At 60.1% G+C, this 57,671-nt stretch carries 50 protein-coding genes and 5 pseudogenes (2 of these 55 only partly in view); 27 read left to right on the top strand and 28 right to left on the bottom strand.

Going from position 1 to position 57,671, the window contains the following annotated elements; genetic code table 11:
• From J2Y48_RS16945 to J2Y48_RS16930, 4 genes are all read left to right on the top strand, one after another.
• A protein-coding gene (locus tag J2Y48_RS16945; RefSeq protein WP_310420304.1) for an FAD/NAD(P)-binding protein crosses the window boundary here: on the top strand, positions 1–264 show its 3' portion. It extends 1,092 nt beyond the left edge of the window; 264 of the gene's 1,356 nt are visible here — the last part of the coding sequence; its start codon lies beyond the left edge, outside the window; the stop codon is at positions 262–264.
• A 360-nt stretch (positions 265–624) separates the two neighbouring features.
• A complete protein-coding gene (msuE, locus tag J2Y48_RS16940) occupies positions 625–1,185 on the top strand; it encodes an FMN reductase (RefSeq protein ID WP_310420361.1) in 561 nt (186 codons plus the stop codon).
• Between the two features lie 31 nt (positions 1,186–1,216).
• The gene (locus tag J2Y48_RS16935; RefSeq protein WP_310420302.1) at positions 1,217–1,357 is read left to right on the top strand and encodes a hypothetical protein; all 141 of its coding nucleotides are present in this window, start codon (positions 1,217–1,219) and stop codon (positions 1,355–1,357) included.
• 14 nt (positions 1,358–1,371) lie between these two features.
• Positions 1,372–1,938: an alpha/beta fold hydrolase gene (locus tag J2Y48_RS16930; protein WP_310420300.1), complete on the top strand. Its 567-nt coding sequence runs from the start codon at positions 1,372–1,374 to the stop codon at positions 1,936–1,938.
• 375 nt (positions 1,939–2,313) lie between these two features.
• Here the strand turns inward: J2Y48_RS16930 and J2Y48_RS16925 are convergent, their stop codons facing one another.
• Genes J2Y48_RS16925 through J2Y48_RS16895 form a run of 7 tightly spaced genes read right to left on the bottom strand, consistent with a single transcriptional unit; the run spans position 2,314 to position 11,251 of the window.
• Entirely contained in the window at positions 2,314–3,603 is a 1,290-nt protein-coding gene (locus J2Y48_RS16925; protein ID WP_310420298.1) for an NtaA/DmoA family FMN-dependent monooxygenase, read from the bottom strand.
• A gap of 21 nt (positions 3,604–3,624) precedes the next feature.
• The gene (locus J2Y48_RS16920; protein ID WP_310420296.1) at positions 3,625–4,548 is read right to left on the bottom strand and encodes an LLM class flavin-dependent oxidoreductase; all 924 of its coding nucleotides are present in this window, start codon (positions 4,546–4,548) and stop codon (positions 3,625–3,627) included.
• A gap of 12 nt (positions 4,549–4,560) precedes the next feature.
• Complete coding sequence (locus J2Y48_RS16915) at positions 4,561–5,958, bottom strand: acyl-CoA dehydrogenase (protein ID WP_310420294.1); 1,398 nt, start codon at positions 5,956–5,958, stop codon at positions 4,561–4,563.
• On the bottom strand, positions 5,931–6,923 hold the full coding sequence (locus J2Y48_RS16910) for an ABC transporter permease (RefSeq protein ID WP_310420292.1): 993 nt from the start codon (positions 6,921–6,923) through the stop codon (positions 5,931–5,933). The genes J2Y48_RS16915 and J2Y48_RS16910 overlap by 28 nt, the downstream gene beginning before the upstream one ends.
• A 3-nt stretch (positions 6,924–6,926) precedes the next feature.
• Positions 6,927–7,877 (bottom strand): ABC transporter permease, encoded by a 951-nt coding sequence (locus tag J2Y48_RS16905; protein ID WP_310420290.1) that lies wholly within the window; start codon positions 7,875–7,877, stop codon positions 6,927–6,929.
• Entirely contained in the window at positions 7,870–9,477 is a 1,608-nt protein-coding gene (locus J2Y48_RS16900) for an ABC transporter ATP-binding protein (protein ID WP_310420287.1), read from the bottom strand. Before J2Y48_RS16900 ends, J2Y48_RS16905 begins: the two co-directional genes overlap by 8 nt.
• A 13-nt stretch (positions 9,478–9,490) precedes the next feature.
• The gene (locus J2Y48_RS16895) at positions 9,491–11,251 is read right to left on the bottom strand and encodes an ABC transporter substrate-binding protein (RefSeq protein ID WP_310420285.1); all 1,761 of its coding nucleotides are present in this window, start codon (positions 11,249–11,251) and stop codon (positions 9,491–9,493) included.
• A 518-nt stretch (positions 11,252–11,769) separates the two neighbouring features.
• Between J2Y48_RS16895 and J2Y48_RS16890 the strand changes: the two genes are divergently transcribed.
• Together J2Y48_RS16890 and J2Y48_RS16885 are read left to right on the top strand one after the other, a co-directional pair.
• The gene (locus J2Y48_RS16890) at positions 11,770–12,909 is read left to right on the top strand and encodes an LLM class flavin-dependent oxidoreductase (RefSeq protein ID WP_310420283.1); all 1,140 of its coding nucleotides are present in this window, start codon (positions 11,770–11,772) and stop codon (positions 12,907–12,909) included.
• A gap of 28 nt (positions 12,910–12,937) precedes the next feature.
• The gene (locus J2Y48_RS16885; RefSeq protein ID WP_310420281.1) at positions 12,938–14,176 is read left to right on the top strand and encodes a GNAT family N-acetyltransferase; all 1,239 of its coding nucleotides are present in this window, start codon (positions 12,938–12,940) and stop codon (positions 14,174–14,176) included.
• A 129-nt stretch (positions 14,177–14,305) separates the two neighbouring features.
• Here the strand turns inward: J2Y48_RS16885 and J2Y48_RS25395 are convergent.
• Positions 14,306–14,515, bottom strand: a pseudogene (locus J2Y48_RS25395) (hypothetical protein); the annotation flags it as partial.
• Between J2Y48_RS25395 and J2Y48_RS16880 the strand changes: the two are divergent.
• Together J2Y48_RS16880 and J2Y48_RS16875 are read left to right on the top strand one after the other, a co-directional pair.
• The gene (locus tag J2Y48_RS16880) at positions 14,487–15,176 is read left to right on the top strand and encodes a hypothetical protein (RefSeq protein WP_310420279.1); all 690 of its coding nucleotides are present in this window, start codon (positions 14,487–14,489) and stop codon (positions 15,174–15,176) included. The pseudogene J2Y48_RS25395 and the gene J2Y48_RS16880 sit on opposite strands and share 29 nt — an antisense overlap.
• A complete protein-coding gene (locus J2Y48_RS16875; protein ID WP_310420277.1) occupies positions 15,173–15,493 on the top strand; it encodes a 4Fe-4S binding protein in 321 nt (106 codons plus the stop codon). The genes J2Y48_RS16880 and J2Y48_RS16875 overlap by 4 nt, the downstream gene beginning before the upstream one ends.
• Positions 15,494–15,901: 408 nt before the next feature.
• On the opposite strand, the gene J2Y48_RS16870 is transcribed toward J2Y48_RS16875, so the two are convergent.
• The 3 genes from J2Y48_RS16870 to J2Y48_RS16860 all read right to left on the bottom strand — a co-directional run bounded on the left by J2Y48_RS16870 (position 15,902) and on the right by J2Y48_RS16860 (position 19,479).
• The gene (locus J2Y48_RS16870) at positions 15,902–17,317 is read right to left on the bottom strand and encodes a DUF2252 domain-containing protein (RefSeq protein WP_310420276.1); all 1,416 of its coding nucleotides are present in this window, start codon (positions 17,315–17,317) and stop codon (positions 15,902–15,904) included.
• Positions 17,318–17,370: 53 nt separating this feature from the next.
• Positions 17,371–19,092 carry a SulP family inorganic anion transporter gene (locus J2Y48_RS16865; RefSeq protein WP_310420274.1) on the bottom strand — a complete coding sequence of 574 codons (1,722 nt, stop codon included), beginning with the start codon at positions 19,090–19,092 and terminating at the stop codon, positions 17,371–17,373.
• Positions 19,093–19,182: 90 nt separating this feature from the next.
• Positions 19,183–19,479, bottom strand: coding sequence for a hypothetical protein (locus J2Y48_RS16860; RefSeq protein WP_310420272.1), 297 nt, complete (start codon positions 19,477–19,479; stop codon positions 19,183–19,185).
• 73 nt (positions 19,480–19,552) lie between these two features.
• On the opposite strand from J2Y48_RS16860, the gene J2Y48_RS16855 reads away from it, so the two are divergent.
• The gene (locus J2Y48_RS16855; protein ID WP_310420269.1) at positions 19,553–19,906 is read left to right on the top strand and encodes a potassium channel family protein; all 354 of its coding nucleotides are present in this window, start codon (positions 19,553–19,555) and stop codon (positions 19,904–19,906) included.
• A gap of 233 nt (positions 19,907–20,139) precedes the next feature.
• On the opposite strand, the gene J2Y48_RS16850 is transcribed toward J2Y48_RS16855, so the two are convergent.
• Positions 20,140–20,991 (bottom strand): VIT family protein, encoded by an 852-nt coding sequence (locus tag J2Y48_RS16850; protein ID WP_310420267.1) that lies wholly within the window; start codon positions 20,989–20,991, stop codon positions 20,140–20,142.
• A gap of 430 nt (positions 20,992–21,421) precedes the next feature.
• On the opposite strand from J2Y48_RS16850, the gene J2Y48_RS16845 reads away from it, so the two are divergent.
• Positions 21,422–22,225, top strand: a complete 804-nt coding sequence (locus J2Y48_RS16845) for a hypothetical protein (RefSeq protein ID WP_310420264.1) — start codon at positions 21,422–21,424, stop codon at positions 22,223–22,225.
• Positions 22,226–22,506: 281 nt separating this feature from the next.
• Here the strand turns inward: J2Y48_RS16845 and J2Y48_RS16840 are convergent, their stop codons facing one another.
• Positions 22,507–23,031 (bottom strand): DUF4142 domain-containing protein, encoded by a 525-nt coding sequence (locus J2Y48_RS16840; protein ID WP_310420262.1) that lies wholly within the window; start codon positions 23,029–23,031, stop codon positions 22,507–22,509.
• A gap of 391 nt (positions 23,032–23,422) precedes the next feature.
• Between J2Y48_RS16840 and J2Y48_RS16835 the strand changes: the two genes are divergently transcribed.
• The 5 genes and pseudogenes from J2Y48_RS16835 to J2Y48_RS16815 all read left to right on the top strand — a co-directional run.
• Complete coding sequence (locus J2Y48_RS16835) at positions 23,423–24,664, top strand: efflux RND transporter periplasmic adaptor subunit (protein WP_405030244.1); 1,242 nt, start codon at positions 23,423–23,425, stop codon at positions 24,662–24,664.
• Complete coding sequence (locus J2Y48_RS16830) at positions 24,661–27,861, top strand: efflux RND transporter permease subunit (RefSeq protein WP_310420261.1); 3,201 nt, start codon at positions 24,661–24,663, stop codon at positions 27,859–27,861. The genes J2Y48_RS16835 and J2Y48_RS16830 overlap by 4 nt, the downstream gene beginning before the upstream one ends.
• Positions 27,862–27,937: 76 nt before the next feature.
• A complete protein-coding gene (locus J2Y48_RS16825; RefSeq protein WP_310420259.1) occupies positions 27,938–30,493 on the top strand; it encodes a plasma-membrane proton-efflux P-type ATPase in 2,556 nt (851 codons plus the stop codon).
• Between the two features lie 490 nt (positions 30,494–30,983).
• Entirely contained in the window at positions 30,984–32,426 is a 1,443-nt protein-coding gene (locus J2Y48_RS16820; protein WP_310420257.1) for a CHAD domain-containing protein, read from the top strand.
• A gap of 26 nt (positions 32,427–32,452) precedes the next feature.
• A pseudogene (locus tag J2Y48_RS16815) lies at positions 32,453–32,542 on the top strand (hypothetical protein); the annotation flags it as partial.
• A 78-nt stretch (positions 32,543–32,620) separates the two neighbouring features.
• Here the strand turns inward: J2Y48_RS16815 and J2Y48_RS16810 are convergent.
• The 5 genes and pseudogenes from J2Y48_RS16810 to J2Y48_RS16790 form a co-directional block, all read right to left on the bottom strand.
• Positions 32,621–32,728: pseudogene (locus tag J2Y48_RS16810) on the bottom strand (hypothetical protein); the annotation flags it as partial.
• 143 nt (positions 32,729–32,871) lie between these two features.
• Complete coding sequence (locus J2Y48_RS16805; RefSeq protein WP_310420255.1) at positions 32,872–33,339, bottom strand: hypothetical protein; 468 nt, start codon at positions 33,337–33,339, stop codon at positions 32,872–32,874.
• Positions 33,340–33,504: 165 nt separating this feature from the next.
• Positions 33,505–36,696: a multidrug efflux RND transporter permease subunit gene (locus J2Y48_RS16800; protein WP_310420253.1), complete on the bottom strand. Its 3,192-nt coding sequence runs from the start codon at positions 36,694–36,696 to the stop codon at positions 33,505–33,507.
• Positions 36,693–37,868, bottom strand: a complete 1,176-nt coding sequence (locus tag J2Y48_RS16795) for an efflux RND transporter periplasmic adaptor subunit (protein WP_405030241.1) — start codon at positions 37,866–37,868, stop codon at positions 36,693–36,695. The genes J2Y48_RS16800 and J2Y48_RS16795 overlap by 4 nt, the downstream gene beginning before the upstream one ends.
• Positions 37,869–38,102: 234 nt before the next feature.
• Entirely contained in the window at positions 38,103–38,465 is a 363-nt protein-coding gene (locus J2Y48_RS16790) for a hypothetical protein (protein ID WP_310420251.1), read from the bottom strand.
• A 468-nt stretch (positions 38,466–38,933) separates the two neighbouring features.
• Here J2Y48_RS16790 and J2Y48_RS16785 point away from each other — a divergent pair, with 468 nt between their 5' ends.
• The 5 genes and pseudogenes from J2Y48_RS16785 to J2Y48_RS16765 all read left to right on the top strand — a co-directional run bounded on the left by J2Y48_RS16785 (position 38,934) and on the right by J2Y48_RS16765 (position 43,137).
• The gene (locus J2Y48_RS16785) at positions 38,934–39,881 is read left to right on the top strand and encodes an alpha/beta hydrolase (protein WP_310420249.1); all 948 of its coding nucleotides are present in this window, start codon (positions 38,934–38,936) and stop codon (positions 39,879–39,881) included.
• Between the two features lie 111 nt (positions 39,882–39,992).
• On the top strand, positions 39,993–40,742 hold the full coding sequence (locus J2Y48_RS16780) for an SDR family oxidoreductase (RefSeq protein ID WP_310420247.1): 750 nt from the start codon (positions 39,993–39,995) through the stop codon (positions 40,740–40,742).
• A 66-nt stretch (positions 40,743–40,808) separates the two neighbouring features.
• Positions 40,809–41,198, top strand: a complete 390-nt coding sequence (locus J2Y48_RS16775) for a cupin domain-containing protein (protein ID WP_310420245.1) — start codon at positions 40,809–40,811, stop codon at positions 41,196–41,198.
• Between the two features lie 21 nt (positions 41,199–41,219).
• The gene (locus tag J2Y48_RS16770; protein WP_310420365.1) at positions 41,220–41,396 is read left to right on the top strand and encodes a hypothetical protein; all 177 of its coding nucleotides are present in this window, start codon (positions 41,220–41,222) and stop codon (positions 41,394–41,396) included.
• A gap of 269 nt (positions 41,397–41,665) precedes the next feature.
• A pseudogene (locus tag J2Y48_RS16765) lies at positions 41,666–43,137 on the top strand (diguanylate cyclase domain-containing protein).
• A gap of 138 nt (positions 43,138–43,275) precedes the next feature.
• Here J2Y48_RS16765 and J2Y48_RS16760 read toward each other — a convergent pair.
• Positions 43,276–43,668, bottom strand: a complete 393-nt coding sequence (locus J2Y48_RS16760; protein ID WP_310420243.1) for a nuclear transport factor 2 family protein — start codon at positions 43,666–43,668, stop codon at positions 43,276–43,278.
• 20 nt (positions 43,669–43,688) lie between these two features.
• Positions 43,689–44,312: a TetR/AcrR family transcriptional regulator gene (locus J2Y48_RS16755; protein WP_310420241.1), complete on the bottom strand. Its 624-nt coding sequence runs from the start codon at positions 44,310–44,312 to the stop codon at positions 43,689–43,691.
• 38 nt (positions 44,313–44,350) lie between these two features.
• Between J2Y48_RS16755 and J2Y48_RS16750 the strand changes: the two are divergent.
• The 5 genes and pseudogenes from J2Y48_RS16750 (at position 44,351) to J2Y48_RS16730 (ending at position 49,020) form a co-directional block, all read left to right on the top strand.
• Positions 44,351–45,376, top strand: a pseudogene (locus J2Y48_RS16750) (PotD/PotF family extracellular solute-binding protein).
• Between the two features lie 123 nt (positions 45,377–45,499).
• The gene (locus J2Y48_RS16745) at positions 45,500–46,363 is read left to right on the top strand and encodes an ABC transporter permease (protein ID WP_310420239.1); all 864 of its coding nucleotides are present in this window, start codon (positions 45,500–45,502) and stop codon (positions 46,361–46,363) included.
• Positions 46,364–46,365: 2 nt separating this feature from the next.
• Positions 46,366–47,199 (top strand): ABC transporter permease, encoded by an 834-nt coding sequence (locus J2Y48_RS16740; RefSeq protein WP_310420237.1) that lies wholly within the window; start codon positions 46,366–46,368, stop codon positions 47,197–47,199.
• Positions 47,196–48,278: an ABC transporter ATP-binding protein gene (locus J2Y48_RS16735; protein ID WP_310420235.1), complete on the top strand. Its 1,083-nt coding sequence runs from the start codon at positions 47,196–47,198 to the stop codon at positions 48,276–48,278. The genes J2Y48_RS16740 and J2Y48_RS16735 overlap by 4 nt, the downstream gene beginning before the upstream one ends.
• 10 nt (positions 48,279–48,288) lie before the next feature.
• Positions 48,289–49,020, top strand: coding sequence for an MBL fold metallo-hydrolase (locus J2Y48_RS16730; protein WP_310420233.1), 732 nt, complete (start codon positions 48,289–48,291; stop codon positions 49,018–49,020).
• 125 nt (positions 49,021–49,145) lie between these two features.
• On the opposite strand, the gene J2Y48_RS16725 is transcribed toward J2Y48_RS16730, so the two are convergent.
• On the bottom strand, positions 49,146–49,382 hold the full coding sequence (locus J2Y48_RS16725; protein ID WP_310420355.1) for a hypothetical protein: 237 nt from the start codon (positions 49,380–49,382) through the stop codon (positions 49,146–49,148).
• A 318-nt stretch (positions 49,383–49,700) separates the two neighbouring features.
• Here J2Y48_RS16725 and J2Y48_RS16720 point away from each other — a divergent pair, with 318 nt between their 5' ends.
• Positions 49,701–49,928 (top strand): hypothetical protein, encoded by a 228-nt coding sequence (locus J2Y48_RS16720; RefSeq protein ID WP_310420230.1) that lies wholly within the window; start codon positions 49,701–49,703, stop codon positions 49,926–49,928.
• A gap of 201 nt (positions 49,929–50,129) precedes the next feature.
• Here J2Y48_RS16720 and J2Y48_RS16715 read toward each other — a convergent pair whose 3' ends face one another.
• Genes J2Y48_RS16715 through J2Y48_RS16705 form a run of 3 tightly spaced genes read right to left on the bottom strand, consistent with a single transcriptional unit; the run spans position 50,130 to position 53,745 of the window.
• Entirely contained in the window at positions 50,130–50,609 is a 480-nt protein-coding gene (locus J2Y48_RS16715; protein ID WP_310420228.1) for a 2Fe-2S iron-sulfur cluster-binding protein, read from the bottom strand.
• Positions 50,597–51,433, bottom strand: coding sequence for an FAD binding domain-containing protein (locus J2Y48_RS16710; RefSeq protein ID WP_310420226.1), 837 nt, complete (start codon positions 51,431–51,433; stop codon positions 50,597–50,599). Before J2Y48_RS16710 ends, J2Y48_RS16715 begins: the two co-directional genes overlap by 13 nt.
• Positions 51,430–53,745 carry a xanthine dehydrogenase family protein molybdopterin-binding subunit gene (locus J2Y48_RS16705; protein WP_310420224.1) on the bottom strand — a complete coding sequence of 772 codons (2,316 nt, stop codon included), beginning with the start codon at positions 53,743–53,745 and terminating at the stop codon, positions 51,430–51,432. Before J2Y48_RS16705 ends, J2Y48_RS16710 begins: the two co-directional genes overlap by 4 nt.
• 233 nt (positions 53,746–53,978) lie before the next feature.
• On the opposite strand from J2Y48_RS16705, the gene J2Y48_RS16700 reads away from it, so the two are divergent.
• The gene (locus J2Y48_RS16700; RefSeq protein ID WP_310420222.1) at positions 53,979–54,926 is read left to right on the top strand and encodes a LysR family transcriptional regulator; all 948 of its coding nucleotides are present in this window, start codon (positions 53,979–53,981) and stop codon (positions 54,924–54,926) included.
• Positions 54,927–54,981: 55 nt separating this feature from the next.
• On the opposite strand, the gene J2Y48_RS16695 is transcribed toward J2Y48_RS16700, so the two are convergent.
• From J2Y48_RS16695 to J2Y48_RS16680, 4 genes are all read right to left on the bottom strand, one after another.
• On the bottom strand, positions 54,982–55,434 hold the full coding sequence (locus J2Y48_RS16695; protein ID WP_310420220.1) for a carbon monoxide dehydrogenase subunit G: 453 nt from the start codon (positions 55,432–55,434) through the stop codon (positions 54,982–54,984).
• A 65-nt stretch (positions 55,435–55,499) separates the two neighbouring features.
• Positions 55,500–55,952, bottom strand: coding sequence for a PaaI family thioesterase (locus J2Y48_RS16690; protein WP_310420218.1), 453 nt, complete (start codon positions 55,950–55,952; stop codon positions 55,500–55,502).
• Positions 55,949–57,478 (bottom strand): class I adenylate-forming enzyme family protein, encoded by a 1,530-nt coding sequence (locus J2Y48_RS16685; protein WP_310420216.1) that lies wholly within the window; start codon positions 57,476–57,478, stop codon positions 55,949–55,951. The genes J2Y48_RS16690 and J2Y48_RS16685 overlap by 4 nt, the downstream gene beginning before the upstream one ends.
• Positions 57,475–57,671, bottom strand: the end of a protein-coding gene (locus J2Y48_RS16680) for a zinc-binding dehydrogenase (RefSeq protein ID WP_310420214.1). The gene runs 805 nt beyond the window's last position; only the last 197 of its 1,002 coding nucleotides appear in the window; its start codon lies beyond the right edge, outside the window — the gene reads right to left on this strand; it ends in the stop codon at positions 57,475–57,477. Before J2Y48_RS16680 ends, J2Y48_RS16685 begins: the two co-directional genes overlap by 4 nt.

Genomic DNA, 57,671 nt, shown 5'->3' with positions numbered 1-57,671 from the left:
GCCGGCCTGGAGCGATGCGTGGTCGGAACCTCGCCGCTCTTGGCTGATCTTGCCCGCAACGGGCTCGTCCAGCCCGATCCCCTTGGCCTCGGCATCGCCGTCGATGACGATTCGACCGTCATCACCGACCGTGAGGTCGCGCACGGCCGCCTCTATGCGATCGGCCCGTTGACCGTCGGCAGGCATTGGGAGATCTCCGCCGTGCCTGACATTCGAGTTCAGGCGCGGTCTGTTGCCGAATGCATCAGCGCACAGGTCCGCTGATCGACCGTGCCAGCGGTTAAAGACAATACGGTCGACACCGGCGACGGCTGAGCCCCGCGTCGGCCCGGAATTGCCGTGATGCGTGAGACTGCAGATTGGGATCTCAGCAACGGCGGTTCGACTCCCATCAATGCGCAGGTTTTGGCAACTGGCTGCAAAACGTGCGGGAGTCGCGCGCCCGTTGTGGAGCGGGGATGAGAACCGCCGCGCATGGCGGATGCGCCTGCTGCGTCACATCACCGGTCCGCCCGAACAAAGGCACATGCGAAACAGGATTTCTGCATTCACATCCAAATTTGGAATTGAAATTGTTTTATTCGATAGATTTTGTGGGCAATGATCCGACATCAACAGGAGCAGATCATGACCGTTCGTGTGGTTGGCATCGCCGGCAGTTTCAATCAACCTTCAAAAACCCGCTCGCTCGTCCATCATCTCGCCGATCTGGCCGCATCGCGTTACGGCTTCTCTCAGACGGTCTATGATCTCAACGACGTCGGGCCATCGCTCGGCAGCGCGCTGTGGCGCAGCGATCTGGATGCGCGGGCAAAAGCTATCCTCGACGATATTGTCTCGAGCGATGTGCTCGTCATCGGCTCGCCGACCTATAAGGGCTCGTATCCGGGTCTGTTCAAGCATCTGATCGACCTGATCGATCCCCATGAACTGAAGAGCAAGCCGGTCATCATCACGGCCACTGGTGGCGGCGATCGCCACACGCTGATGGTCGAACATCAACTGCGCCCCCTGTTCGGCTTCTTCATGGCACATACCCTGCCCACGGCAATCTATGCATCCGACCGCGATTTCAGCGACTACAACGTCACTTCCGAAGCGCTGGGCAAGCGGATCGATGAAGCTGTCAGCGAACTGGGTGCGTTTTTCCCTCTGACGTCGCCAGCTCTTGTTGCTGCCGAGTAGGCGATGACATCCTGATAGGAGGAACGCTTGCATGGCGCTTTTCGAACTTCAGGAACACAAGGTTGTTCCGAGATTTGCAGATCTGTTGCCGATCGTTTTCGGCGCGACACACAGGGTCTGCGTCGCCGGTGTGTTCGCATTCCTGTTTTCGATCACCTTCGGCGTTCTGTAGGATACGCAACTGCCATGGCCCCCGTCTTGATCCTCCCGGGACTGTTCGGATCCGGTGAAGGCCACTGGCAACGGCATTGGCTGGCGGATCGGCCGGAAAGCCTTCTCGTGGAGCAAGATAACTGGGATCGGCCTGTTCTCAGCGAGTGGCTTGAAAAGCTGGAAAACGTCCTCGAACAGGTGGAAGACGCTTACATTGTTGCTCATAGCCTCGGCTGTGTGCTTGCGGCGCGCCACGCGCAAAGAGCGTCCGCCCGCAAGATCAAAGGAGCGCTTCTAGTCGCGACCTGCGATCTTCAACCGACAGAACGGTTCCATCCTGGACATGTTTCGTTCGGTCCGATGCCGACACATCGGCTGCCTTTTCCGACCGTCATGGTCGGAAGCCTGAATGACCCTTATATGACGATCGATCGGCAGACGCTTTTTACAAGACTGTGGGGCGCCGAACACCAGAGCATTGGCTCGGCCGGGCACATCAACATCGCGAGTGGTTATGGACGTTGGACCAATGGCTACGCGCTTTTCGATTGCCTGAAACGGAAAGTCGCCAGCTTGAGAAATAGCGCCGACGTGAACTGACGCCGACTGCGTCGTGACTCCGCTCTTGGTTCGCCGGTTTTCTTGACATAGTTCCGAAATGAGGCGGCCGCGAATGCTCGCGGAAAATGATACAAGCATCCTCCGCACTCTTCTCAACGAGCGGGCGCAGATTCATCGCCTCTTCGGCCTTCGGTGGTCTTCCGTCAGGTTGAGCTTTAACAGCCCGACCATCGGAAAAACACAGATGGCCGCCTTCCTGCCACACCACTGCCGGGGAGGACATCGCTACCAGGCGAGGTTACATCGGAACATGTGCGCAGCATCAACGTAGCGCGATGAATTACGCGCTACCCGAAAGGCTGCGAAATACGCTGAAAGGGTTCGAATTGGCGTCACCTTATCGTTGCGAAAAATTTAGAAGGAAGGCGTGGGTGAGGCTGCTTGGAAGTGCTCGCGCAATGTCTCCGTTTCGTACTGATGACGGTAGAGGCCGCGCTTACGAAGGATCGGAACGAGCTCATCGACGATCACATCGAGCCCGTCTATGAGGCGATCCGGCTGCAAATTGAAACCGTCGACGGCCCCGGCTTGGAACCAGTCCTCGATGTGATCGGCGAGTTGCTCAGGCGTGCCAACGAATCCGGCATGGCCCGACCCGGTATAGCGCGTCTGCTTGAGGTATTCGCGCACAGTGGGGTTGGTCTTGCGGATCTGCGCAATGATCGATTCGCGAAAGCCAATGCTTCCCAGGAAAGTCTGGGAGTCGCTGATAGGGCCCAGAACCTCCTCGGGGAACGGCTCATCGAGTTCAAGTTTAGAGGCATCGAAGCCGATCGCCTGCGACAGCCAGCCGGTTGAATATGATGGCGGACCTGCGTCATGGAGTTCATCGCTGCGGCGTCGTGCCTCTTCCTCGGTGCTGCCCAAACTCAACAGCAGGCCGGGAAGAATTTTGATCTCGTCAGGTGAGCGGCCATTGCTCCGCGCGAAGGCTTTGACCAGACGGTAGTGCTCGATGGCCTGATTTTTTGTAAGTTCAGCAGCGAAGACACCCTCAGCCGCGCGCCCCGCCAATTCGCGACCCTGCGGCGAACCACCCGCCTGAAAGATGACCGGGCGGCCTTGTTTCGACGGCGGCACCCGCAAGCGCCCATCGATATCGAAGAACTCTCCATGGAAATGGACGTCTCTGCCCGTGGCGGCCGACTCCCACAATGCCCGCACGACATCGACAAACTCGTTTGCCCGTTCGTAGCGATCATCTCGGAACGGGATATCGGGTATCCCGAAATTGCGCGCCGCGGGGACGCCGCGAGTGGTGACGACATTCCACGCCGCGCGACCACCCGTTTGGTGATCGAACGAGAGGAAGCGCTCGGCAAGTTCGAAAGGATCATTGAAGGTGGATGACGCCGTCGCCACCAAGCCCACCCGTGATGTTGCTGCGGCCACATGCCCCCAGTTCACCGTCGGTTCAAGGCGGATCGGATTGGCGTCATAAGCTGGATCGCCGAGAAGCGGGCCGTCAGCCAGGAAGATGGCATCCAAGGTGCCGCGCTCCGCGGTCTTGCCAAGGTTCGCCCAATAATCCGGGTCAATGAAGGCATCTTTTTTCAGAAGCGGCGTCTTCCATGCCGATGGCAGATAGCCCAGCACCAATGCGTTGATGCCGAGGAGGACGTGGCCAGTTCGCTTGTTTGTCACGGGTAATGTCTCCGTTGTTGTCTACAAAGAGACATGTGGTTGCGGTACAGGGAACGCGGGCCGCGCGGTTGATGGCAGCGGCGCCGGTGCAGATAGGTTGAGTGCTACTCGCAGGGATCCGCCCGGCGGTGTGGAAGCGAAGCCATCGGCAAGCCACCGTTCAGCGGCGTTCAGCAGGTCATCCACTGGCTGGTCATGGCCGGCGCGCAGCACGACGCCGACAAACGCACCTGGCGGCGGTTCGTCGCCCAGCGCGACGACAGGCACGGAGCCCGCGGCGCCCAGAATAAGGTCGATCGGGTTATTGTCACCGACGGGCGGGGCATCAGCCGGCGCTTCGGCATACCAGGCAATCACCGACGCCCCCGTTCTCGGCTCGGGCGCATTCAACGGCCCTGCGATGGAGAAGCTGTTATCGATATCAACATGAACAATGCGGTTCGACTCCACCAGGATGCCTGTCTCACGGTTGCCGATGATCGAATCGTGAGGCCAACTCTGCTCAAGAACGCGCACCGCACGGGCCGCATCGCAGGCCGTGTGGGCATTGAGTGGCGCTCCGCCGCCGAGGCCGGCTCCACCCCAGGCCGGGGCTTCCCTCGGGCCTTCGGGTGCGTAGGCATCACGCACGCCGATCAGAAGCCCGCTGCGACCACCCGACAGATGGGCAAGTGAGGCGACACGGCGTGCAATGTTGTACGGGTGGTCTCGCTGCGGTGCCGCGGCGATGAGGAAGCGTCCGTGCTTCGTGGAGCCCGCCAAGGTTGCGCCGACGGCACTGCTTGCAAGCGTGACCGGCGCTGGCGCGCTACCATCGATGCGGTCGATCCCCAGCACGCTGAACGCAAGCGGCAATGCATCCCACCGAGAAAGCAGCGCTGGGCTTGTGGTGAGTTCGGCCAGATGCGGCCCGGCAAGGCCAAGCGCAAGATAGGGTTTCGTCATCCTATCGCCTCCTCAATTGCCTTGGCCGCCACGGCCGAGCCGGTCGATGCTGGACGCCGGCGAATTGTCGTTGACCAGATAGTCACCAAGGATGCGGGCCTTGTAGGCGACCGGGTTATGCGACGCGAGCGTGCGCGCATTGCGCCAATGGCGGTCAAGCGCCGTTTCCTCGGAGGTCGCGGAGGCGCCGAGAGCACCGAAAACATGGGTGGCCGCATAAAGGACACCGTCGATGATCGCGAGCTGCGCCTGTGCTACGGCCACCTCTCCGGCGATAACTCGCTTGTCGCGCAACGCAACGTCGCCATCCGCATGAGCGGCGGCGATGAGATCCAGCGCGCTGGCGGCGCGACGCAATGCAGCCTCGGTAGAGAAGACTCGCACCGACACTTCACCGATCACCTGCAGCAGTTGTGGGTCGAGCGCCGGGACCGGGTTGAGACCTTGCGGATAATTTCGCCCGCGCGCCTTGAGCGCCTTGGTACCATCGCGCAAGATCGCCCGCGTGATGCCGGTGAGCACGGCGAGCAATGCCGTTTGGTAGAAGTGACCCTGATAAACGACACGCTCGCTCGCCGGAAAGACATCCCCCTCGTGTGCGATCGCATCCTGGTAGGTAGCGCTGCCGCTTGCGGTGGTGCTCTGGCCAAACCCCGGCCAGTCGTCGGTAAGCACGACGCCCGGCTGGTGACGGCTAACCAAGGTGGTGATGAGCGAGCCGTCTTCTCCCTTGCCGATTACGTCAAGCCAATCGGCATAGAGGCTGCCGGTGGCATAGAATTTCGCGCCGGTGACCTTGTAAGCGTCGCCTTCGCGGGTCACCGTCGTCTTGATGTTGGCGTATGTGCCGTTGTTTGCTTCCGTCCAGCCTCCGCCGATGAACTCGCGGTCCCGGAAGCGCTGGAACCAACGGTCATTGGCCGGTGAAGGGCGCGCGTTGAGGCGATCTTCGATGAAGGCCAAATGATTGCGCCATACGTGAGCGACGTTCGCGTCAGCCTCCGCCAGCAGAGCCAGCAGATAGTATGTCTGTTCAAGCGAGGCGCCCCACCCGCCGAACTCCTCCGGTACGCGCACGAGGGAAAAATCCGCGTCCTTCAGCCATTGCACCTGCTCGAAAGGAAATGTGCGATTGCGCTCACGCTCGACATTGCCCTCGGCAATACGGTCGAAAATCGGCTGAAACCGCTCCACGAGGGCTTCTTCCTTCGCTGTAGCGGGGCGCAAATAGGTTAGCGAAGTTGGGGCGTCCACGGTTGTCATTTTTGTTCTCCTGAATGCTGGTACGTCAACAATTGTGGGGCAGATGTCATGCCGGGCTTGTCGATCGCGGTTGCGCGAGATGCCTGGGGTTTGAGGGATGATAGGTTTGTGTGAATTGCTCAGTTTCGATTGGCTGGGTCGCGCCACTGCGCGACAAGATCGACGGCAAGGGTTGTGATGATGAAGGCGGAGGCGGCAAAGATGGTCGTGCCGATGACGACGGGAAAATCGCCCTCGAGCGCGGCGGCGATCGCCATACGACCGACCCCGTCCAGCCCGAAGATCGTCTCCGTCACGATTGCCCCGCCCATGATGGCGGCAAGCTCCAGCCCGCCGAGCGTCAGGATGGGATTCAGTGCCGATTTCAGGGCGTGGGAAAAATAGATCCGGCGTTCGGGAACACCCTTGGCGCGTGCCGTGCGGATGAAATCATGCCCCAGCACATCGAGCATGCTGGCCCTGACAATGCGCTGAAAAATCCCGATCTCCGCAATCACGAGTGTCGCCCACGGAAGCGCCAGATGCCGCGCCCATTGCAGCGGGTCTTCGCTCAACGGGACATAGCCGCTGCTCGGGAACCAGAAGATGCCCTGGTTCGACAGTTGGAAGAACAAGAAATAGGAGATCAGGATACCACTGAGGAAAGTCGGAACCGAAAGACCGACATAGGCGAGAAAGGCGAGCACATGATCGATGAGCCGGCCTTGCCAGCGCGCCGCGACAACCCCGGAAAGGATGGCGATCGTCATCCAGATCACCAAGGCGCCAAGCGCCAGCGAAAGGGTGACGGGCGCCTTCGCCAGAATGAGGTCCGTGACCGGCGCCTGCTTGCGGAAGGAATATCCAAGAGCCGGCGGCCAATGCATCAACCCCATCGGCGCGCCCTGGATGTCAGGACCGCGGAACAGATAATACCAGAGCTGCAAGTACCAGGGTTCGTCGAGGCGTAGCGCACGCGTGACAGCGTCGATCCCCTCCTGGGTTGCATTTCGCGGCGCCAGCATCGCAGCGGGGTTGCGATAGGCAATCCGGGTGATGAAGAACGCAACGATGAGAACGATGACCAACGTGGAGATCGAACGCAGGAGAACCGTGGAAAACTGTTTCGCCATGATCTAGGTCCGCCTGCGGTGTGGGTCGAGCACGTTTCTCAGGCCGGCGCTCAACGAATTGAAGCCCACAACCGTTAGGAACAGGGCGAGCCCAGGGCCAACCAGAAACCACGGCTGATCCTGATAGAGGGAAGTCCGCTGCGCTTCGGCGATCATGTTGCCCCAGCTCGGCATCGGTGCCTGGATGCCGACACCAAGGAAGGAAAGGGTCGCCTCCGCGACGATATTGGCGGGTAGCTGCACGGCCCAATAGACAAGAACCGTCGGCAGGATGTTCGGCAGAATATCGAACCAAATGATCCGCGCCCATGACGCGCCGATGGTCCGCGAAGCTTCCACCATCGCATTGTTGCGCAGTTCCAGTACCAGCCCGCGCACCAGACGCGCGAAATAGGCCCAGGAAAACAGCGCGATCACGGCGATGACGACGACGACGGGCGGAACGATCGGTTGACCGGTTCCACCGCGGTTGAGCGCCAGAAGGCTGAGGGCCGTCACGACGAAGGGAAAGGACAGGGCAACGTCGATGCCCTGGGAAATGATGCGATCCGTTCGGCCCGCGAAAAAACCGCTGACAAGGCCGATGCCCGTGCCGATGATCATCGCGATCGTTGTAGCCGGAATGCCGACGATCAGTGATATCTGCGCCCCATAGAGTGTCCTGACGAACACATCGCGACCGTTTCCGTCAGCGCCAAGCGGAAATTCAGGCGTCGGGCCGATCGGCAGTCCCATTTCATCAAGCGCGGTGTCCTCGAATTGCTGCATCGGACCATGTCCGAGAAGAGCGCTCGCCAGTGGTGCCGAAAACGCCGCCAGCAGTACGAGCCCGACAATGACGGCACCGGTCCGCACTGCGCTCTCGCGCCATAGACGCTTCAGAAGCAAGGCGATCGGCGATTGCGGCCGGTCGGAACCCGGCAGTCCAACGGCTGAGTGCAGGACGTTAGCCATACTTCACATCCTCAAACCGGGCCGCTGCGGGCAGACGTTCACGTCCGGGAATGGATGCGAGCAGCCGGCGGGTATAGGCATGGCGTGGTTGTTCAAAAACCTGCCGTGTCCGGCCGCTCTCGACGATTTCGCCCTTCTCGAGCACGATCAGCCGGTCGCAGAGTTCGCCGACGACGCCGAGATCGTGGGAAATGAACAGGAACGACACGCCGAGCTTGTCGCGCAGTCGGGCGAGCAGCGTGATGATTTTCGCCTGGGTGGTGATGTCCAGGGCCGATACCGGCTCATCGGCAACGATCAAGGCGGGACGCAGCGCGATCGCCCGCGCAATGGCAACGCGCTGCCGTTGCCCCCCGGACAGTTGCGAGGGCAACCGATCCAGAATGTCGGTCGGCAGCTCCACCTCGGTGACAAGCTGCTCCACGGTCTCGCGCAGTTTTACCTTGTCGACCGTGCCGTGAATGACGAATGGGTCCGAAAGGATGGCCTCGATACGCCGACGCGGATTGAGGCTCGCATAGGGGTCCTGAAAGACGACCTGGATGGACCTGCGAAGATCGCCCTGCAATATGCTGCCGGGACCTGGCTGGGAATATTCCCTTCCCTGCAGGCTGATGCGTCCAGCGTCGGGCCGGTCCAGCCCGGCAATCAGCCGGCCTATCGTTGATTTTCCGGAGCCGGATTCACCGACGAGACCGAGGATTTCTCCTTGCCCGATGGTGAAGGAGACGTCGTCAAGCACGGAGCGCGCGCCGAAAGAACGGGCAACGGCATGCACGTCCAGCAAGGGGCGAGATGCTTCCCGGACTTTTCCATGCGCATAGGCCTTCGGGCCGCCGAGGCGTGCGGCGCCCAACAGTTCCCGCGTGTAGTCCTGCCGCGGCCGGTCATAAATGTCGGTTGCCGGCGCCTTTTCGACGACGAGTCCGTCGCGCATGACGACCACATCGTCGGCAATGTCCGACACGACCGCGAGATCGTGGCTCACGAAAATCAATGCCGTCCCATGCTCGTCCTGCAACCGCTTGAGAAGGTCGAGAATGGACGCCTGCACGGTTACGTCGAGCGCCGTCGTCGGCTCGTCCGCAATGATCAGCGCAGGATCGAGTGCGATGGCGATGGCAATCATCACGCGCTGACGCATGCCACCGGAAAGGTGGCGTGGATAATCCGCAAGCCGCGCCTGCGGGTCGATGATGCCGACATCGTCGAGAAGCGCCAGTACGCGCTCGCGCTTCTCCCTGCGTGATACCCTCTGATGAACCGAAATTGCCTCGCCGATCTGTTCACCGATCGTCTTCAGGGGGTGAAGGTTGCTCAGAGGATCCTGGAAGACAAAACCGATCTCCGCCCCCCGGATCCTGCGCAGCTCCCTATCGGGAAGACCGAGGATTTCCTGGCCTTGGTGCAGCACGCTGCCCTGAACCACGGCGGAACCGGGCAAAAGCCCGGCTGCACCGAGGAGGCTGGCACTTTTTCCCGATCCCGACTCGCCCACGATGGCGAGCGTCTTGCGGGCTTCGACGCCAAAGGAGACGCCTCTTACCGCCTCGATACCACCAAAGCGAACGCGCAGATCATGTACGGAAAAGACGGACATCCGGCTGCGGACTCTAGTTCTTCAAGGCGATGTTGGTGATGTCGGCCTGCACCGCGAGCGAAGACCATACCCAGTGGCTGATGCGATCCGAGGTAATGGCGATCTTGCGCTTCTCGAAGAGCGGGATCCAGGGCAGATCGGTAGAGACGATCTTGTCCGCATTGGCCCAGAGCTGTGTCGGATCGTCGGACGAATAGGCCTCGGCGGCGATGCTGTTCAACTCAGTATTGCTGTAGCAAATCGCATATACGTTGCCGGTACCGCAGGGGGATGCATCCGAGTTCAGCCAGCCGCCGAGCAGCATTCGCGTGCTCGGACCCTGCCAGTCCGGCGAGAAGGCGGCGCTCAGGAACACGTCCCAGCGCGACTTCGGATCCTGAATATAAGCGCGCCACTGGGTTGCAGGCGCAGGGATCAGGTTCAGCGTGATACCCGCCGCAGCCAGGTCCTCCTTGAGCGTTACGGCGATCGTTTCGTTCTGGGCGTTGGTGCGATAGAGCGCGTCGAGCGTGATGCCGTTAGGATAGCCGGCCTTCGCCAAAAGCTCTTTCGCTTTTTCCGGATCTCCCTTGTTCTCCGCCGTCGGATACGGATCGAACTGCTCGTGGCCGGAAATCGTGGAGGTGATAATCTGCGACAGCGGTACGGCGGCGATCGATCCACCTTGCGTTTGAACAAGATGGGCGCGATTGACGGCATACGACAAGGCCTGGCGCACTTCTGGCTTGCGCAATGCCTCGATACCTTCGCTGGTAACGTCTTTCTGCGCGTTTATGGTGATGAAGTTGGCCGAGCCGCTGTTTGTCGCGTGCAGATAGGGGCTGTTCTTCGACACATATTGCCGGATGGTGCCACGCGGCGGAGTGTCGAGATAGAGGGAAAGATCTGCTTCTCCGGCCTGGATCTTCTGGACGATCGCATCTTCGCTGTTGGCTGTGAAGTCGACATGAATCTCATCGACATAGGCCTTGCGGGCTTCGTCCGATTCCGGTTTGAAGCTCTTGGCTTTCTTCAATACCAGCTTCTGGCCCTGATCGTAGGAAGCGACGTAATACGGCCCGCTCGACGGAAGATTCTTGCGCGATTCGAGCGAGTCCGGGAAGTATTTCGACGCGATTTCAGAAGCGACAGGCGATACGAAATTCATCGAAAGAATATTAAGGAAGTCGTAATTCTTCGTGTCGGAACGGATTATCAAGGTCTTGTCATCCGGCGCGGATATACCGGAAATCTCGTGACTGTCGATAAAGGCCTTGCTCGCCGCCAAATCGCCGGTCGGAACCTTCGAAAATTCCTTGCAGTATTCAACAAATCCCGAAAATGCGAGATTGAAATAGTTGACGGCCGCGACCTGCTTATTGGGATCGCAGAAGCGCTTTATGCCGTAAACAAAGTCACCGGCAACGATCTTGCGTTCGACAGAACCCGAGAAGAAGATGTCGTCCTTTAGGTGAAACGTATAAGTCTTACCGTCCGGGCTGACGTCCCAGGATTTGGCCAGATCCGGCACCAAGGTCGTATCTTCCTTGAGGCCGATCGGAGAACCAGGATAGGTCACAAGCTGGCGTGTCGTCGCACGCAAGATTTCCCATGAGTCAATGCTATAGCCGGTTAGCGGATCGAAAGCGTCGAGGTCAGACTCAAGCGAGGCGATGCGCAGTGTGCCGCCGAATTTCGGTTCATCGGCCAGGGCCGGGGCGCAAAGAGCGGTGTATGCGGCAAGGAGAGGAATAGCGGCGCGTTTGGCGGATCGCGAAGGGACGTTAAGATTCATAGCTGATTGCCTCGGGTTTCGTTTCATCTGTTAATCTATGGTTTTTATAGATTACTGGAACGGCCGTACGTTCCAATTTCGGCCGCAGCCGGAGAAAATAAGCCGCCGAAAATCCAGTTTCGACAGAAAATCGATGCCATTTCGAGTTGCTTGCCGCCCGAAACCCTCGGCCGTTGCACAAGCGTCGATCTGGACGGTCCGGACCGAGGCAAGCTGCTTCACAGTGACAAGGAGAAGGATTTTCTCCGGAATATCCGGTTTTTAGTACGGATTGACCGCGCCAACCGTCAGATCGCGTAGCATAGTCTATAAAATCTATAGACTAGGACTGACCTCATGGCATTGAACAAACTTTCGATGAAACCTGCCTTGCGGTTGGCGGACGACCGGCCACGGCCGGCCCGTCCGCTCGCAAATGGCTATTTTGGAAAAGCTCAGCACCGCACGACGATCGCGGACAAACGTCCCTCTGTGGGTGACCACTGCCGTTCGACCGCGCCTAGTGGAAAGTTTTCGGCATGAGCGGCAATATCCATCTTCACTGGTATCTGCCGACGAATGGCGACAGCCGGGGCCTGACAGGCTCGGGAAACGACAGTCACGTCGTCAAATTTTCCGGCGGCTTCCGTGCACCGACCCTCTCGTATCTCGGAGAAGTGGCACGCGCCGCCGAGGAACAGCATTTCCACGCCGTTCTGACACCAACCGGCACATGGTGCGAAGATGCGTGGATTACGACAGCCGCCCTTTCCCAGGAAACGAAACGGCTGAAATTCCTCGTTGCCTTCCGGCCGGGCCTCATATCGCCGACGCTGGTGGCCCATCAGGCGGCAACCTTTCAAAGAATGACAGGTGGACGATTGCTCCTCAATGTCGTCACGGGCGGCGATCGTTTCGAGCAGGCGCGTTTCGGCGACCATCTCGATCATGATGCCCGCTATGAGAGGACGGAAGAATTCCTTTCAGTGATGCGTGGTGTGACATCAGCAGCAGCCGATCAGCCCTTCTCTTTCAAGGGCAAACACTATGACATCCGCGAGGCCAGTATCGATCCGACGCCATACGACCTGCCGCAGATCTTCTTTGGCGGCGCGAGCCCGGCGGCTCAGGAAGTGGCAACCGCTCAGGCCGACGTCTACCTGGTCTGGGGCCGCCCCCCGGCACTCGAGGCCGAAAATATCGCACAGCTAAAAGCGCGTGCCGCTGCCAAGGGCCGCTCGCTACGCTTCGGCGTGCGCTTGCATGTCATTACACGCGATACGGAAGATGAAGCCTGGGCCGTGGCCGACAAACTACTGACATCGCTCTCGCCAGATCATGTGCAGAAAGCGCGCGAACTGCTCGCCAAATCCGAATCCGTAGCACAGAGCCAGATGTCGGCACTGCACACGCATCGGGAAGGCCTGCCGGCTTCAGCGCGTGAACTGGAAATCCATCCCGGCCTCTGGTCCGGTTATGGCCTCGTGCGCGGCGGGGCAGGCACGGCTCTTGTCGGCAGCCATGCCCAGGTCGCCGATCTGATCGAAGCCTATCACAGCGCCGGTTTCGACCACTTTATTCTCTCCGGCCAGCCTCATCTTGAAGAGGCCTGGCATTTCGGCGAGGGCGCCGCGGCTCTTCTCAAGGCGCGAGGCCGTCTCGCACCGGTATTCCCGTAGTCATAAGGAAGGGCATATGCCATCGCTCTTGAAAGTCTCGCGCGAAGATAGCTCCCGCATGGATATACGATCGCTAAATGGTGATGAAGACCGCCGGAAGGCTTTTGCCGTGTTTCGACAGGCAATGCTGGGAATCGGCGATTTCGGGCGCAACAGCCCAGAAACTGAAGCGCGGTTTCTGGCAGAGGGCAAACCGCTTGGTGGCTTCGAGGATGATATCCTGCGAGGTGTCGTCAACGGCTATGATTCGACAATCACACTGCCCGGCGGTCGGCGCGTGCGGCATCTCGCCGTGACACATGTCGGCGTCTCCCCTGACGCGACACGTCGCGGCATCGCCCGCCGGCTCATCGCCGAGCAGCTTCGCCGCGCCCGCGCCGAGGGCTTTGTCGTCGCAGGCCTGAGAGCATCCGACACCGGCATCTATGGCCGATACGGCTATGGCGTTGCTTCATGGTCGGTCCGACATGAGATCGATCTGACGCGCGCCAAACTGGCCGTCGCCACGCCACGCGAAAGTCTCCGCATTGTCGATGCTCGTGATAGCTTCCCGTTGTTTCGACAGATTGCCGATACCGATCCAACGCCGCGCGCGGCAACGCTGTCCCGCTGGGATGGCTGGTGGGCCATGCAGGAATACCGCATGATCCATGGCACGACGCCCCATCACGCCGTCGTTTTCGGCCCTGAAGGCAATGAGCGCGGCTACTTGCGCTTCCATATCGACCTATCGGAAAACTGGTTCACGTCATCGCGCCGAACTGTGATCGTCGATGACCTCATCGCGCATGACGACGAAGCCTGGAGAGCCCTGATCGGCCACCTCTTCACGCAGGATATCCTGCACCGTGTCATTTTTCCCTCCCGGCCGGTCGATGATCCGTTGCCCTTTCTTCTACACAACCCGAGAACACTGGAAATATCCGGCCAGCGTGACGAAAGCTGGATTCGGCCTCTCGACCTTGAAGCTTTGCTTTTCGCCCGGCGCTTTGGTGGGACGCGGCAGGTAACGGTTGCCGTTGAAGATGATTTATTCCCCGACAATGGCGGCATCTGGTCTCTCGGTCCCCGGGGCGCGGCGCGAAGCAGCGAACAGCCGGAAGCTCGGATTGCAATCCAGGAACTGGCCACGCTGATATTCGGTGCACACCAGGCGTCACTTCTCGCCGCTTCGGGTCGCATTCAGGCGATCAATGTGGACGTCGCAGAGGCACTGGACCGGGTATTCGCTACCAGCCGCCGACCCCATTCAGGCATCTCATTTTGAAGGCCATTTGAATCATGGCTTGGTGACTGCGCTGTGGTAGTGGACTGGAAACCGCGCGTTGAGCGGACCCGACGCTTGATGCGGCGGTGAGGAACTGTAAACTTATTGCTTGAGTTACGATTATAGCCCTCAAGCTGTGTTCAGGCGGTCTGGATATGGGCGATGGGACCACATCTGCATAGCTGAGGCCCGCAGCTCGCGGTTTTGTTCAGACGGGATATCGTGACGCGGAATTTGTAAGAGATTTCCGATCGGATCGTGAATGGAGGCGAAAACGCTGAAGGTGCCGCGCTGAGTCGAAGCGCGTTCCATGATCCTCTCTCGCCGTCTGATTGGCCTGCTGATGGCCGGATGGGACGCGCTGTTTCTTGACAACGGTCTGTTTGAGCCGGATCCCGCCCACCACGTGGAATGGAACCGCGGCGCCCATCTTGTGCGCGGAGCGGCGCATTGCGGCACCTGCCATACGCCGCGCAATCTTTTCATGGCCGGAGGCGACGTCGGCCGATGGCATGCGCCCAACATCACATCCGACCCGAACAGTGGCATCGGCGGTTGGACCAAGGCTGTCTATCTAAAGACCGTCCAACCGCTCCCAACCCCTTCCGGAAGCGCTGATATCGTCGATCCACAAGCCATCATCAGGGCCGTTCAGGACGAAGTTTTCCCGCTCGACGTCAACTACTTCCGTACCCATGCCGTCCTGTCGGCTTCGCTCAAACGGCTTGATCGACTTTGGAAAAGTGTTTCCTCGGAAACGGCGCTCGACGAGAGCGAGGCGTTCCGGTTGCGGCAGGCGCAAGCCATGACCGCCACGGCACGCTTCATGTACAGCGCGGCGCTCTTGCGCACCGAAACCCGCGGCATGCACCGCCGCGACGATTTCCCGACCCATGACCCGGCCCAGCATCATCGGCTTATCGTCAGCGGCGTCGACACGATCACCGTAAGGCAAGAAACGATTGATCCAGGCGTCTACAGGGAGGCAGCAAAGCAATGATCGAGGTACTCGATACCGACACTTGCACGGACTGCAACCACTGCGTCCAGGTCTGTCCCACCAATGTCTTCGAGGCGATGCCCGAGGGCCCGCCGCTCATCCTGCGACAGACGTCGTGCCAGACCTGCTTCATGTGTGAAGTCTATTGCCCGGTGGACGCGCTCTATGTCGATCCCGATGCCGAAGCCGTACATGGGCTGACGGTTGAAAGCGTGCGTGACAGCAAGCTTTTCGGCAGCTATCGCAGAGCGATCGGTTGGCACAAAGAAACCCGTCATCGCCGCTACATCGATGACCACTTCCGCCTCCCGCAATGAGATCGGGCCGGCGGTTTCGGCGGCGCATTGCTCTGGCCGGCAATCGGAATTCATGCCCTGCTGTCAATCTTGCTTTAGCGTGAACGTGCCAAAACTGACGCGACGTAGCTCTTGTGCATTGACTATTCCGCCTGCTTTCGGCCCCAAGCGGTCATAGAAGCCCGGATCTTTTAGGATGGCTTCGCGCCCCGTTTCGGTCGTTCGCACCACCCGATGAAATTCCTGAAAGCCGTCAGTCCGCTTCGCGAATGTAGCCACGTCCGGAACGCGCCAGAAGCTGCCGCTAATCAAAGGGGCGCGCGTTGGTTTCCGCCTCCTGTTTGGGGGGGGCGCTTTGGGGCCGGTAGCGGACTGGCAGCCTGTAGGCAACTTGCAAGCGATAAGCGGATTCTTCTCGCACACCGACAATCAAACATGCGATGTCTCGGAGGCAACAATCTTGCCTTGCCGCACCGCGACTTTCAGCGCGGCGTAGTCGCGCTCGGTCTGGTCCGCATAGGCCACGGCAAATTTTCCCATCGCCGTATCGAACTCATCGCTTGACGAACCGAGATACCCGCTGATCGTCGCGGATGACACACTCGATTTTGCATGGGCGCGAGCGAGCGCCCAGCCGCAAGCCTGGCTATAGGCATCCAACATCTCGGCGTCGTACGTATCCACCAAGGGCTTGATCTTGGCATCATGCAGTTGCCGTACATAGAACTGTCGGCCGTCGGCAGTCGTCGTCCATCCAAGGAAAATATCCGATACCGGCTGCATCAAGCGCTGCCCCATCACGACACGATGACCTTGCTGGCTATACGCGCTTTTTCCCGCATAGGCCTCGAGCACCGATTCCACCACTTCCTTGAATTGGAGGAACAGCGCGTCATCGCCTTCAGACATCATCAGGGCGATCCAGCACTGACGACCGACACTGCCGATACCGACGACCTTGATGGCCATGTCAACGAGACGATATCGGCTGACCAGCATCCGCCGGTCGTCGGACAGTGTTTCCTTGTAACTGTGGAGAAGTTGGTCGAATGAGCCCACAGGGTCGGCAGTTTGGGTGGGCTTCGGATGGAAGACGAGTGGCGGTTGGTCAATGATGCGGACCTGTTCACCTACCGTGCCAGCGAGCTTTGGAAAATCGAACTCCGAGCCACTATGAGCTGCCGCCTGCTCGACCCGCTTTTTGACGTTTTTCCGAACGTCCTTTGGCAGCGATTTGAGAAAATCCGTGAAGCGTGTTTCCGTATACCACACCCGAAGCGGGTCCATTTTCGAGAATTCACCCATGTGCTCGCGGTATTTGCGTGCACAATTGACGGCAGAATCGCGACCCTGGCTGTCGGGCAATCCATTTGATCTGGCAACGAGCACAATCGAGGCGACGAGTCGCTTGACATCCCACTCCCACGGAGCAGGCAGCGTCTCATCAAAATCGTTGATATCGAAAATGATGTTGCGTTCGGGCGTGGCAAACCCGCCAAAATTGAGGAGGTGACAATCGCCGCACGCCTGCACCCTTAGACCAGTGCTTGGCATTCGAGCCAAGTCGGCGCCCATCACCCCGGCGGTCCCGCGATAGAAGGCGAGCGGCGACTGCAACATCCGGCCGTAGCGAATGGGAATCAGCTCCTTCATTCGACCGGCGTCCGATCTGTGCAGCAGGTCGATCGGATCTGGTCGTCCGTGCTCCACATTCCACTCCCCATGCTGCGCGCGGGGGATCGTATCTCGCATCGCCTTGCCAGCCGCTCTCCGTTCGCGCGGCGTTGTGATGGCTGCCGACCTACCAACGGTAGCGGTTTGGACTTCGTCTGTTTTGCGTTCCATGGTGATGTCATTCCCGGTGGCAAGGGCGCTACGTCGCGATCGACCTTGATTTGTCACGATGGTGTGTGCTGTCCCTGTTGCCATGCTCGCACGCCGTCCGTCACCCTTTCGAATATGTTCGCAGCGCCCACGACGGCCTCGATGCCGGAGGCCTTCATCCGTTCCCGTACCGGATCGCGCACCCGCGCGAACGCAAGGGTGATGCCGCGGCTCCGCAGCTCCTTGATGCAGTTCAGCAGTTCGTCGCAGCTGCTGGTGTCGATGAGGTCCACCGAGTCGGCGACGAACAGGACATGCGTCGCCGGTGGGTTGCTTGCAGCCAGGCTCGCTCTCAAGCCGGCAATGGCGTGACCGATGCTTGCGAAGAACAAATCGCCACCGGGCCTCCAGATCAGCAGCCCGGGAAAGGTGATTGAATCCGCGTGCCACTTGACGTCGCGATAGGCCTCGACGCCCGGGATCTGGCCGAGCACTGCGACCTGCGGGTGGCTGGTGCGATAGACGACCATGATGAGGGCCAATACGACACCGAGGCCGATCCCCTGAAGTACGCCGAGGGTCAATTCGGCTACAATGACGATTGCCGCGATGAGAAACTCCCAGGTGCTTCGGTGATAGAGGGAACGCAGATACTGGGGTTTCGAGAGGTGCAGCATCGCCGCGATCACGATTGCGGCAAGCGCGGGGTGAGGCAGATCCCGAAACAGCGGCGTCAGCAGGACAAGCGTGAGGAAACACAGGACGGCAGCAACCAGGTTGGCCATCTGACTGCTGGCGCCGGCCACCATGGCCACCGAGGTCTTTGACAGGCTTCCGACGACGAGGAACCCACCGAACATGCCACTCAAGATGTTGCAGCCCCCATGGGCGACGAGCTCCTGGTTCGGATCGACGTCGCCTCCGCCCTGCATGGCTGCGGCCTTGGCCGCGCCAAGCGCCTCGGCATAGCCCACCAGCACGATGGCGAGAGCGCCGGGTGCAAGCGCCATGAGTGTCTTGGGATCCAAATTGGGCAGGACGAAATGAGGAAGGCCAGTCGGCAGCGGGCCGACCACACTGATCCCCGCTGCTTCGCCGCCCAACAGGCCAACAACAAGCGTGGCGACGGTCGCGACAACCAACGCCGCAGGCAGGCGAGGGGCGGCGTGACGAAGCCACAGCATCGCGGCGAGACCAAGCAGGCCGGTCAGCGCCGGTGCAAACGAGATGTCGCGCAGATGCTGCAGCACGTGCCAGAGCTTGGTAAAGAAATTGCCGGACGCGCCGCTGATGCCGAGCAGGTGCGGCACCTGCCCAATGATCGTGACGCAGACCAATCCCTCGATGAAGCCGCGCATGACTGGCGTGGGGATGAACGCTGCCATCCATCCCATGCGACAGGCACCGAAGATCAGGAAGAAGACACCAATCAGAACTGCGAGGGTGGAGGTTAGGAGATTGTAGTCGGTCGTTCCCTGCGCGACGATGGCCCCCACGGTCAGGGCCGAGATCAGTCCGGTTGCAGTGTCCGGACCGACGACGAGCAGGCGCGACGTACCGAGAAGCGCGTAGACAATGAGCGGCGGTACGATGGTGTAAAGGCCCATGATCGGCGGCACGCCGACGATACCGGAGTAGGCCATGCTCTCCGGCACCATCACGGCCCAAACTGCCAGTCCGGCCAGAACGTCCGGCACCAGCAGCTCACGCCGATAGGCAGGGAGCCATTCGACGATCGGCAACAGGCGCCCGACGGTTACCATGGGTCGTGCAGCAATTTTCGGTTGTTCAGTCATTGCTGCGTCCGCGCCTCAGTGGACGCTTGGCATTGGCCAAGTCGATCCGCGCTAGGACATAACCTTTCTAAGATACTCTTTGCTGAGCATTTAGACAATTGGCGTGCTGAACGACCTCGCTGCCGCGTCCCAATCCGGGCGCGTGCGGTAGTGGACCGTCTTCCATGCACCGGCCTTGCTTTCCCGCTCGAGCCTTATCTGAAGCAGCACGCCGTTCCTGGCCGCGAGATTTGGGGAGGCGAAAGAGGTGGCGACGATCGATCCGCGTTTGATGACCAACGACGAGGATAGGAGTATCCTGAGTTCTTCGTTGATCCTTCCGTGCTGAGTGAGCAGGAAGGCGGTGGCGCTCAAAATGGCGGCTGAAGCACTTCCGACAATCCTCACCGGCGCCACCTACGGCAGCGGCGGACAGCGGAGGGTTATCGTTACATGCCCGGGCCTCCACGTGTGAACGGTCATGGCGGCAGAATCAGGTCATCGGTCTCATCCGAAGGAGATGAGGCGCCATTTTTTCATTGAGCTGTTCCGGTACGTTCACGTGCTGTGGCCGATATTCTCCGGGATCCTTGTCGTCATGGTTGGATCCGGAATGATCGCGGGGCTTATCGAAGGTTGGCGGATTGAGGATACCCTCTACTTCACCTTTGTTACCGGACTTACCATCGGCTATGGCGATATCACGCCAAAACATCTCGCGGCGCGGCTTCTCGCTATATTGATTGGTTTTGCAGGTATCCTGCTTACTGGCCTCGTTGCATCGGTCGCGGTGCATGCGCTGCAGGCCATTCGATCCGATCGCTTGGATAGATAAGCTTGCGTGCCGAGCCGCAACCCACCCGATGTGGATGCCAGCGAAGCTCGGCGTTTGCATTCCCGTTGGAGGGGTGTCGGAGGCTGTAGCAGTTCTGGATTTCGAGGCACGGTGCAGAGCGGCGACATGTGACGCTCGGTCTGATCTGCACAAACCGGAGTCTCATGCAAGGCTGCCGCTTGGGTCGATCTACCGTTGCGGTTGATCTGGGCGACTACCTCACGAATTCCGTCTCACCCACCGAGCGCAATCGCAACGGCGACAAGAGCAATGCCGACCACAACCATAAGCAAGCCTGTGCGCCATGGCCTTCCCACCTGTCGGCCGAAGGCGAAGCCGGTGAGGAACAGCATCGCGACGGCTATGACGTTCGAAAGCCGCAAGGCGAATGCTACGTCGTCAACAACGAGGAATGGTACGGCAACCGGGAAGAGACAAAGAAAGACGAGCAGGAAGACCCCGAGGGCAGCCAAATAGTCTTCGCGGCCGAGTCGGATTTCGAGGCTATCAGGTGCTATGCTATCGAGATGCAGGCGGATGCGCTCGAGGTCGGATTGGCTGAGCACCGGCAGCACGGCCGTCGGGAGATGCTCCGCGACGATCGCGCGCCCCGCGGCATCGCTTTGGGCTCCCCGGATCGCCTCGACCATGGCGCGTGTCAGCAGGCGTTCGCCACGCGCGTCCATCAGGTACATGATGGCATCTATAATGGCCCACGCCAGATTGCATCCCAGCATTCCCATGAGCATGGTCCGCACCTCGGCACGGTTTGCTGTGGTTGCCGAAAGCGACAGGGTAAAGGTAAGCACCATGATGAGGCCGAACAGGATCTCGCTCGCACGCGACTGCGGATCGAGTACACGGCGGACCGCGGCGGTGCGCGTTGACGCCTGTTCGGCCGCGGTGACCGCTCGTGCCAAATCGTCCTTCATCGTCGGGCCGCTGGCTGAAGCAACGCCGGTGTGAAATATCGCATGGAGGATCGGAGCCATCATAACGTTGCGCCGAAGGGCTGATCGTTGAGCGCAGTTTAAACGAGAGATCACACTGATACTATGCCTCGAGGCAACAATCTCGCCACCCACGCACCGTTGGGCGTCCAGCAGCACAGATCAGCGTAGGCCAAGCCAAAATTGACGAGGTGCAGGCGGGTCCTTCCCAGCGACGACGCTGACGATGGCCGTCGTCCAACGAGGGATCGCTGCGCATCCACCGGCGATCGGAAGAGACCGATTATCGCTTTCAGCAATTCTACGGTTGGCAAGCAAATGTTAGAATAGGGCACGGGTGACGGTCTCTGACTCACCGTGTTGGTACCGGCGACGGTACACACCGAGAATATGCCTTCCGGCACATGGTTTGCCCGAGCCCCGGGGCGGCACCTTCACATTTGCGACGAAACCAAGAAGGACAGATGGAGCATGAAACGCGATTGGTGGCGTCTTTTCGCCGACCAACCGATCTGCCTCGCCCGCACGTACGGACTTCGTATGACCTAGAACGCAGGAGGTCGCCATGATTCCGAGAACTGTCTTCTTTCTTTCCTCGTTCCTTGCCGCAAGCCAATATCTGGTCGCTGGCGCGGCGTTGGCGCAGGACGCCGGTGTCAAGCCGCACGTTCCACTTGCCAAAACGATCGGCCAAGTAACGCCGACCGGGCCTGTTCCATCCCTTTTCGTGCTTAATTCTGACGGCGCAAAACTGGAGGGAACCACGCTCACGATGACCGGCGTTTCAATGAACTCAATCGTCTTTGCCGATCGTCCAGTTCGTGCGGCCGGTCACGTCACGACGGAGCAGTTCATCATGCAATGGGACAAAGGCAAGGGCAGTTTTGCTGTCGATCCGCCCAATGCCACGATCTCCATCCTTGGCGGGGATGGGTCGAAGGTCGAAGATGCCGTGGTGACGATCATGAATCCAAAGCTTGAGGGCGGCAACCTGACGTTTGAAGTGGCGGTCCTTGAAGGAAGCCTGTCCGGTGGGAGTGGGCCGGCGGCTCTGTTCATTGACCGTGGCGGTTTTGGTGGCTTCGGTGGAGGGGGCGGAGGCCGGGACTTTGGCGGCGGCGGCTTTGGCGGTGCCCGCGGCGGGTTTGCTGGAGGCGATCGAGTGGGCGACGTCCATGTCAACGACGTCCATGCCAACTACTGGCATGCTCCGAACTATCATGGTGCCTGGTATGCCGGCGCGGGCGTAGCGACGGGCGCAGCGATCGGGGCAGCCACCGCGAACTATCGCTACGGCAACCGCTACGACGACTCCTATTATACCGGCTATGGGCCGTGTGGATACTACCCCTATCCACCATGCTATTAGAAGTTCACGGCGCTGGCCGAAGCTTGGTAGATCACGCGGATGACGAGTAGCTGAGGGGCGCTTCAATCAAGTGCCCCGTTCTCTTAACTCTCGCGTTGGATGCCATTTGACGGCAGTCACGCGCAAGAAAAGCAGTAGAGAGTGGATGACGCAGTTCCAGGTGTCCGGAGGTGCCGTTCCAGACAGCGTGAAATCTGCAGCGCGACAAGTTTGGTCCGCCTGAAGAGCACTTCGCAATTCGCGATATGGATTATTGGCCCCTAAGCCTAAGCCCCTACAGGCTATTGCAAGTTCTGGACCATATCCAGATGGTGTTGCAGAGTTGGCAGGGTCTTCGAGGCCCACGCCTTGAGACTTGGATTGTCACCACCCTTGGCATAGCGCATGAACAGGTCGACTGCATGCTCATGAGCATCCACCTGATCTTCTTGGTACCGCTTTATGAATTTATCGCCCTGAAGCGTCTGAAGATCGCTCAGCGCATCTTGCTGATCTTTCGACATCGTGTCTGCCGGTGTGGCGTTGACTTTATCGGCAACGACAATTTGCTTCAGTTCGCTCGTCGTCCTTTGGTGATCCTGCACCATCTGCTCGGCGAAGCCTTTCGTGGCTCCATCGGCCCGCTCGATCGCAAGTTGGCTAGACGCAATCTCGAACACGTCACTCATCGAGGCCTCTTTCACGAAGTCCTCTGTCTTCGGTGCCACCCCAAACAGCGAGTTGATACCAGCCTTCTCGGTGGCCGATTGCGCCAGCGCAGAGGTCGCCACGATCGAAGCGGCGGCGGCGACAATAATCGTCTTCACGCTGCCTCCTTTGCATTCGAGACAGGGCCCACCCCCCGGCAAACTCCAATAGGTTACCCCCGGATGTCCCGCTCGTCAAAAGATGACCCTGCCTTCGCAGAAGTGAAGGCCGGACGAGAAGGCGCATAGGGTGTTACGGGCACTCTGCATCAGCGATTCGCTGGTGTGGTCGCCAATTAGGGTTTATTATTTCAGTGTCGATGGGGCCCACAACTCGGCTGGCCAAGCCGAAAAAGGGGGGGTCGTGTTTTTCGACTATTTTCCTCACGTGCCGGTCTTCGTCGTTGTCACGGTCATCTGTGCAGTGATCGCGACCCACCACGTTCTGGATCTGATCGCCAAGGCGCGAAATCATCCGCGTCCGACTGCCGTCGTTGGCGGAACGTCCCGCATCGAAACGCGTGGCCAACAGTGTCGATGCCTGCAATTTTCCGTCGTCCTCGCCGCGGCGGCGACACTGTCCTCATGCGACAGCAAGAACGAATATATCCCGCCACCCCCACCGGCAGTGCGTGTGGCTCAGCCGCTGGTACAGCCGGTTACCTCCTATTTCGAACTCAACGGCAACACCGCGGCCTTTAATAGCGTTGACATTCAGGCGCGGGTGCAGGGGTTCCTCCTCACGATCGACTATCGCGACGGCGCTTTCGTCAAGCAGGATGCACAACTTTTCTCCATTCAGCGTAACACCTATACGGCGCAACGCGACCAGGCACAGGCATCACTGACTTCGGCAAACGCAGCCATGGTCGAACGCACGCAGGAACGTGATCGACAAAACGAGCTGATGACGCACCAAGTCACCACCCAGGCCAATGTCGACATAGCAAACGCCCACTATGACGAGGCGAAAGCGAACATTCTCAACGCGCAAGCCGCTCTTCAGTTGACGGAGATAAATCTCGGATATACGCGCGTTGTCGCGCCCTTCGACGGCGTGGTGAGCGCTCATTTGGTGGATGCCGGCGCGCTCGTCGGCGTGGATGGCCCAACGAAGCTCGCGACGATCGTCCAGATCGACCCGATCTACGTCTATTTCAACGTCACCGAGCCGCAGGTGCTGGAGATCAAGCGGGATCTGGTCCGACAGGGCAAGACGTTTAGGGAGATCGATCTCCCTAACGTCCCCTTCGAGATCGGCCTGCAGGGCGAGGATGGCTATCCGCACAAGGGCAAGCTGGATTATACCGCGCCGCAGGTCGACGCGGCAACGGGCACGCTGCAGGTGCGCGGCGTGCTCGACAACAAGGATCACGCCCTGCTGCCGGGGCTTTTCGTTCGCGTGCGCGTGCCGATCGGCCACCGCGACGGCGGTATTTTCGTTCGTGACGTATCCATCGGCACCAACCAGCAGGGCAACTATGTGCTGGTCCTCGGCAAGGATGACGTCGTTGAGCAACGCCAGGTCCAGATAGGCCAGCGGCAAGGACAGCTCCGGGTGATCGAAAAAGGGCTGGATCCTAGCGATTGGGTGGTCGCCGAAGGCATCCAGCGGGCAGTTCCTGGCGCGAAGGTCGCTCCAGAGAAAGTCAAATTCGATGCCGGTGAAAGCGCGAGCTCTGCCCCCCTTGCCGCGGTGGCGTCCAGTGCCGCTACGCCGGCTCAAGCTCCTGCGGAAGGGGCCAAGCCGTGATTTCGCGCTTCTTCATCGAGCGGCCGATCCTGTCAAACGTGCTGGCGCTGGTCATTGTGCTGATCGGCCTGGTGGCGCTCATCCAGTTGCCCGTCGCGCAATATCCGAACGTCGTCCCGCCGACGGTTTCGGTGACGACGCGCATGCCCGGCGCCAGCGCCAAGACGCTGGTTGAGACCGTCGCTCTGCCGATCGAGCAGCAGGTCAACGGCGTCGAGAACATGATCTACATGCTGTCGACCAGTGCCAGCGACGGCACCTATTCGCTGATCGTCACCTTCGCGATTGGCACCGACCCGGATCAAGCGCAGGTGCTGGTGCAGAACCGAGTGGCCATCGCCATGGCTTCGCTGCCGGAGTCTGTGCAGGTGCAGGGCGTCACGACGCAGAAGAAGTCGACCGCGATCCTCGGCTTTGTAACGCTCACATCGCCAGACGACCGTTTCGACAGCCTGTTTCTCGCGAACTACGCGGTCATCAACCTGCAGAACGAGCTGGCGCGCCTCGATGGCGTCGGCAACGTGACCGTCTTTGGCGCTGGGCAATACGCCATGCGCATCTGGATGGATCCAAACCTCCTGCAGGCGCGGGGGTTGACGCCGCAGGACGTTGTCAACGTCGTCCAGCAGCAAAGCCAGGACGTTGCGGCGGGCCAGATCGGCATCCCCCCGGTCCCCAAAGGTCAGGACTTCCAGTACACGCTCAATGTCAATGGACAGCTCAACGCGGCGCCGGACTACGAGAACATCATCGTCAAGGTGGACAATCAGGGCGGCGGCCGCATCACCCGCATACGGGATATCGGCCGCGTCGAACTCGGCGCCCAGACTTATAGCCAGTCCTTCCTGCAGAACGGACATCCGGCGACCGGGATCGGCATCTTCCAGCTCCCGGAAGCCAATGCAATCGCCGTTGCGACCGAAGTGCGCGCGAAGATGGCGGAGCTTTCAAAAGCCTTCCCGCCAGGGTTGACCTACGGGATGCCTTTCGACACGACGAAGTTCGTCAACGCCTCCATCAAGGAAGTCTACAAGACGCTGGCCGAGGCCGGCGTGTTGGTGCTGATCGTCATCCTCGTCTTCCTGCAGGACTGGCGCGCCACGCTGGTACCGGCAACGACCGTACCGGTCACCATTATCGGCGCTTTCGCGGCCATGGCCGCCCTCGGTTTCACCGTCAACCTCTCCACCCTGTTCGCGATCGTGCTGGCGATCGGCATCGTCGTCGATGATGCGATTGTCATCGTCCAAGGTGTATCGCGTCATGTCGAGGAGGGCATGCCCGGACGGGCGGCGGCGGAAAAGGCAATGGACGAATTGCTCGGGCCCGTCATTGGCATCACGCTCGTCCTGATGTCCGTGTTTGTTCCCGCGGCTTTCCTGCCGGGCCTCACGGGTCAGCTCTACCGACAATTCGCGCTGGTAATTGCCGCCACCGCCCTCATCAGCGCCGTCAACGCGATTACACTGAAGCCGACGCAGTGCGCGCTCTGGCTCCGGCCGCCCGTACCGCTGGAGCAGCGGAATTTCATCTATCGCGCTTTCAACCGCACCTATGATCCGACGGAGCGTGCCTATGCCGGGCTGATCAATCGCATGGTTCACCATAGTGGCCTTATGGTGGCGATCGCGTTTGCGCTGATCGGCGTCGCCGTCTGGGGGCTGACGCGTCTTCCGACAGCGTTCCTCCCCACCGAGGATCAGGGCTACGTCCTGATCGCGCCGCAGTTGCCGGACGGCGCCTCGAAGGAGCGCACCGACGCGGTCATGCAGCAGGTGGGCAAGATCGCCGAGGAGACGCCGGGCGTCGACCAGGTGCTGACGATCAGTGGCATCTCCGCTCTCGACAACAACGCTTCGCTGCCCAATGCCGGCGTCGCCTACGTCGTCCTGAAGGACTGGGACGTCCGCGGCAAGGAAAAGGGCCAGGACCTGCTGTCGATCTACAACCACCTGAACGACGCGCTCCGGGCCGTGCTCGGCGCCAACGTCCTGGTGCTGGTGCCTCCGCCCATCCAGGGAATCGGCAACGCCACCGGTTTCACCATGCAGGTGGAGATCCGCAACGGTGATTTCGACTATGCTCTGCTGCAGTCGCTTGCCAGTACCGTTATGCAGCACGGCAGCGCCCAATCGGCGTTGCAGCGGCTCGGCAGTTCTTTCCGCGCCAGCGTGCCGCAACTGAGCGTCACCGTCGATCGCATAAAGGCCGAAACGCTCGGGGTCGAGGTGGGCCAGGTCTTCTCCGCGCTGACCGGCTATGTCGGCTCCAGCTACGTCACGCAGTTCAACAAGTTCGGCCACACCTTCCAGGTCTATGTGCAGGCCTCACCAGAGGCGCGCGTCACGGCCGACGATATCCGCAGGCTGCAGATCCCGGCGGCCAACGGAACCATGGTGCCGCTCGGCACCGTGGTCGATGTCTCGCTGATGCAGGGGCCGTCGTTGATCAGCCTCTACAATCTCTACCCGAGCGCGGCGATCGTCGGCGGCCCCGCGCAGGGCTTCAGTTCGGGCCAGGCTCTCGACATCATGGAGCAGATCGCCAACCAGACCCTGCCGCCTGGCACCGGTTTCAACTGGACGGCGATGTCATATCAGGAAAGGGCCGTAGGCACGCAGATCTACTTCGTCTTCGGACTTGCCATGCTGCTCGTCTATTTCGTGCTCGCCGGCCAGTACGAGAGCTGGATCCTGCCGCTTGCCGTGCTGCTCGCCGTGCCACTGGCACTGCTGGGCACGGTCATCGCGCTGACGGGAGTGGGCGTCGCCAACAATCTCTATACGCAGATCGGACTCATTCTCCTGATCGCGCTCTCGGCCAAGAACGCCATCCTGATCGTCGAATATGCACGCGCAAATCGGGCAGACGGAATGGAGGTGCTGGAGGCGGCGGTCGAGGCGGCTCGGCTCCGCTTCCGACCGATCCTGATGACCTCCTTCGCCTTCATCCTCGGTGTCCTGCCGCTGGTGCTTGCGACCGGCGCCGGCGCCAATGCGCGCCGCTCCATCGGTATATCCGTGTTCAGCGGCATGCTGGCCTCCACCTGCCTGGCCGTTCTCTTCGTGCCCTCCTTCTATGTTGTGCTGCAACGCATCGAGGAGCGCCGCAAGCGTCGCAAAGGTCCGGAACTGAGCCTGGTATCGGACACCGCTGATCCGAAGATGAAGGCTCCCCGGGCTGCCTCTGACGGCTGAGCGCCGAAGCTGCGTTGGTAAGCGAGGTAGCAGAGTTGCAGCAACGATCGGCGGGTTGTTGCGGGAGGAAGTTGTCATGGCACTCGCGTCAAAGACTGAACCACGTGTCCAAAGCCCGTCTTCTAGCAATGTTGATTACGAGCATTTGGAGACTTCCGAAGCCTTGAAGCAACTCGGCGCCGACCCACAATCCGGCCTGTCCGACGCTGAGGCGAAGACGCGGCTTGAGAAGTACGGGCCAAACGCGCTTCCGGAGAAGAAGGTCAGCGCGTTCGAGATGTTCGGAAAGTTTTTCTGGGGACCAATGCCGTGGATGATCGAGGCCGCCGCGATCATGTCGCTATTGGTCAGAGACCTTGTCGACTTCAGCATCATAATGGTCATGCTTTTCTTCAACGCCGTGCTCGGCTTCTGGCATGAGAGGCAGGCGGCGAGCGCGTTGGACGCCTTGAAGGGGGCACTGGCGCAGGAAGCCCAGGCGCTGAGAGGCGGGAAGGGGTCGATCGTCCTCGCCAGGACCCTGGTTCCCGGAGACGTTGTGCGCATCCGCCTCGGGAATGTCGTGCCCGCCGATGTCAAATTGCTGGAAGGGCTGTATCTCGACGTTGATCAGTCCGCGCTGACCGGCGAGTCCCTTCCGGTCTCGAAAGCTCCGGGCGACTTGGCCTACTCAGGCTCGATCGCGAAGAAAGGCGAAATGACCGGCGCGGTCATTGGCACCGGCGCAAACACCTTCTTCGGCCGCACAGCCGGGTTGGTGCAATCGGCCGGCTCTGAATCGCATTTTGTCCGGGCCAATAATGCGATCGGTGACTTCCTGATCATTCTGGCCGTGGCTCTTGCCGTCGTGATGGTCGCGGTGCAACTGCATCGTGGCGATGATTTTCTACGTATCGCCGAATACGCACTGCTTCTGTTGGTCGCCGCCATTCCGGTGGCTATGCCTGCGGTATTGTCGATGACAATGGCTATGGGCGCGAAAGCCCTTTCGGTTGAAAGGGCGATTGTCTCCCGCCTTGATTCCATTGAAGAACTCGCCGGCATCACCATACTATTCTCCGACAAGACGGGCACACTCACGCAGAACAAGTTGACGCTCGGCGAGCCTATCGTTTGGGGCGGTGCGAGAGCCGAGGATGTCATTCTCGCCGGGGCATTATCCTCGAAAAAGGAGAACGATGATCCCATCGATCTGGCTGTTCTGAAGTCGGTGAAGGATCCATCGGTCCTCGACGTCTATCGCCCGATTGCGTACATGCCTTTTGACCCGGTGTCGAAACGTACAGAGGCGACATTTGAAGATGCCACAGGCAAACAGTTCAAAGTCAGCAAAGGGATGCCGCCCGTTATTTTTGAACTGGCAGGCCTTGCTGGCAATGACCTCGCAGCCGCACAGAAAGTCGTCAGCCAAAATGCAGCGGACGGCTACCGGACACTTGCCGTCGCCCGGTGCGACGAAGACGGAAGGTGGAACATGCTTGGCATCCTTCCGATGTTCGACCCGCCGCGCGAGGATTCGAGGGAAACCATTGCAAGGGCGGCCGAATACGGCGTGAAGGTCAAGATGGTCACGGGCGACGACGTGGCGATCGGAAAAACCATTGCCAGTCAGTTGGGACTCGGCAGCAACATCATTGCCGCCTCGGACATCTTCACCGGCGAGATCAATCAGACCGAAGTACCGATGGACCTCGCTCGGCGGGTGGACGTCGCCGAGGGATACGGCCGGGTGTTTCCCGAGCACAAATGGGCAATTGTGAAGTCGGCGCAGCAGCTTGGCCACATCGTCGGAATGACGGGTGACGGCGTCAATGACGCCCCGGCATTGAAGCAAGCGGATGTGGGCGTTGCCGTTTCCGGCGCGACGGAAGCCGCGCGCGCCGCCGCGAGCTTGATTCTGACTGCACCAGGACTTTCGGTGATCATCCGGGGGATTGAGGAGGCGCGTAAGACCTTCGAGAGAATGATGGGTTATGCCTACTATCGCGTGGCTATGACCGTCAGCATCATGCTTTTCATCGTATTGGTGATGGTGATTTTCAATGCGGCAATTCTGACCCCGGTCATGATTATTCTGCTGGCGCTGCTGGACGACGTGCCGGTCATGCTCATTGCGTTCGACAACGCGAAGATCAGTTCTCGCCCTACGAAATGGGATATGCACCGCGTCTTGGTGGTAAGTTCGATGCTAGCTCTTATCGGCGTTGTGCAAAGCATCATTCTCGTGCGCTACCTGCATCACGAGCAATATTTTGAACTGGCACCGCTGCAGACGGCGATGTTTATGCAACTGGTCATCGCGGGTCACTTGCTGCTGTTCTCGACCCGCACGACTGGTTTCTTTTTCCAGCCGCCGTTCCCGGAGTGGCGATTCTTTAGCGCCATAATGGGCACACAGGTTCTGGCCGCGTGCATGGCGGCCTTCGGCTGGCTCGTCACCCCCATTTCCTGGCGGCTCATTGGCTTCATATGGCTCTACAACCTCGTTTGGCTTTTCGTAATCGATCTCTTGAAGCTCGCGATGTATCGCCAATTCGATAGGCGAGAGGCCGGGCGGGTTGCGTGGAAGTCATGGTTCCACCCACTCGACCCGCAAGGTGGGCGGCTCGCCAAAATTCGTACAGAGCGATAGCCGACTGGCGCGGTTGGAGTGTCGTTAAGACAGGTCGACGTGCCTGCGCATCGGAATGCCAATCGCGCCTATGATTGCAGTAAACGCTATCTTTTCGGCCGTTATCTTTTCGCCGTTGCGGTGGTGATTGCCCTCGATAACCATCCGGCGCGAAGAGCCGAGACACCGATACTGGCGGCGGCAGACCAGCGTTGCGACCGAGGCGGTCAGGCGAGGAGCGCACCACCCACCGGCCAGCTTCCATCTGTCCCGAGCTTTAAAGGGTATCGAATCTAACTTAATAGTATTACTAATTCGTGCTCGCGTCGATGGCAGTGAATTTGAGCAACTGAAAGGTTGTTATGTGGCGGCCAATTTGCGCCACCCGAAGGGGTTAATTGCGGACAGATTGCAATGAGCGCACTATGTTGCCGCCGATGTCGGCACAGCTCAACAAGCTGTGACAAACAACTGCATAATGCCACACTTCGAAGAGCGGGCAGTAGCGGGCATGGAAGTTGAAATCAAACTTGAAGTCCTGCCTGAAGACGTCGCCCACTTAGAAGGTGCCGACTTCTTAGGAAAAGCCGGAAAGGTCGTTCGTCAACAATCCGTATACTTCGACACCCCCGATCACACGTTGTTCCAATCTGGATATACGCTTCGGGTGCGAAAAATTGGAAAAGTCCACACTCAAACGATCAAAGCGACGGGACAACTATCCTCTCTGTTTGCTAGGCCAGAATGGGAATATCCCGTTGAGAGCGGGCAGCCTGTTATAGATCACCGCACGCCACTTGCTCTCGAATTTGAGGAAGACCTCGTCAAGCTTGAACGTCAGTTCACCGTGAACGTCGAGCGTCGAATTTGGAAGGTCGAGCAAGACGGATCCGAGATCGAAGTCGTTCTAGACAATGGGTTCGTCATTGCAGACGAGCGTCAAACACCCGTTGTCGAAATGGAACTTGAGCTCAAAGACGGCAATAGCGAGTCCTTGCACGCTCTTGCGCGCAGGATTGGAGACTTCGTTCCGTTTCATTTGGGTGTTATGTCAAAGGCCGAGCGTGACTTTCGACTTTTGGAAGCGCAGCGGTTCGTCTTCAAAGCTGAAGATATCGAACTCGACCGAAGTATGCGGACGTCACAAACGCTGCAATCGATCGTGGCCTCCTGCTTTCGACATTTCCGAATGAACGAAGCGACGCTCCGCTCTCGTGGAAACGCGGAAGCCTTACATCAAGCTCGGGTCGCCCTTCGCCGGATGAGGTCTGCCTACACCTTGTACAAGTCCATTTTGCAGGACGATGAGAGCAAAAGGCTATCTGAGGAATTGAAGTGGCTCGCTGGCGTTCTGGGAAAGGCTCGAGACATTGACGTGCTGTTGGCCAGAGAACCCGAAGCATCGCTTTTGCAGAAGATCAATGATGCTCGAGCCAACCGATATTCGGAAGCATTCGATGCTGTGCAGGGCTCCCGCGGTCGTTTGCTAATGTTGGATCTGCATGAGTGGATGCATTCCGGAGCCTTCGCGGCGGTCATGCCCGCCGAAGAACCTGGACCAAGTTCGGTTGAGTTCGCATCCGGCATCCTCGAGAAGATGCGAAAGAAGCTGAAAAAGGACGGGCGGGCGCTTGCGAAAGTCAGTGACGAGGAGCGGCATGAGGTCCGAAAGGACGCCAAGAAGCTTCGCTACGCCGCTGAATTTTTCAAATCGTTTTTCTCTGAAAAGCGTGGTGCGCGCCGCCACAAGCGTTTCATCGCGGCGATGGAGGAATTGCAGGATCATCTAGGCGCGCTGAACGACCTGGTGACGGGGCCAAACGTGCTTGCAGAACTGGGAATCGACGAAGAGGCGGCCAAAGGCATTTTGCCGCAAGAGAAGAAGGGCGACCTGATCCGCACCGCGCAGAATGCGCTTGACGATGTGATCGATGCGAAGCGCTTCTGGCGTTGAACTGCAGTTCAACGGGGGACACTGACGTGAACAGCGATGGCGCAGGGGATTCCGATTTTGGGACCAAAGTTGGCCATGTTAACCTGAGGGTGTCCGACCTTGATCGCTCGATCAAGTTTTACACCGAGGTACTGGGATTGGCGTTGCGTGGACTCACGGAAGCTTTCGATCTCTTCTGGCTCCTTCTTATCCATGTGCGCGATCTTCGTCGCTCGCGCCGCTCTGCGGATAAGCAATTCGTCAAGTTTGGCGTGAAGGGCTTGGGTGCCTCGGTGCTCGGCGCGCTGGATGAACAACGTCATCAACCAGGTGGCGATCGTGGCAATCCGAGACAGCGTTGAGGGTCATCGGCGGAACGGCGTCTTTGTAGCTTTTGCGCCGGAAAGCGGACATTCCGCTTGCGGCCCCATTTCGGACGGCGAGACTACTGTGCATACTGGCGCTTCTAGCGTAAGCGGAAATTGTCAATGCAGGGCAGGCTTGAGGCTGCGAATTTACAAGTCTCCGTGCGTTCAGGCCTCCGCAACCAACCACACCGGCAAAACCGCCCACTCGGGACATTCGACCAAAAGCGCCTCCGCACCAGCGGCGAGGCGCTTTTTGCGTTTTTGTCCCTGACCAACTCGCCGGCCTGCAGCTTCTCCGCAAAATCCGCATGCACCTTGGCGAGGAAACGGCGCTCGTCCTTGGCCATGATGGCATAGGGACCGAAACAATGGGCGCATTCCAGGATACCGCTCAGCAAATATTGCGGCCGGTGACCCCTGTTTAGGTGGTTTGTCGTCGTTCGGGAAAGGCTCTGTTCGACCGCCATTTGCCGCTTCTTGACCGCGCTCCACAGGGCGTCGGAGACAATCCGTAGCTGAGTCTGCTCGCAGACAACCCATTCATCGCGGTGGTTGCGGCGTGCCATTCGCTTCTCGGTACTTACTTACGCCGCCGCAACGATGGGTCTGTCGAAGGCCGGGCGGTGCTGGTGATTGATCGCGTCGGACATCCGCTCTCCCCCCTTTGCAAGTAACACATGCTTGAAGGATAGCAGGTTACCCAAGCCCCAATCGCGGGCTATGGGTTCAGGCTATAAGTCTGCTGCGTCCAGCGCGGCCTCCTTCTTGCGCTCGCTGACGGCCTGCGCGCCATGCCGGCCGGCCGAGCGCAGGGCGACGAAGAAGACCGGTGTCAGGAACAGGCCGAAAAGGGTCACCCCGAGCATGCCCGAGAAGACCGCCGTGCCGAGGGACTGCCGCATCTCCGCGCCGGGGCCGGTCGCGATCATCAACGGGACGACACCGAAGATGAAGGCGAATGCGGTCATCAGGATGGGCCGCAGGCGAAGTCGCGTCGCCTCCACGGCTGCCTCGATCGCCGTCCTGCCTTCCCGCTGCGCCTGTCTGGCGAACTCGACGATCAGGATCGCGTTCTTTGCCGCCAGGCCGATCAGGACGATCAGGCCGATCTGGGTGAGGATGTTGTTGTCCATTCCCCTGAGGTTCACGCCGACCAGGGCGCCGAGGATCGCAAGCGGCACGATGAGGATGATCGCAAGCGGCAGCACCCAGCTTTCATACTGTGCGGCCAGCGCCAGGAAGACGAAGATGACCGAGAGCGCGAAAATGAAAACCGCGGTGTTGCCGGTCGCCCGCTCCTGGAAGGCGAGTTCGGTCCACTCGAACGAGGTACCGGCCGGCAGCATCTGCTTCGCCAGTCCCTCCATCGAGTCCAGCGCAGTGCCAGTCGAAAACCCAGGGGCGGCATTGCCCTGCACGGGAACCGAGACATACATATTGTAGCGCTGGACGAGCGTCGGTCCGCTCGTGTCACGAATCTCGACCAGCGTTCCGAGCGGGACGAGGGCACCGGTCGCCGAGCGCACCTTCAGTGCCAGGATGTCTTGCTGGTCGAGGCGGTACTGCTGGTCGGCCTGGGCCCGCACCTGGTAGACGCGGCCAAAGGCGTTGAAGTCGTTTACATATGACGTTCCGAGATTGATCGAAAGCGTCTCGAAGATATTTGGGATCGGGACGTTCAGCGCGCGCGCCTTGTCGCGGTCGATGTTCAGAAAATACTGCGGGCTCGACGCAGAGAAGGTCGTAAACACGCCGGTCAGGCCCGCCGTCTGGTTCGCGGCGCCGATCATCTGGTAGGCAAGCCCGAGCACGCGGCGCATGTCGGATTTTTCCAGGTCCAGAAGCTGCATCTTGAAGCCGCCCGAACTGCCGACGCCACGGATCGAAGGCGGCGGCACAGCGACGATGAAGGCTTCCCGAATGCTCTGCAGCGCGCCAAAAAGCTGGGCGATGATCTGGTTTGCGCCCAGCCCCTGGCTCTGTCGCTCCTCGAAACTCTTGAAACTGGCAAAGACCACCCCCGAGTTTGAGGCATTGGTAAAGGTGGCGCCCGAGAAGCCGGAGAACGCAACCGCGTTCTTTACACCGGGCGTGGTGCGGATGATTTCGGATGCCTTCTGGATGACGGCGTCGGTGCGCGCCAGCGAGGCGCCATCCGGCAGTTGCACCACGACGATCGCATAGCCCTGGTCCATTGTCGGAATGAACCCGCGCGGGACGATCTGGCTCATCTGCCAGGTGGCTCCCAGCAGGCCGACGAACACCAGCAGGCTCAGCGCAATGGCCGTCCTGGTCCGCACAAGCTGCCGGACCAGCCAGGAATAGCCTTCGCTGAGCCGCTTGAACCCGTGATTGAAGCCATCGGACAATCGCCGGATGAGACGGGTGAGCGGATTGCGACTGTGCTCCTCCTGCGAGTGAGGGCGCAGCACGATGCCGGCGAGGGCCGGCGACAATGTCAGCGAGTTCAGCGCCGAGATCGCCGTCGCCACCGCGATTGTCACCGCGAACTGCTGATAGAACTGGCCGGATATGCCCGGGATGAAGGCCGTGGGCACGAACACGGCGATCAATACTAGCGAAATCGCGATGACCGCCGCGCCGACCTCGTCCATCGTCACGTGCGCCGCCTCCTTGGGCGTCATGCCGAGCGAGAGGTTGCGCTCGACATTCTCGACCACCACGATCGCATCGTCGACGACGATCCCGATCGCCAGAACCAGGCCGAACAGAGTGAGCATGTTCAGTGAGAAGCCGAAGGCGAGCAGGAAAGCGAAGGTGCCGATCAAGGATACGGGTATCGCGACAATCGGGATGATCGCTGTCCGCCAGGACTGCAGGAACACGAGCACGACGATCGCGACGAGCACCGCCGCCTCCATGATCGTCTTGTAGACTTCATGGATCGACTGCGAAATGAACTCGGTTGGATTGTAGACGATGCGGTACTCCAGGCCCGGCGGGAAATCCGGGGAAACCTCATTCATCACGCGCTGGATCGAGGCCGCAGCGTCCAGCGCGTTCGTGCCCGGGCGGGCGAAAATACCGATCGCCACCGCCGCCTTGCCGTCGAGATAGCTGTTCGACACGTATTCCTTGGCGCCAAGCTCGATGCGGGCGACATCCTGAAGCTGCACCAGTCGCCCGGCCGCCGTCGACTTGACGATCACGTAGCGGAACTGCCGCGCATCGGAGAATCGGCCTTCCGTCGTCACCGTATATTGAAAGGCGTTCTCGCCGGAGGTGGGCGGCCCGCCAATCGACCCGCCCGAGACCTGGACGTTCTGATCGCGGAGCGCCTGCACGACATCGGTCGCCGTCATGCCGTAGGCGCTGAGCTTCTGCGGGTCGAGCCAGATGCGCAGTGCGTATTCGCGCTCGCCGAACAGAATCACGTCACCAACGCCGTCAAGGCGAACGAGCCGGTCGCGAATGCGGGTCTTGGCATAGTTGGATATGTAAAGTTGGTCGTAGCGGTCGTCCGGCGAGAGCAGGTGGACGACCATCATCAGGTCGGGCGAGCTCTTCACCGTCGTGATTCCGACCCGGCGAACCTCCTCGGGCAAGCGCGGCTCGGCGATTGCCACACGGTTCTGCACCAGCACTTGCGCCTGGTCGAGGTCGGTGCCGAGCTTGAAGGTGATGGTCAGGGCCATGGTGCCGTCTGCCGTCGAATAGGAAGACATGTAAAGCATGTCCTCGACGCCGTTGATCTCCTGCTCGATCGGCGTTGCCACCACGTCGGCGATCGTCTGGGCGTCGGCGCCGGGATAGGCTGCTCGCACAACGATCGTTGGCGGGGCGATCTCCGGATATTGCGCGACAGGAAGTTGAAAATAGGCAATACCGCCGACGATGAGCAGAACGATCGAGATGACCGAGGCAAAGATCGGCCGATCGACGAAGAAATGAGGAAACCTCACTGGTTCGCCTCCGTGCTCGTCATGTCCGTCGTCGTGTCCTCGCGTTCTGACGGCAACTCGGTCACCTCGGCGGTCACCTTCACCCCGGGTCGGATGCGCATGAGACCGTTTATGACGACCGTTTCGCCGCCAGTGAGACCGTCGCGAATGACGCGGTAGCCATAAAGGCGCGGACCGGTGCGGACCGGTTTGGTGCTGACGCTGCCGTCCTTTTCGAGGACGTAGACGACGCGCTCGTTCTGGTCCGACCCGATCGCCTCGTCCGGCACCAGAACTGCCTGATAGGGAAGAGAGCCACCGATCTGGATGCGACCGAACAGCCCCGGCTGCAGGATGTACTTGGGGTTGGGGAAGCGGGCACGGATACGCATGGTTCCTGTCTGCTCATCGACCCGGTTCTCCGCAAAATCCAGTTTGCCCCTGAACGTGGAGTGCTGGAAGTCGCCGATCGTCACGGAGACCTCCAGTCCGGTTCCGCCTTCCTGCAGTTCTTTTCCGCCCGACCGGGCCCGGTCGGCGTAGGAAAGCAGCCGTCGCTCGTCCACGTCGAAGTAGAAGTCGATCGGATCGAGGCTGACGATCGTCGTCAGGATCGTCTGGTCTGTTTGGACGAGACTGCCGGGCGAGATGAGGCGACGATCGATGCGCCCGGAAATGGGGGCGGTGATCCGTGTGTACTCAAGATCAAGTTGCGCACGCTCGACGGAGGCCTCCGCCCCGCGCAGGTTTGCCTTTGCTGAATCGAGTTCACGCCGACGGTCATCAAGCGTCTGAACCGTCTGGCTGCCGCTCTTGACCAGCGCTTCCACCCGCTTGAACTCGGATTCAGCGAAGGTCAGCGTCGATCGTGCCACCTCCAGCGTCGCCGTCGCCTGGTTGAGCGCCGTCTTGAAGGGGCGTTGGTCGATGACGAACAGAAGGTCGCCCTTCTTCACGATCGAACCGTCCTTGAAATGCACCTCTTCCAGGTAGCCGCCGACGCGAGAGCGGACCGCAACCTCATCGACCGCCTGGAACCGCCCGATGAATTCGTCATTGTCAATCACTTCCCGTGTGACCGGCTTGGCGACCGTCACAGCAGGCGCCGCGTTCTGAGCGAGGACATCCTCCAACGGGAAAGCAGCGACCGCCATTGCAATGGCGACCCGCATCAAATGCGGAGTCTTAATCATGCTTTGCCTCGACTTGCCAGACAGGAACTTCATCAAGCGCGACAGGGTTGCGACCGGCCCGCGGCGACGCCCGTTAAACAATGTCTTCCAAGAATTCCGCAAACGTCTCACTGCTCGGGACGCAAGAGCAGTAGCCCGAGGGGGAAGTATGCCATCATCTTCGCGCGGCGAAGGCAATATGCAACCTGCAATCGGTTGGTGTTACATGCCCCGATTGAGGTTCGGCCATCAAATTCATCGGGGCCAGCCCCTGACCATCGGATGAAAAATGATTGCGGTCAACACCGGCACCGCATTTCCGAGATTGATGCGCCTCTGCGCCGCGCGCGACTTGTAGAAATTGCGGACCATCTCCCGCGCGAATCCTCTGCGGTCGGCCGAACTCTGCCGCTCCAGACACAGGGTATCAAGCGCTCCCAGGGATGGGGCCGATCCCAGCGCGCTTAGATGCCGTCGATGGTGATCAGCATGTCCTTGCGACGGGTGGCAGAAAGCGATGCGGACAGCATGACGTCCTCTGCTCTGTAAAATCAGGGGCAGTAGACAGATCGTGCGGTAGGCGCCGAAAATTGTCGATTCAAGTTTCGCAGCAATCATCAATGTCGCCAATCGAGAAAATCGACGTCTCAAAGTAGTGTTTCACGCTTGCGACCACGAGTACCAGGACTGCTCGCTGGCACATGTCGCGGTCGGCTTTCCACAGCGTCCTGGTCGTCGACCCGAATCTGGCAAGCAATAGGGTGGAGATCGCAATAACCATTCGAATGACCACAAGAGATATCGCGGCCCCTCGGGAAGCACTGATACCGCGTTCGCAAATGTGAATCCCGCATGTTTGCGCGACGTGCTATATTCGCTTGGCAGCCCGGAGGGGCGTATCGCCAAGTGTTCTTACAGCCGCGAAATAATGGCCGGGCTCGGTTTGCGCGGGCAATGTGCCCGATGTTTAGCCTGCGCCGCACCGAATAAACAAGAATGATCGGATCGCTCAGTGGTGCAGCACCTGCATCATTGTGAACACTTCGCGAAGGTCTGAGGACGGTCGGATAACACCGGGAGAACCTCATGAGTCGTCTCGAGCCTACCACACAAGCCTTCATAGACAGCCTTGGGGCCGCAACGCCCATCTACACGCTCTCACCCGAGGCCGCTCGCAACGTTCTCGCCGACGCACAGAAGTCGGTGTCGGTTAAGCTCGCGCCCGCGCGCAGCGAGGACCGTGTCCTCAATGTCGGCCCCAAGGGTCGCACCGACATCCGGATCTATCGGCCGGAAAGCGCCAAGGGCCCGCTGCCCGTGGTGATCTACACCCACGGCGGCGGCTGGGTGCTGGGCGACCGCGAGACGCATGATCGGCTGGTCCGCGAGCTGACCATTGGAGCAAACGCAGTCGTGGTGTTCGTGGACTATGATCGCTCGCCCGAAAGCCGCTATCCCGTCGCGGTCGAAGAAAGTTATGCAGTGCTTAAGTACGTAGCCGAGCATCCCGACGAGTTCGGCGCAGATGCCAGCCGAATTGCGATCGCAGGCGATAGTGTTGGCGGTAACATGACGGCCGCGGTCGCATTTCTCGCCAAAGAGCGCAACGGCCCTGACGTGAAGGCACAGCTTCTCTTCTATCCGGTTACAGATGCCTCAATGTCAACCGGCTCCTATAAGGAATTTGCCGAGGGGCCCTGGCTGACCCGAAAAGGGATGGAATGGTTCTGGGATCAATATCTGCCCGATGTCTCCCAGCGCGCCGACATTCATGTCTCGCCGATCAATGCCAGCTCGGAACAGCTGACGGGCCTGCCGCAAACACTACTCTTGGTCGACGAGAACGATGTGCTGCGCGACGAGGGGGAGGCGTATGGCCGCAAGCTGGCAGCGGCTGGCGTTCCGGTCACATCGGTCCGCTACAATGGCACGATCCACGACTTCATGCTGCTCAACCCGATCGCGAACACACCCGCGGTGCGTGGTGCCATTGAACAGGCGTCGCAATATCTGCGTGAGGTCTTCGCGGCCTGATAGCCGCGAGGCCCACACGAGCAACAACCAGCCGCCCGACATCCCGAGCGACACGGTCGCTGGCGGCGGATGCGCGGCAGCCGGGTAAGCTGCGGCACGGGAGGATAAACCATGAAGATCGTCGTCATCGGCGGCACCGGTCTGATCGGCTCGAAGACCGTCGCCATTTTGCGCCAGGGCGGCCACGAGGTCGTCGCCGCCTCGCCCAACACCGGCGTCAACACGATCACCGGCGAGGGCCTAAAAGAGGCCATGGCGGACACGCAGGTGGTCATCGACCTTGCCAACTCACCCTCATTTGAAGACAAGGCGGTGCTTCAGTTCTTCGAGACCTCCGGCCGCAACCTTCTCGCTGCGGAGGCCGCAGCGAACGTCCGGCACCACGTCGCGCTATCGATCGTCGCAGTCGACCGGACAGACAATGGCTATTTCCGCGCCAAGGTCGCCCAGGAAAAACTGATCAGGACCTCCGGCATCCCATACACCATCGTTCGCGCGACCCAGTTCCTGGAATTCCTCGGCGCCATCGCCAATTCCAGTGCGGATGGAAACATAGTCAGGCTCCCGCCGGTCCTGTTCCAGCCCATCGCGGCGGACGACGTTGCCGCCGTCGTTGCCGATGTGGCAATTGCGGCGCCGCGAAGCGGCATCGTCGAGATCGCCGGTCCGGAGCGAGCGCCGTTCAACGAATTCGTCGCCCGCTATCTGAAGGCGGTTGGCGACCCGCGTGCGGTCGTGAGTGACTCCGAGGCCCAATACTACGGCGGCCGTGTCCAGGAGCACTCGCTCGTGCCCTTGGGCGAGGCGCGCCTCGGCCGCATCGGTTTCGACGAATGGCTCCGCCGCTCACAGGCAGCCTGACCCCGCATCGGAGTACGCCCCGGTCTGTCCGAACCGGTGCCCGGGTAACAAACGAGAGAGGCGACTATGACGATCAAACTCGTTGCGTTGATTCCTCTGTGCCTCATGATCGGCACGGCGATGGCTCAGGAGCCTAAGGTCACGGCACTCATGTCCATGGATCTTCCGGAGAGCCCCGGCAGGGAAGCTCTGATGATCACCGTCGAGCATGCGCCCGGCGGGTCGAGCGCTATCCACCGGCACAATGCACATGCGTTCGTCTATGTGCTGGAAGGCTCCGTCGTGATGCAATTGAAGGGCGGACAACAGGTGACACTGACACCAGGGCAGTCCTTCTATGAAGGCCCCGACGACATTCACGTCGTCGACCGGAACGCAAGCGATACCCAGCCGGCGAAATTCCTGGTGCTCCTGATCAAGGACAAGGGCGCCCCGGCGCTCATGCCCGCACAGTGACGTTTACCGCAGGAGGCAGACATGAGCTTGGGCAGTACCTCACACCCAGGTGGACCGGGTCCGGACGAGTTGATGCCGTCGCGCTACGCGCTGCGGGTGGGAGGCGTGAAAGCATCCGGCCGCGCACGCGAGGGGGGAGCGTGGGGAATCGAGGAGTTCCTAGAAGCGAAGGTGATATCCGGCTGGGCCGAAGACTGACTGGCGAGTGAGGGTATGGTGCCAGTGAGATCAAATGCACTGGCAACTTACTGGATTGGCCCGATCCTGATTTCGGTGGCCCCCACGATCGCGGGCTCGATGTCAGTGGGCTTTGGAAAAGCGTCATGACGCTGCCAAAGGCAAAGCCCATCCTCTTCTTTTCCTCCATTAATCGGCTGACAAAGCCCATACTTCAACCTCGGTTTACCTATTTGATATAAGAGGAGATTCGCCTTGGCTCCGTTAAACTTCCAAAACGTCGAGTAACCATGTCAGAGAGCTTCGATTCCGATATCTTCAATCTCGCCCCCACGGCGATGTGGGTCGAGGATTTCAGCGGAGTTAAAGCGCTTTTCGACCTATGGCGCTTGCAAGGCGTCACGGACATCAGAACGTTTCTACGGGAGGATCAAGACCGCGTCGCGCAGTGCTCCCGGTGTATTCGGGTGCTCGACGTGAACAGGAAAACGTTGGAGCTCTTCGAGGCTGAAGACATTCACCATCTGCGCGCCAACCTCTCGACGATCTTTCGCGACGATATGCTTGAAACCCATGTGATCGAGCTCGCCAAACTGTTCGATGGTGAGCTTGTGTTCGAGAGCACCACGTCGAACTATACGATCTCAGGCCGCCGTCTCGACATCCAGCTCCGCGGCGCAGTCATGCCCGGCTACGAAACGTCGCTCAGCAAGCTACTTCTGACGACTGAGGACATCACGGCGCGCGAAGATGCACGACGGGCGGAGACTGCCCAGAGACGTCACGCAGAGGGCATTTTTGAGCACTCACCTGTTTCTTTGTGGGTCGAGGATTTCAGCCGGATCAAGGTGCTGATCGAAGACATCCGGGATCGCGGCATCAGCGACTTCCGCACCTTCATGGACGTCCATCCTGAATTCGTGCGCCAATGCATGAGCGAAATTCACGTCATCAAGGTCAATCGCGCAACGCTGGACCTCTTTTGCGCGGGCGAGCCAGATGAGTTGCTGCGTCGCCTGAACGAGGTATTCCGGGACGACATGGAAAAGCCGTTCCGTGAGCAGCTCATCGAACTGTGGAACGGAAACCTCTATCATCATCGCGAAGTGGTGAACTACGCACTCGACGGCACCGTACGCCACATCCTGCTGCATTTCTCAGTGTTTCCGGGGTATGAACTCGATTGGTCTCGTGTGCAGGTGGCCCTTACCGACATAACGGCGCGCAAGAAGGCTGAAGCTTATCTCGAATATCTTGGCAAACACGATGTGCTGACTAAGCTCTACAATCGAGCCTTCTACGCCGAAGAAATCAACCGTCTGGAACGGAAGTCAATACTGCCGGTGTCGGCGATCATCTTCGACCTCAATGGCCTGAAGGAGGCCAATGACCAGCTTGGCCACGATGCAGGCGACGCTTTGCTGCGTCGCTTCGGTGAGATTTTGAATGTGCGGTATCGCAGCCCAATCACGCCTGCCGCATCGGCGGCGACGAGTTTGCTGTCCTGATGCCGGGTGCGGACGCGAAGGCGGCGGCAACAATGACGGAGACCATCAAAGAGCTGCTCAAGATCAACAATCAGTTCTACTCGAGTGCTCCGCTGCGCATGTCGTTCGGAGCGGCAACGGGCGAGCCGGGGGAAACGGTCGAAAGCGTTATCAGGCGAGCGGATGCACAGATGTATGAGCACAAGAGGGCGTATTATGAGGCTGATGGCGCCGGCGATATTGCCAAAGGGGGTTTAGCGCGGCGCGCCTTGTGATTGCCTCATGGGCCTCCACATTCCCTGATGGGGCAGAAGCGGAAGCGTCGGAAACGGCTGCGTTGTGAGCTGAACCGACTTCCCACATCCGTCTTAAAGGCGAACGATAGCGGGCTGCATGCAGCCCTCGAGAGCGTGTCAGCTCAGTTTCGACAAATGCTCGTGCACCGCAAGCCATGCACCATCGGCGGCCTTCTCGAACACGATCGTTTCGCGTTCCTCGGTTTCCGTCGGTTCTCCGTTGAACTCCACCTTCGTTTCGACGCGATGGGTGAAGATGGCGGTGTCGCCGGCAAGATGGACGCGCTGGTCGCTGGAGCGGCATCCGACGACGCGAAAGCCATCGCGCTCCTCCCACAGACGCCACTCCGCTTGATATTCTTCCCGGTTCGTCAGCATGCGATCGAGATTGTGGAAGATGAAGGTCGCGTTCGGCGCGAACGCGGCAAAGTACGCCTTAACATCATGGCGACCGAATGCTTCGATCAGCCGATTGGCGGCAGCGATCACGCTCTCCAGCGTCGAGTTCATGTTTCCTCCCAGTCTTTGGATTATTGTTGTGGCGCGCTGATAAGCGCCGCCAAAGGCTTGTTCTGACGGGCGACGTCGCCCTTTAACTGCTCGAGAGACATGGTCTCGTCGCGCACGAATTCAGTGAACATCATATTGAGGTTGTTGAAGAACATTGAGCCGACAGCAGTCGTATCGATGCCCATCAGCACAGCGCCCCGTTGCTGCAATTTGTGCACAAGCGTGGAGACCTGCCGGCAGAGCGCTCGATCCAGTTCGGTGTAGCGCTTGGAGAAGCGCGTATCCGGCTGCTGGATGGAGATCGCCATCGCCGTTCGCCACATCTCCTTGCTCAGATAGACGAGCGAGTGGTCGTAATACTGGTTGATCAGCGCCGACAGGGCTTCCAGCACGTTGGATGGCGGGTTGGCGACGATCGGCTCTCCGGCTTCGAGGACCTCTTCCACTTCCATCGCGACAGAGGCAACCAGCATGTCACCCTTGTTCTCATAGTAGTTGTAGAAGGTTCCGACTGAGACTTCCGCCCGCTCGGCGATGTCCTCGATGCGCGCCGCGTCGTACCCGACCTCGCGGAAAAGCTTGGTAGCGGCTTCCAGGATGCGCCTGTTCTTGTCGGCCTTCTGTTTTGCGCGAAGTCCCGTCACCCGCGATTTCCCTAATTGAATGCCTTCAAATTTGATATATCACCCTGTCGGCGCTCGCAGTCAACCAGGCGCACGCGACCGACGAACTGAATGCACTGGTCTGGTGCGATCACACAGATCCGGCGCTGGTCGAGCCGTTCGAGTAGGCCAACGACGTCAAGGTCAATCTGAAGGAGTACGAGGGCACGGGTGCCGGCCTCTCCATCCTTGAGCAGTCCCGGCCGGGCGACTGGGATGTGATGGTCGTGGACGCCGTGGACGTGCACCGCGTGATCGATATGGGCCTGCTTGGCGAGATGCCTGCCGACGCCCTGCCGACATCAGACATGTTCCCTGAACTTCGCATGGAAGCCAACAACACCAAGGACGGCAAAACCTACGCTGTGACCGAGAAGTTCGGCTACAACACGATCTCCTACGACAAGACCAAGGTCGATCCGAAGGACATGGAAGATCTCTCGGTGGTCTGGTCGGACAAGTACAAGGGCCGCATCGCCCTCTACGACTACTACCTGCCGATGATCGGCCTGGTACAGCTCGGCCTCGGCAAGAAGACTGCGGATCTCTCCGACGCCGATATGCCGGCGATCGAGGAAAAATTGTCGGCGATGAAGACCGTATCGAAGCAAGTCAGCGACGTGGTTTCATCCCAGACCGCGCTTGCGACGGGTGAGGTTGACATCCTCGTCGGCGGCGGCGAATGGATCACGGCGTCGCTTGTTAAGGACAAGCCGAACCTTGACTGGATCGTGCCCAAGCAGGGCGCGGTGCGCTGGGCACAGTCGATCGGCGTCATGAAGGACTCCAAGAAGCCCGATCTGGCGCTTAAATTCGTCCAGTACATCCTGAGCCCGGAAGGTCAGGCACGGCTTGCAACGTCTTCCTGCTACTGGGGCATGCCGACCAACCAGAAGGCCGGCGAGCATCTGGCGGACAACCAGAAGAAGGCGCTGCGCTGGGACGATCAGGCTGGCTACCTGAAGAACACCCAGCTCTATCCGATCCCGACTGCCGAGCTGGACCAGAAGATGCAGGATGCCTGGACCAACATGATGCAGCAGTGAGCTTAACGCTCCTCGCACACGATTGAAGCTAATGGGCCAATCACAGATGAGGGTCACAACGCCCTCATCTCAGTCGCGCGCGGCAGGATTTGCCGCGCCAACAACAAACCAAGTTGAACGATCATGACCGCCGCCACACTTGAAGTCAGGGAACGCCGGAAAGCCTGGGGCTTCGTCGCCCCCGCGCTGCTATGGACCGTTGCCTTCTTCGTCGTGCCATTTCTCTATATGACGGCCATGAGCCTCTGGTCGCGTCAGGGGCGCGAAATCGTCCGCGTCTGGAACCTCGACAACTATGCGCGGTTCTTCACCGAGAGCGCGCTCCTCAGGGGCCTGACGAACTCGCTCGAAATCACGCTGACGGTGACGATCCTGTCTGTGCTCCTGGCCTATCCGCTGGCGTGGATCATCGCCGAGCGTGTGCCGAAGCGTTGGCAGCGAATGGCATTGATACTGGCAATCCTACCGTTCTGGACATCCTACGTCGTCCGCTCCTATTCCTGGCTGCTGGTGCTGTCGAAAGGTGGCGTCATCAATCAGGCGCTTCTCGGCATTGGGCTGATCTCGGAGCCACTGGAGATCGCCAGCAACCGCATCGCGACCGTCATCGGCTTTGTCCACTTCTTCGTCATGCTCCTGACGCTGACGATCTACTCGAACCTCATCCAGCTTTCGCCGAACTATCGGCGCGCTGCGGCCGACCTCGGCGCCAATACCTTCCAGACCTTCTGGCACGTCATCCTGCCGCTCACGCTTCCCGGTATCATGACGGGCGCCTTCCTCACCTTTGTGCTCTGTATCGGCGACTACATCACCCCACAGATCCTCGGGGGCAACAACGAACTCGTCCTGCCGCAGATCATCATGCTGCAGATTGGCCGACGCGCGGACTTTCCGATGGCGGCAGCCCTCTCCATCATCCTGATGCTGGCTGTCACCGCAGCCTATGTTCTCTGCGCCCGCTGGCTGAAGATCGAGAGGGCGTAAAGATGGCGCAGGCACAAATCTCCGGCACTATCGTCCGTTCGAGCCGATTGCACGGCCTACTCGCCTCGTCGCTGAGCTGGCTCTATCTCGCGGTCATCTACGCCTTCATATTCCTGCCCGTCGCCGTGCTGGTGCTGTTCTCGTTCCAGGATGGACGTCTACCGGTTCCGCCCTTCAATGGGTTTTCGCTGCAATGGTACGATGCCGTCTTCGCCGACCGTAAACTGATGGCGGCGCTGGCGAATTCGTTCTTCGTTGCGGTCTTCTCGTCGACGCTAGCCTGTATTCTGGGCTTTCTCGCCGCCTATGCGCTGGCGCGCTACAGGTTGCCGGGGTCGGTATTGCAGCGCGGTCTGCTGATTGCGCCGATGACTGTAAGCTACCTGATCATCGCCCTTGGTCTGCTCACGCTCCTGAACACATTGCAGATCCCGCTTTCGCTCTGGACGGTCGGGATTGGGCATGTGGTGATCAACCTGCCTCTTTGCTTCGCCATCATCTATGCGTCGATGGGCGACCATCACATCAACATCGAGCGCGCAGCGCGCGATCTTGGCGCGAACGACTTTAAGGTGATGGCGCTCGTTACCGCCCCGATGCTGATGCCGTCGATCATGGCCGCATTCTTCCTCTCGATCACCTTCAGTTGGGACGAATTCATCATCGCCTTCCTCCTGTCGCGCTTCGATGTGACGCTTCCGGTGGAAATATGGAGCATGCTGCGCTCGGGCCTGAACCCGAAGACAAACGCGATCGGCTCGCTTGTCTTCCTGGTGTCCGTCTTCGTGCTGCTGGTGCTCGAACTCGCTCTCTTCGGCAGGAGCCGCAAGCCATGACCGCATCCGTGTCCATCCGCAACGCGATCAAAACGTTTGGCGCGTTCAAGGCGCTCGACAATGTCTCGCTGGAGATAGAAGCAGGCGAGTTCATCGTCCTGCTGGGTCCGTCCGGCTGCGGCAAGACGACCTTGCTGTCCATCCTCGGCGGCTTCCTCACCGCCACCAGCGGAACGATCTCGATCGGCGGGAAGGATATGACCGGCGTCGCGCCTGCAAAGCGCCCGACTACGACGATGTTCCAGGACTATGCCCTCTTTCCGCACATGCGGCTTGTCGACAATGTCGGCTTCGGCCTCAGGATGCGTGGAATGGACAAGGGCAAGCGTGACGAGAAGGCATTGGCCTTTCTCGATCTCGTCGGGTTGAAGTCGGCCGCTGGCAAGAAGCCGCATGAGCTTTCCGGCGGGCAGCGGCAGCGCGTCGCGCTCGCGCGGGCGCTCGCTGTCGATCCCGATGTCCTCCTGCTCGATGAACCGCTGGGCGCGCTGGACCTCAAGCTCAGACGACAGATGCAGGACGAGTTGAAGGCGATCCAGAAACGGGTCGGCACGACCTTCGTTCATGTGACCCATGACCAGGAAGAGGCAATGGCGATCGCCGACCGCATCGTGGTGATGAACCAGGGCAAGGTCGAGGACTTCGGCGCGCCTTCCGACATTTACATGCGGCCGAAGTCGCTGTTTTCAGCCGGCTTCATGGGCGAGGTCAATTTCCTGCAGGGCAAGGTTCGAGAAGCGGCAACCGACAGCGCACAGGTCGAAACGCCTGTCGGTCCGATTTCGCTGCCGGCATCCAATTTCACGAACCGGAAGCCCGCCGCTGGCGACAAGGTGACGCTGTGCATAAGGCCGGAGCATTTCTGCGATAGCGGCGAACACGCGGCCATTCGTTTGGGAGAGGCGCAGATCACGGGAAGCGCATTCTTCGGCACGCACTTCCGATGCCATCTCGCGCCCGCTGCGGCCAACGACCTGAACCTCGTGGCCCACATGCCGCAATCGGCGAAGATCGCGACCGGTGAGCGGATTACCCTTGCCGTCGATCCCGCGGGCGTGACGGCTCTGCCGGCCGCCTGAGGAGAAGTCGATGCGGCGGATGGCCCCTGAGAACTGGTATTCGGTCAGACGTCTCGAAGATGACGTCACCTATATCTGCGAGCCGCATATCAAGGAATTCTACCGTTGCAACATCTGGCACGTGCGCGGACGCGACGCCGACATGCTGGTCGACAGCGGCATGGGGGTCGTCTCGCTTCGGGAATGGGTGCCGCTTGTCTCCGAGCGGCCACTGACGGCCGTTGCGAGCCACACCCATTTCGACCACATCGGTTGCCATCACGAATTCGAATGTCGGGCTGTCCATGCAGCGGAGGCCGACCTTCTCGCCCACCCGACCCGGGCCAACACGCTTGCTGACCCGTATGTTGCAGACGAGATCTTCGACGCGCTACCGCCGGAGCCCTATTGCTCGAAATGCTATGCGGTGAAGGCGGCGCCAGCCACGCGCATTCTCCATGACGGCGACGTGATCGATCTCGGCGATCGTCATTTCGAGGTCATTCACACGCCCGGCCATTCGCCTGGCGGGATCGCTCTTTTCGAGAAGGCCAGCGGCATCCTCTTCTCCGGCGACATCCTCTACGACGGCCCGCTGATCGAAGACACGTACCACTCGCACGCCGGCGACTACACAGCCTCGATGAAGCGGCTGCTCGACTATCCCGTCCGCATTGTCCACGGTGGTCATTTCCCGAGCTTCGACGGAGAACGCTATCGTCAATTGATCCGTGATTGGCTGGACGGGAAAGAAGGCGCCTGAAGGCTCTGGCGACGGCGGAAAAACAGCGACCCGCGCGTCTCGGTTAATGCCCTCTCCGCGACGGCAGGAGTTCAGGACCGGACGCCGCGCGGCCCTGCAGGGAAAGCTGACTACATTGGAAGGCTTCACGAAGCCGAGAATTTCACCGTCACTCCGCGCTGCCGAAAGTACGCTTGCATTAGCTTCCTGCCAGAACGATTGTTCTGCACGAGCCTAGCCGGGTCGAATACAGCCTCTTTCAAACCCGCGCGCGCCAACGCTGCCTTGAGGGTCGCGATATGCACGTCGATGTCGGCATTGTCTGCCTGGAGCGATTCATAAATGCGGTTTGTTGCATCTGCTACGGTCGGGTCGCTCACTATTACACTCCTGTTGATACTTGGTTGGCGCTTAACACATTTTTTTGCTTGACCCTATTGTGGTGAAAAATGCGCTCGTCAATGGGGAGCGATGGATTGGTACATTGCGCCCACTCTCGAAGAGACTCCGCACCGGAAGAAGACCAGTGCGAAGCGCCCGTTACGATGGAGACGCCTCGGCCGCATTGCGTCCGTTTCTCGGACATTCACCGCAGCGGTTCGGGGTCCTGAATGCGGACGCTCATGGGTATTCCGTTTCGGCCGTACTAGACGAGCCTATAGAATCTCTGCGATGGCCGACCAGTAAGTTGAACAAGTCAGATGGCCATCAACGGGGGCGTTCCTGGTCGTGGCGGGTATTTCATTGCTGTCGATCTTCCCAGCCGCGAGATTGCCGAAATACGTGCGGCCGAGTTATCGGCAGAGGACATCATGAGCGAGGTGAGCCTGGAGCCGCAAGATTCACAATCACTTGTCGATTTTGGGAGCAACAGACGGCGCCACGGCACTGAATCCGTGGACGCTGGGACGGACGAGAACGAACCCTAGCTGTTAGTCTGCCGAGCAGGGACCAGACGATCGCCTCGCTGACCGGAATGGGCACAACGGGTCGAGTCGTGTCATTCTTGGGTTTCGAAGCGCTGGCAGCGTCCCTGAAGCGTGACCGGTTCCTGCCCGGCGTTCAGAAAGTCTGTCAAAACACTATATTGCAAGGAGCGGTTCCGCGTTTCTAGGAAAAGCGGCATAGATTCAGTTGTCGCCGTTTCCATTGATTTCCCGTGCAGCGGCCTGAATCGCCGCGACGATGCCCATATAGCCGGTGCACCGGCAGATCTGGCCGCTCAGCTCGGAGCGCACCTGGTTCTCGCTGGGAACGCCATAGCGGCTGATGATATCGATCGACATCATCAGCATTCCAGGCGTGCAGAAGCCGCATTGCAGTGCGTGCTTTTCATGGAAATGTCGGCGCACGATGTCCATCATCGCGTCGTTGCGGGTACCTTCGATCGTGCGGACCTTGCTGCCGTCGCACCTTGCTGCCAGCACGATGCAGGACCGAACGGGCGTCCCATCGAGGTGGACGGTGCAGGCGCCGCAAGCGCCGTGATCGCAGCCGACATGCATGCCGGTCAGTTGCAGCTTCTCGCGCAGCAGATCGGAGAGGCTGTCCCGTGCATCGACGAAGACGGCTTCCTCCTGGTCGTTGACGGTCAGTTTCACCTCGACCATGATCTGGCCTCCGCAATGGCGCATGTGACGGTGTGGATGTGGCAGCGCATCTGATAGGGCGTGGCCTCTTCATGGGCGGCGGCGACGTCGGTGGCTATAGCGCTCGACAGCGCGTCTGCGCCGATGTCTGGGTGCTGACCTAGCAATGCGGATGTCGCGGCGAGCAGTTGGGCGCAGCTCGCAGTACCGCCCAGCGCGACGCGCGCCGGCTGCCTGTCGGTTCCGAGAATTGCAATCGCCAGAGAATCCGCGAAGGCTCCGCTTTTGCGGTTCACCTTGCTGACACCCCAGGCGCAGTCGCCTTGTTTCGGGATATCAATCCGGACGAGCAGTTCGCCCTGTTCCAGTGCGGTCGTATAGGCGTCGACGAGGAAGTCCTCCATCGGGAGACATCGCTCGCCCTCAAGCGAGGCAATAGCGACACTGGCACCGAGGGCCAGCAGGCATACGGGCCAGTCTGCGGATGGGTCGCAGAGGGAGAGGCTTCCGCCGATCGTCCCCATGTTTCGCACCGCCCTGTAGGCAATCTTCGATGCGATCTTCTGCAGCAGGCCGTTGAACGCGTCGCGTCCGAGCCCATCCTCGATCGCCGCGTGAGTGACGAGGGCTCCGATCGAAAGGGTGGTTTCGGTTTCGCTCAGCGTTTTCAGTTCGCGAAGACGGCTGATGTCGACGAGCGTTTCGGCCGATGCAATTCTGAGGTTCAGCATTGGCAACAGGGATTGCCCGCCGGCTATGACGGTCGCCTCGTCGCTTGCGGAAAGCGCCTTGAGTGTCTCTTCCAGGCTTTCGGGCCTGACATAATCGAACAGGGCAGGTTTCATTCGGCATTCTCGCGTGCAAGAGCATCGGCGACGGTGTCCGAGACACGTCGCGGCGTCATGGGGGTCACGAGGAACTTGGCCTTGCAGTCCCGATGGGCGTCGTTCAACGCGTTGGCGATGGCTGCCGGCGGCGCGATTGCGCCGCCTTCGCCCATGCCCTTGACGCCGAACTCCGTGCTTTCGGCCGGCGTAACCATGTGCTTGATGCGAAAGTTTGGTATCTCCGGTGCGCAGGGGATCATGTAATCCCCGTAGGTGGTGGCGGTCGGCTGCCCGTTCTCGTCGTAAGGCAGTTCCTCATACAGGGCCGTCCCGATGCCTTGCGCCACGCCGCCGATGATCTGCCCGTCCACGATCATCGGATTGATGAGGGTCCCACAGTCTTCCACGATCACGTAGTCGATGATCTCGGTTACGCCGGTGACCGGGTGGGACAACAGGGTCACCGCGTGCACGCCGTAGGAGAAGACGCCGCCGGATTCCGGCGGTTCATAGGTTTCCGTGGCCTCGAGGCCGGGCGCTGTGCCGGCGGGCAGAAGCTCCGGCCGGATATTGGCTGCACGCGCGATGTCGGCGATCGGGATCTGGCCCGAACTGCTTTGGACGGCCCCGTCGCGCAGCGTCACGTCCGCAGCGGGCACTTGAAGAAGCTGGGCGCCGATTGCCTTGATCTTGGTTGCGAGTGCGCGGCTCGCCTTCGCCACCGCCCCGCCGGAAAACACGATGCTGCGCGAGGCGAAGGTGCCGAAGCCTTGCGGTGACAGGCCGGTGTCGCCATGGCGGACCAGGATGGAGGATGGGTCAACGCCGAGTTCCTGTGCGGCGATCTGGGATAGCGAGGTTTCGAGCCCCTGTCCGTGACTCTGGATCCCGACTAGCAGATTTATCGTTCCGTCGGGCAGCATCCGTATCGTTGCGGATTCGAAGCCGGGCACCACGCGCGACTTTCGCTTGACCCATTCCAGCGTTCCGTGGCCGCTCTGCTCCGTATAGACGGCAAAGCCGACGCCCAGCTTGCGTCCATCGGGCTCGCCCTTGCGCTGCCGTTCGCGAAGCTTGGGAAGGTCGATCATTTCAAGCGCATGTGCGAGCGCTTTCGGATAGTCGCCGTTATCGAGCCTCAGCCCGCCTGCCGTCCGATAAGGCATCATCGTCGGCTGGACGAGGTTCCTCCGGCGGATTTCGACGGGACAGCATCCAAGCTCGTCTGCGAGTTCATCGATCATGCGCTCGATCGCAAAACAGGCGCCCGGCCGTGCGACCCCGCGATAGGGCCCGATGGGCGCCTTGTTGGTTGCGACGGTATGAGTCCTGATGTGAAGATGCTCGATAGTGTAGGAGCCCGGCAGGTTGCGGGCCGCCATGCCGGTTTCCATGAACGGGCCGGATGGCCATAGCGCGAAAGCGCCGGCGTCCACGTGTACGCTGCCCTCGATGCCGAGCACCCGGCCCTCCGCCGTGGAATAGAGCGTCAGGTCATAATGATGCTCGCGCGCCTGGATGGACGCGACTAGGTGCTCGTTGCGATCCTCGATCCAGCGAACGGGATGATCCACCTTCATTGCCAGTGCGGCGACCGCGATCTCTTCCGGCATCAGGCGGTTCTTGCCGCCGAAGCCGCCGCCGACATCGGGTGCCACCACCCTGATCTTGTGTTCCGGTAGGCCAAGCGCCAATGCAAGCCCGTGCCGCATCACATGCGGGCCTTGCGTCGAGGAATAGACGACGAGCTCATCGAGCCGATGGTCTTGATAAGCGACGACGCCCCGAGTTTCCAGCGGGTTCGTCGCCTGGCGGTTCATCTTCAGCTGGCGGCGGATCTTTACGGGCGCATCACGGACGGCGGCGATGTCGCCCTCTGTGATTGTCGCGTCGATGAAGGAATTGTCGGGCCAGTCTTCATGCAGCAGCGGGGCTTCATCAGTCAGGGCGTCGATCGCGTCGACGACGGCCGCCAACTCGTCGATCTCGACAATGACGTCCGCGGCAAGGTCCTCGGCGCTGGCACGGTTCGTTCCGATGCACATGGCAATCGTCTGGCCGACGAACAGCACTTTTTCATCCGCGAGAGGAGGATAGGTGGCGTTCCGAAACGTCGCGATTTCCGGGCCGCCAGAAATCGGGTTGAGCGGTTGCAGGTCCTCGAGGGTGAATACGGAATTCTCGCGTCCCGTCGGCTTTTCGATCGAAACGATGCAGCCGTGCGCGGCGGGGCTGCGGACAAAGGCAATATCGCGCATGCGGGGCAGGCGAAGGTCGGCCACGAAGGTGCTCGCACCGGCAAGATGCCGCCGGTCTTCCTTGCGGAGCATGGATCTTCCGACCCATGTTCCCTTGCTTTCAGGCTCGCCAGCGTCCGCCATACTACCCCGCACTCTCTAAACCCGACCACCTTGCGATGCTTTGTGAGCGTGCAGACTAGCGTTCAGGGTTGGCGATGCAAATCATAAAAAGGCTCGTATTAATCGTTTTTGATGATATGTTCCGATCGGCGTTAGGATCTTCGCACCGGCAATGCATCATCCGCGCCAATGGAGAGTAGAATATGGGAACGCAGATTTCACTCCGGCACTTGCGGTGCTTTTCGGCCGTTGCGCGAACGGGATCCTTCACCGTGGCCGCACAACAGTTGTTCAAGACGCAGTCCTCGCTGACGGCGACGATCAAGCAACTGGAGGATCTTGCCGGTGTTCAGCTCTTCGACCGTACAACGAGACGTGTGGAATTGACGAAAGATGCAGTCTGGTTCCAGGAGGTGGCCGAACGCATCATCCGTGACTTCGACAACGCGGTTTCCGATCTTCAAGCCACCGCGCGCAGCGAGCATGGCAACATAAGAATATCTGTCGTGCCGTCGATGATGCCGCACATTCTGGCGCCGGCACTGGAGGCGTTCCGCAAGTCCTATCCCGACGTCAAGATCTCGGTTCGGGACGAGGGGTCCGAAAAGACCGAGCGCGCCGTTCTCGAGGGCACCACAGACTTCGGGCTTTCGTCGCCGCTGAATCATTTCGCGGATCTCGACTATCGGCCGGTTCTGGCCGACCCATTCGGCGCGGTGTTTCCGAAGGGCCATCCATTGGCGAGCCACAAGGGCGATCTGACCTGGGCAGACCTGCGCGACCATAACTACGTGGCGCTGACGAAGGACACGGGCATCGGTGCGCTTATCCGGCATTTCCCGGATCTTGAGCCAAAGCATCGTGGAACCGAGGTCGACTATGCCTCGAGCACGACGTCGCTCTATGCCCTCCTGAAGCTTGGTGACCGCATCACCGTTCTTCCGTCGCTCGCCGCCCATACCGGGCAGATGGCGGAATTCGAATTCCGCGAGTTGCACGAGCCCAAGGTCGAGCGAGAGGTGTGCATCATAACCCGCCACATGCGCTCGTCGTCGCCGACGACGCGCAGGGTTCTGGAGATCCTCCTGAAGACGATCCGAGAGACAAGGCCGGTCCACGGGGTGCGAATACTCGACACCGCCTTCAACTGAGGCAAATCTCTGGAAAGGGCGGAAGACGCCAATGTCCAGATCATCCGGCCGATGCTCAGCTGGAGCTTACCGTTTCGTTGAATTTCCCGAAGAACTCGCCGGCAAGCTTCTTGGATGTCGATTGAATCAGGCGGCTGCCGAGTTGGGCCAGCTTGCCGCCGATGTCGACCTTGGCGGCATAGATCAGCAACGTCGTTCCCGGACCTTCTTCATGCAGGGTCACGTCCGCCCCGCCCTTGGCAAAGCCGGCCAAGCCGCCCTTGCCCTCGCCCGAGATGGTGCAGGACCGCGGTGCATCGATATTGGAGAGTTCAACCTCGCCGTCGAAGCGGGCCTTGATGGGGCCGATCTTGATCGTGACGATGGCGCTGAACACATTTTCCCTTTCGACGACCAGCCGTTCGCAGCCGGGAATGCAGCGTTCCAGCACGGCGGGGTCGTTCAAGGCCTGCCAGACTCGGTCAATCGGCGCGGATATACGTTCTTCGCCGGACATGTCGATGGCCATGGAAGGGTCCTCTCAGATGTGGAAAGTGAAACGGCCGGGGCTGGCGCGCGCCCGCCCGGGCCTCGTCAGGCCTCTTTGGATTTGGCGCCGGCTTCGGAGGTTTGCGTTGTCTGGAAGCTGCCCCGACCACTCGCGATCAGCCGCCCTTCACCATCGAAAATCTGGGCCTCGCTGGTCCCGATCGTGCGGCCGAATTTGATGACCTTGCCACGCGCGATCAGGTTGTCCTTTTTGGCGACGCGGTGATAGTCGACCCTCAGATCGATCGTCAGGACCGGGCCGCCGATCTTGTTTATCATCGCCAGATTCGCCGCGAAATCGATCAAAGCCGCATGAATGCCACCTTGCGTCTGCCCGACAACCGGGTTTGCGACCCATTCAGGCCGCCAGGAAGCCTCGACCTCGATCGAATCCTCGCCGAGCGACAGGACCTTCAAGCCGAGCCACGATAGAAAGGCACTCCGGTCGATGATCGCCTGGACATCGTCGACGGTCTTGTTGAGGGTTTGCAGGGTCATGCGTTTTCTCCAAGCTTTTCTTCTTCCGTGAGCCGCCGCGCTTCCGCTTCCAGGGCGCGCCGGTCGATCTTGCCGACATTGGTCATGGGGAGCTTTTCGAGGAAGACCACTTTTCGCGGATATTGATAGGGTGGTGCATTGCGCAGGACGTGGTCCTGGATGTCCCGCTGGCTGACCAGGGATCCGATCCGCTTCACGACAAATGCGTAGGGAACCGTGTGTTTCAGTTCGTGCGGCGCGGGAACGACGACGGCCTGTTCGATGTCGGCGTGCCGCTCCAGCACGAGCTCGACTTCCGCAGGATAGATGTTGTGTCCGCTGGACGTGAACATGTCGTCCGACCGGCCGACGAAGTAGTACCAGCCCTGTTCGTCCCGTCTGAGGATGTCGCCGGTATTGTACCATCCGTCCGCATCGATGCGCTTTGCGGTCTCCTCGGGATTGTTGAGATAGCCGCTCATCAGGCCCGGACTGCGAACGAGCAGCGTTCCGAATGTGTCACTGTCGCCGCCGACGAGACGGAATTCGTTTCCGGCGACGGGGTAGCCGATCGAGTGACGGGGGCGCGCCAATCCTCCCCGGTGATTGCCGAACAGGGCCGCGCTGGTTTCCGTGATGCCGAAGATCAGGTTGATCTTGGCATTCGGAAAAAGTTCGGCGACGGAATCGATCAACTGATCCGAAGCCGGGGCCCCGCCCATTGTCGCGAGGCGGACGAAGGAATAGTCGTTCCCTTCCAACAGCTCGCGTTGCTGGAGAATCATCGCGAAAATGGTCGGCACACCGGAGACGATGGTCGGCCTGTAGCGGTTGACGGCTGAGACGTAGGTCTTCGCTTCGAATTTGCGCAGGAGCACGACCGTCGAACCACCGTACAGGACACACTTGATCGAGTTCATCGCATGCTTGTGATAGAGCGGTGCGGCGACGATCATCGTATCGGCCGGCGAAAAGTCCCGGTCTTGCGAGATGGTCTTGGCGACCCAGCTGTGGGCGCGATGCGAGAGCAGGGCGCCCTTCGGGCGACCGGTCGAGCCGGAGGTGTAGGCGATGAACGCCGTCGAGTCGTATTCCGGCACGAAGGGTTCGAAAGGCCCCGGGCGTTTGAATGCGGTGAGGCCGTCGGTATCGTCGCTATCGACAATAACCGCAGGTGTATTGCTGGGCAGGTTCACCGCCAATGTGCGCTCACAGAACACCAGTCGAAGGTCGGTTTGTTCCACGATCCAGCCAATCGTGTCCCTGGGTTGGAGAATTCCCATCATCACCGGCACGATGCCGGCCCGCATCGCGCCATAGAAGACTTCGAGGAATTCGAGCCGGTTGGAACAGTAGACGCCGATCCGGTCGCCGGGGCGCAGCCCCCTTTCGAGCAGGCCGCGCGCCACGGAATCGCAGGATGCATTGTAGGCCGGATAGTCGACGACACGCGGGTTTTGCGGATCCCAAAGGTCGATGACGGCAAGTTGGCCACTTGTTTGAAAGTTGCGACCGATACAGCCAAGATTGGGGATGGTTTCGGTCATGGCGTGACGATCACCTTTCCGAAGATTTGGCGGTCGTCCAGCAGGCGTACCCCTTCGGCCGCACGCTCGAGCGGCAGGCGGACCTCCACGACCGGCTTCAGTTTGCCGGAGGCGACATAGTCAAGGCAGGCGACAATGTCCTCGGGAACATAGGCCCGGCTTCCGATGATCTCGGTTTCGCGGTGCCAGAGGA

The sequence above is a fragment of the Mycoplana sp. BE70 genome, from assembly GCF_031455855.1.
Classification (GTDB): domain Bacteria; phylum Pseudomonadota; class Alphaproteobacteria; order Rhizobiales; family Rhizobiaceae; genus Mycoplana.
This window is presented reverse-complemented; position numbering and strand designations above follow the sequence as displayed.

Bases quoted from the DNA above. Each gene is read 5' to 3' on its own strand.
- J2Y48_RS16935 (WP_310420302.1), top strand. From the start codon at position 1,217: ATGGCGCTTTTCGAACTTCAGGAACACAAGGTTGTTCCGAGATTTGCA.
- J2Y48_RS16930 (WP_310420300.1), top strand. From the start codon at position 1,372: ATGGCCCCCGTCTTGATCCTCCCGGGACTGTTCGGATCCGGTGAAGGC.
- J2Y48_RS16920 (WP_310420296.1), bottom strand. From the start codon at position 4,548: ATGACGAAACCCTATCTTGCGCTTGGCCTTGCCGGGCCGCATCTGGCC.
- J2Y48_RS16910 (WP_310420292.1), bottom strand. From the start codon at position 6,923: ATGGCGAAACAGTTTTCCACGGTTCTCCTGCGTTCGATCTCCACGTTG.
- J2Y48_RS16905 (WP_310420290.1), bottom strand. From the start codon at position 7,877: ATGGCTAACGTCCTGCACTCAGCCGTTGGACTGCCGGGTTCCGACCGG.
- J2Y48_RS16900 (WP_310420287.1), bottom strand. From the start codon at position 9,477: ATGTCCGTCTTTTCCGTACATGATCTGCGCGTTCGCTTTGGTGGTATC.
- J2Y48_RS16895 (WP_310420285.1), bottom strand. From the start codon at position 11,251: ATGAATCTTAACGTCCCTTCGCGATCCGCCAAACGCGCCGCTATTCCT.
- J2Y48_RS16890 (WP_310420283.1), top strand. From the start codon at position 11,770: ATGAGCGGCAATATCCATCTTCACTGGTATCTGCCGACGAATGGCGAC.
- J2Y48_RS16880 (WP_310420279.1), top strand. From the start codon at position 14,487: ATGATCCTCTCTCGCCGTCTGATTGGCCTGCTGATGGCCGGATGGGAC.
- J2Y48_RS16875 (WP_310420277.1), top strand. From the start codon at position 15,173: ATGATCGAGGTACTCGATACCGACACTTGCACGGACTGCAACCACTGC.
- J2Y48_RS16870 (WP_310420276.1), bottom strand. From the start codon at position 17,317: ATGGAACGCAAAACAGACGAAGTCCAAACCGCTACCGTTGGTAGGTCG.
- J2Y48_RS16865 (WP_310420274.1), bottom strand. From the start codon at position 19,092: ATGACTGAACAACCGAAAATTGCTGCACGACCCATGGTAACCGTCGGG.
- J2Y48_RS16855 (WP_310420269.1), top strand. From the start codon at position 19,553: ATGGCGGCAGAATCAGGTCATCGGTCTCATCCGAAGGAGATGAGGCGC.
- J2Y48_RS16845 (WP_310420264.1), top strand. From the start codon at position 21,422: ATGATTCCGAGAACTGTCTTCTTTCTTTCCTCGTTCCTTGCCGCAAGC.
- J2Y48_RS16825 (WP_310420259.1), top strand. From the start codon at position 27,938: ATGGCACTCGCGTCAAAGACTGAACCACGTGTCCAAAGCCCGTCTTCT.
- J2Y48_RS16820 (WP_310420257.1), top strand. From the start codon at position 30,984: ATGGAAGTTGAAATCAAACTTGAAGTCCTGCCTGAAGACGTCGCCCAC.
- J2Y48_RS16805 (WP_310420255.1), bottom strand. From the start codon at position 33,339: ATGGCACGCCGCAACCACCGCGATGAATGGGTTGTCTGCGAGCAGACT.
- J2Y48_RS16795 (WP_405030241.1), bottom strand. From the start codon at position 37,868: ATGATTAAGACTCCGCATTTGATGCGGGTCGCCATTGCAATGGCGGTC.
- J2Y48_RS16790 (WP_310420251.1), bottom strand. From the start codon at position 38,465: ATGATTGCTGCGAAACTTGAATCGACAATTTTCGGCGCCTACCGCACG.
- J2Y48_RS16785 (WP_310420249.1), top strand. From the start codon at position 38,934: ATGAGTCGTCTCGAGCCTACCACACAAGCCTTCATAGACAGCCTTGGG.
- J2Y48_RS16780 (WP_310420247.1), top strand. From the start codon at position 39,993: ATGAAGATCGTCGTCATCGGCGGCACCGGTCTGATCGGCTCGAAGACC.
- J2Y48_RS16775 (WP_310420245.1), top strand. From the start codon at position 40,809: ATGACGATCAAACTCGTTGCGTTGATTCCTCTGTGCCTCATGATCGGC.
- J2Y48_RS16770 (WP_310420365.1), top strand. From the start codon at position 41,220: ATGAGCTTGGGCAGTACCTCACACCCAGGTGGACCGGGTCCGGACGAG.
- J2Y48_RS16760 (WP_310420243.1), bottom strand. From the start codon at position 43,668: ATGAACTCGACGCTGGAGAGCGTGATCGCTGCCGCCAATCGGCTGATC.
- J2Y48_RS16745 (WP_310420239.1), top strand. From the start codon at position 45,500: ATGACCGCCGCCACACTTGAAGTCAGGGAACGCCGGAAAGCCTGGGGC.
- J2Y48_RS16740 (WP_310420237.1), top strand. From the start codon at position 46,366: ATGGCGCAGGCACAAATCTCCGGCACTATCGTCCGTTCGAGCCGATTG.
- J2Y48_RS16735 (WP_310420235.1), top strand. From the start codon at position 47,196: ATGACCGCATCCGTGTCCATCCGCAACGCGATCAAAACGTTTGGCGCG.
- J2Y48_RS16730 (WP_310420233.1), top strand. From the start codon at position 48,289: ATGCGGCGGATGGCCCCTGAGAACTGGTATTCGGTCAGACGTCTCGAA.
- J2Y48_RS16720 (WP_310420230.1), top strand. From the start codon at position 49,701: ATGGCCATCAACGGGGGCGTTCCTGGTCGTGGCGGGTATTTCATTGCT.
- J2Y48_RS16715 (WP_310420228.1), bottom strand. From the start codon at position 50,609: ATGGTCGAGGTGAAACTGACCGTCAACGACCAGGAGGAAGCCGTCTTC.
- J2Y48_RS16710 (WP_310420226.1), bottom strand. From the start codon at position 51,433: ATGAAACCTGCCCTGTTCGATTATGTCAGGCCCGAAAGCCTGGAAGAG.
- J2Y48_RS16705 (WP_310420224.1), bottom strand. From the start codon at position 53,745: ATGCTCCGCAAGGAAGACCGGCGGCATCTTGCCGGTGCGAGCACCTTC.
- J2Y48_RS16700 (WP_310420222.1), top strand. From the start codon at position 53,979: ATGGGAACGCAGATTTCACTCCGGCACTTGCGGTGCTTTTCGGCCGTT.
- J2Y48_RS16695 (WP_310420220.1), bottom strand. From the start codon at position 55,434: ATGGCCATCGACATGTCCGGCGAAGAACGTATATCCGCGCCGATTGAC.
- J2Y48_RS16690 (WP_310420218.1), bottom strand. From the start codon at position 55,952: ATGACCCTGCAAACCCTCAACAAGACCGTCGACGATGTCCAGGCGATC.
- J2Y48_RS16685 (WP_310420216.1), bottom strand. From the start codon at position 57,478: ATGACCGAAACCATCCCCAATCTTGGCTGTATCGGTCGCAACTTTCAA.